Source organism: Cohnella sp. GCM10020058 (assembly GCF_042683485.1).
In the GTDB taxonomy this organism is placed as follows: domain Bacteria; phylum Bacillota; class Bacilli; order Paenibacillales; family Paenibacillaceae; genus Cohnella.
In genome coordinates this window covers 1-57,671 of the sequence record NZ_JBHUJV010000006.1, presented here as the reverse complement: position 1 = coordinate 57,671, position 57,671 = coordinate 1, and the positions used below count along the sequence as shown (strand labels likewise).

Below are 57,671 nucleotides of genomic sequence, written 5' to 3'. Positions count from 1 at the left end.
CCAGGTGCCGGTCGGCCGCGTCGCTCGATATCGGTCGGCCGTCAAAATGGACCGCAACGGCAGGTTTGTTCAAGGCTGCCAACTTACGGATGAAGCTCTCCTGGCATTCCGGAAGCCCGATATTCGTCGAATCGATGCCTTCGCCCGTCGTGCAGAACATGCCCCAGCCATGCTTTCCGCCTAAAGTCAGAACGACGACATCGGCTTTCGCTGCCGCCGCCAATGCCTCCTCGTGCATGGATGAATCGTTTCCTGCATAGGCGTAACCGTAAGCGTAGGTCACTTCTGCATTCGGGCATGCCTTCATGATCTGCTGTAGCAGATTGTTGGACGTCGGATAGTGCTTTCTGACGAGCTCCTCCGTTTTCGCGCTTTCGACCTGCACGATGCTTCCGGGATAAGTGTAACGATTGTTGTCCGAACCGAACCCGCTTGCGCCCAGGTTTGAAATTTTCTCGAAATCGACGCCCGCCATCGTGTTTCCCACATTCAGCATCGCATCGAATAAGCTCGTATACGAATAGCCGCCGAATAAGGATCGCGCGGACGCCGCATGGTGGCCGATGACGGCGATTTTGTGCCGCGCGGTTTTCTGCAACGGCAGCACGCCGTTATTTTTCAGCAGCACGATCGATTGACGCGCCGCTTCCAAACTCGTTTTTTGATGGTTGGGGTCCGAATAAATCCGTTCCGCCGCATCGCTCGGCATCGGATACGGATTCTCGAACAACCCCAATTCGAATTTAGCGATCAACACGCGGCGGACAGCTCGATCAAGCGTCTCGACATCCACCTGACCGTCTCGAATACGCTGCGTCAATTCGTCGTTGTAGCAGTCTTTGGAAGGCAGCTCTACGTCCATTCCTGCCTTTAAGGATAATTCGCCGGCATCCGTCCGGGTCTCGGCAACTCCATGCCTCGTGTGCAGCTCCGAGATGGAGGTGTAGTCGGATACGACCAAGCCGCCGAATCCCATTTCTTCACGCAGAAACTGGGTAAGGTACTTTCTCGAACTCACGACGGGCTCGCCGTCGATGGAGCTGTACGTATTCATGATCGATTTCATATTCGCAAGGGACATGGCAGCCTGGAAGGGCTTCGCATACACCTCCCGCAGCATGCGCGGAGGAATCGGCGTTGCCGCGGCATGTATGCCGCCCTGGGTCATATGGTAGCCAAGAAAATGTTTGGCGCAGGCTAATACCCCTTCTTGGAGGTTTCCGTCATTTTGCAAGCCCGACACGTAAGCCGTTCCCATAGCCGCAGCCAGCGCAGGGTCTTCCCCGTACGTCTCTCCCATGCGACCGAAGCGCGGATCGCGGGCAATGTCGAGCACCGGCGCGAACGCATGGGAAACGCCGACGGCCCGGGCCTGACTGCTAATGACCTTGGCCAGCTCCTTCTGAAGCGCGGGATTCCAGGTGGAGGCTTGACCGATTCCAGTCGGGAAGCTCGTCGCTTCCGGGAGCAGCGCGCCCGCTAACGTTTCAAGATGAAAAATAGCGGGAATGCGATGTTCGCTTAATTCCATAATCTTGTTCTGGATGCGGGTGACCTTGTCCGCGACGGATTCCTTATTCTCCAGCTCTCCCGCGAATAACATAACGACTTCCCCGGCGCCTTGGGGATAGTCCAGCTCCAGCCTTTCGATCGACCCTTTGTCCGGCATATAGCCGACGATTTGACCCATTTTCTCTTCTATGCTCATTCGCTGCAATAAATCCGCCGCACGCTCGTGCGCAGGCAGAGAAGAATCCAAATAGAGGTTACTCATAATCTTCGATTCTCCATTCTTCCTTCCAGTCCAGATAGGCCATCTTCCCATCGAATCGGACCGGAAGCCATACATAATCGGAACGGCATGTATCCAAATCGAGCGATACGGGCAGTTGATCTTCGTCCTTCAACTGATAGTCGATTGCCGGGTCAAAGATCGATCTATACAGGTCTGCCGCGATCCGGGATTGGGTTCCGTCGGCAAAACGATTGCCTGCAAGCTCCGGCAGATTCGGGATCCACCGATCCGCGAGCGCGATATACAAGTCCTTTTTGAAAGGGTGCTTAAAGACGGACGTAATTTGCGAGTTGTATGACGTGCGGGAGCGGTCGTCCGGATGCGGATCGCCCAGGACCTCCCACGGTCCATGGAAGGTTTTCGCGCAAGCGACCTCCGATGGGTTCGGATGATAGCCGGTCGTTCCGGAAGTGAATAAATAGTGCAGCCCTTTTCGATAAAAATACGCAGGCGCTTCCCGCACGTAAGGCGGCTGAACGTTAGGAAAATGCGTAGAGTAATAGCCGGTTACGTCCGTATAGTCGGCCGTCAAGTCGGCACAGATGAGTTCGGTGTGGACTCTTTCAAAGTAATAATAGGCTTTGCCGTCCGGCGCGACGACCAAATCGAAATCGCCGGCGCCCATATCTAACGGCCGGATATCTTGTTTGACGACGGTGTAGGGACCCAGGATGCGGTCGGCTGTCAGAATCGTAGACTTCTGGCCGTTTTGTCTCATGATTTTCATCCAGCACACGAATTTTTGCGTAGACGGGTTAAAAATAATATGCGGCCTGTCCATATATTGGGCGGGGTGAAGCGGGGAATCCGCGTGATCTACGTCAGGAGGAATAATAAGGCCTTTATCTTCCCAGTTATACAAGTCTTTCGACGCGTAACATCTGACTCCCCAGTGCCAGATTCCGCTGCCTGCCGTCGTCTTTTCTTTGTTTTCTCCGTACCAATAGAACGTGTCGCCTACCGTAATAATAGATCCGCCATGGGCCTGGATTCGTTTGCCTTCGGTATCCAGCCATACCTGGCCCGGTTTAATCGCATCGTATGCCAATGGAAAACGCTCCTCTTTCAAAGTAGTTAGGGAAAATCGGCGACGATAAGGTTAATAGCTATTCTTTTACGCTGCCGAGTACGATCCCTTTCATGAAAAACCGCTGCAGGAACGGATATACGAGCAAAATCGGGAGCGAGCCGAGGAAGATTTGCGCCGACTTGAAGGTGCGATCGCTGATCTTCGACAGCTCCGCGATCGTCTCTAGGCTTGCGGAAGTAAAATTCTGCTGGATGACCACGGTTTGGAGGTAACTCTGCAAAGGATAATGATGCGGTGAATTCATAAAAATCAACCCGTCAAACCAGGAGTTCCAATGAAAAACCATGGTGAACAGCGTGATCGTGGCTAAAGCCGGTGCAGATAACGGCACATATACTTTCCAAAGCGTCGTCCAATGGCCGGCACCATCTATGAAGGCTGCTTCCTCCAATTCCTTCGGCAAGCCTCGGAAGAAATTGAGCAAGAGGATCATATTAAAGATCGGAACCGCTTGCGGCAATACAAGCGCCCATACGGAATCGAGAATGCCGGTGTATTTCACCATCATATATAACGGAATAAGTCCGCCGTTAAAGAGCATCGTAAAAACAAATACCCAAGCATATAGCGTCCGTCCCCGGAATTTGCTTACATCTTTGGACAGGGGATAAGCGACTAGGATCGTAAGCACCATATTGATGGACAAGCCGACGACAACTCGTTTGATCGTCACCAGAATTGACTGAAAAAATTCTTCTTTTCCCAGCACGTACTTATAAGATTCCAGCGTAAAGTCGACCGGCCATAGCTTAACGGAGCCTGCGGCAGCCGCAGAACTGGAACTGAACGATACGGCCAGCACATGAACGAGCGGTAAGATGCACAGGATGGACAACAGAGCTAGGAAAACGTAATTAAACCCGGTAAACATTTTACGGCTCGGCGATAAGCGTTCCACCATGATTGTTCGACCTCTCTCCCTCTTAGAATATCCTGTAGTTGGCGAAACGGTAGGCAAGGAAGTAAGACGTCGAAAGCAGAATCAGAGAAACGGCCGATTTGAAAAGACCTACGGCTGTCGCTACCCCATACTGTGCATCAACGATGCCAATCCGGTATACGAACGTATCGATAATATCGCCTGTTTCATAAACTTGAGGACTATACAAATTGTATACTTGATCGAAGCCGGCATTAAGGACTTGGCCCAAAGCCAGCGTTGCTGTCAAAATGATGATCGGCGCCATACCTGGCAAAGTAACGTACAACGTCTGCTTCCACCGATTCGCGCCGTCGATTACCGCCGCTTCGTACAAGGTAGGATTAATGCCGGTCAGCGCGGCCAAATAGACAATGGTATTAAATCCGAATTCCTTCCACACGTCCGATGCGACCAGAACAGGACGGAACCATTCGTTACTGCCTAAGAAATAGATAGGATCGATACCGATCCCCTTCAACGTTTGGTTTACGATTCCATTCGATGGGGATAAAATATCGATTAATACTCCGCCAAGAATGATCCATGATAAAAAGTGAGGCAAATAAACCAATGTCTGAATCGTTCGCTTAAAAAATTCCTTGCGAATTTCATTAAGGAGCAAAGCAACCACGATCGGAACGATCAAACCGACTATAATTTTCATGACCGCAATAATGAGCGTATTCCAGATGATCTGAATCGATCCGGGCAGTGCCAGAACATAGCGAAAATTATCTAGGCCGCTCCACTTGGAATCCAATATGCCGCGAGCAGGGTTAAAATCCTGAAATGCGATAACGGAACCGAGCATGGGACCATAGCTGTAGACGAGAATCAATATCATCCCCGGCAAGATCATGAAATGCAAGGGTAATTGAAATTTCCAAGCCCGTTTTTTCCCCGGCTTGGCCACCGATTCCATGATGGCTAACCGGTCTTCAGTCACTTTATTCAACACGGCGATCTTCCTTTCTTGCCCATAGGGCCGAATTCTGTCCCCAATGAGGACAGAATTCGGATCGAGGCTTCCGTTATTTGGAGCGCAACAACTCATTAACTTCCTTCGTCATTTCATCGCCGCCGAGCTTTTTCCAGTTTTCTACGAATTTATCGAAGTTGTCGAGCGGTTCACCCAAAATAATGTTCGTAAATGTCTGGAGTTCTTGTTTTAGCAGCGTAGAATCACGCTTCGTCATCGTTTCCGTCATGACCTGGGGAAAGGCGCTTGGCAGCAGTAAGCCATTCTTGTCATAATTATCGATGACATTGAAGGAAGAATCCGCCGGGGCGAATACACGGTTCAAGGCCCAGTCGATCGTCTCCATTTTCTGTCCGTCCACCGCTTTCTTCACGCTGCGATAAGCGCCCATCTGTTCGACGGTTACGTCCGCTTCAGTCTTCTCTTTGCTCGTGAAAATTTGTTTCATTAAGCGATGCGTATTCAGATTCTTTTCCGGTTCCGCCGTGAAGATGGAATACGTCCAGCGCTCGATGCCATCAACAGGGCTTGTTACCAATTTGTCGACCTGTTCCTGCGTATACGTTTTTCCGTAGCTGACTTCAAAGAACAGGTTGATCATCTTGAGCAACGCTTCCGGATGCTTCGCATCCTTCCTCACCGCCAGATATTGCGGCGTTTTAAGATTAATGCCCGGCACTTCCGCTTTTGCTGGCTGCTCATCGACGGATACGAGCGGGTACGGCATCAGATCCGCATTCGGATCGGCGTTCTTAAGATCTTGTAACACAAGCGGGGCCGGCATGTTGCCAAACCATAGTCCGATCTTGCCTGCAACGATTAGCTCCTTCTCCTTGTTCCAATCTTTTACGCCGAATTCCGGATCGATGTATCCTTTCTTATACAGCTCCTGCAGCTTGCCCAATGCAGTCTTGACTTCCGGCTGGATGCTGCCGAATTGTAAGCTGCCGTCTTTAGCTTGAACCCAATTCGCTTTTCCTTGTTGGCGCGGGTACGCATGATAGCTATTGAAGAAACCTTCCAGCCCGTCGAAAAACCCGTACAGATCCTTGTCCATCGCCATGCCGTACGTATCTTTCTTTCCGTTGCCGTCAGGATCCTGGTTGACGAACGCATCCATGATCTTGAAGACATCATCCATCGTCTTGGGCGGTTGAAGTCCCAGTTTCTTCATCCAGTCTGCGCGGACCCAAATCATTGGCGCTTGATCGATTTTGGACGTCGGGGCCGGAATCGCGAGCAACTTTCCATCAAACGTAGCGGATTGAAGTGCTTCAGGACCTGATGAAGTCAGGACATCTTTCGTACGCGGACTCGCATATTTATCATAAATTTCCGTCAAGTCTGCAAGCTTGCCCGCATCCGCTAATTGTCGTAGCTGCGAGGCATTCAGCGGAACGATGTCCGGCAAGTCTCCGGATGCGATCGAGACATTCATCTTTTGCTCGCCTTGGCCGCCCGGCTCATCTCCCACCACGGACCATTCGTTTGTGAGGTTAATACCAAGCTTGTTCGCGTATTCGGTGTACCACACGTTTTTATTGATCGTTTCTCCGCCCACGAACTTGACCGAAGGGCTGAGAATGCGTACCGTCGATACGTCGATCGGCTCCTCGTACTTCCCTAAATACAAATCCTCCGGATTAACGGATTCCGCCGCAGAGGCTGTCCCCGTAGCGGAACTCCCCTCTTTGCCGGCGTTATTCGCAGACTCGTCATTCGAATTGTTGCATGCGCTTACAGCTAAGCTAAGGGCCAACAGACCGGATACAGCCAACGTTCCTCCGCGTTTTTTCATCCTTTGTTCCCCCTGGTTAAGTTTTAGAGAATATCGAGAGATCTCTTGATTTCAGTATAGTGAAGCGGCTCTTTAGCGTATATTGCACTCTGTTTGTATCCTGTACTTTCGTTTATGAGTTCGCTCTCCCGGAACTTTACGCGCCGGGCGAAATAAAAAAGAAAGCCCGAAATTAGGCTTTCCACGGGGAATCACGATATGCGATCCGCGCAATAAAATACAACCGTGTGGTTAGTTATCGGTATGGCGCCGAACGTCACGCCTACAATCGGCTCCGGTATTCCTGCGGTGTGACGCCGACATGCTTTTTAAAAAATCGTGTAAAGTAACCCGCCGTATCGAAGCCGACCGCCAACGCGATTTCTTGTACCTTCGCTTGAGATTCCGACAGCAATCCCTTCGCCCGCTCTACTCTCAGTTCCGTGATGTAGTCGGAAATGTTGCGTCCGGTATAGGTCTTGTACAGATTGGACAAATACGACGGATTCAAGTAAACGACGTCCGCCAGCAAGGCCAGCGAAAGATCTTTGTTTAAATGTTCCGCGATGTAACGGTTGAGTTTGCCGATGATCCGTTCCGTTCGTTCATCCTGCTCTTGCTTCCCGTGCCGAATCAGATTGCAGCCCATGTCGCTCAAAAATAGTACTGCCTGCTCCTTTGTCTTGTGCGCGTTTATGTCAAGCAGTCTTCGGAGCGTCGCGTCGGCATCCGCTTCGCTATCCGTACCGCCCGGATTCCTTCTGTTCCATTGATTGAGCAAAATAACCGCGACGGCGTAATAGGTCTGCGCATAAACGGCGAATTGATTCGGCAGTCTCCGGAACAGCTCGTTCAGCGACTCCAAGTATAGCGACTTAAACCCTGTCTCGACGGCGTTCTCGATCCTGTTCATGGCCATCGCGGGTACCTCCGAAGGCGGCGTCGCGTTTTTTTCCTCACGATAGAGAAGAATCATTTCTTGACCGTTGCCGAGACCCAGGATCAGGTTTTGCTTCAACAGGTGGAAGATCTTAGCGATATCCTCCCAGGCAGCCCTGTTTCCGTAACTAATAAACGAAACCGGTATTTGCAACAAAGCCCTGCACGTTTGTTGTATGCTTTCCAGCGTTCCCTGGATGTAAGTCGGCAACTCGTCCCACGCCGCATCGCTCGCTTCCTTCGGCTGAAGCATCCACGCGAAGTAGGCGCCGTCAAGCATGACAGGGAGCATGACAACCCGGTCCATGAACTCTTCGGCAATATTTTGAACCGCATATAAGAGCAGCGATCGGTCGGACAAACGATACTTTTCATCCCAGCGATCGACGCGGCCGCATACAAGCGTCACCGCCTCCTGGGAAAGGAGCGGCGCGTCAAGCTCCAGCAGCCGTGCAGGCAGGTTATCGGTCGCGGGTCCGCCCTCGTCCACGAGCGCCGTAAACCATTCGCGCCGCAGCATCGGGAGCAATTCCTTCTTTTGGCCCTTTGCCCGGACAAGGATGTCGTCGTTGCGGAGGTCTTCCTGGATCGCGCTCGAAGCGCGTCGAATGCTATTGACGATCGCTTCGTCGCCTTCGGTTTTCAGGATATAGTCTACGCCCCCTCCGCGCTGTGCTTGCTGCGCGAACTGGAGATCGTTCACGCCCGTCAGGAAGATTACCTTGCAGCGCGGCCAACGGGACTGTATCCGTCGCTGCAGCTCCAGACCGTCCATCTCGGGCATACGGATGTCGCTTAATACGATGTCCATTTTCGTACGGGCCAGCCAGTCCATCGCTTCCTCTCCGGAATAAGCCCGGTAAATATCCAGTTCCATATCCGGTTCATCCAACAGCATCTCGTATAACCCATCGACGGTAAACGGTTCGTCGTCGACGATCAGTAATCGGTACATGGGGTTAACCTCCTTGCAAGGGGATCGCAACGATGATTTGGAGTCCGCCGAGGGCGCCTTTGCCGAGGCGCAGTCCCGCCGATTCGCCAAATTTAATCTGCAGCCTTCTGTGCACGTTAATCATGCCCGTCGTGACCGTTACGTCCTGCTGACCGTTTAGCAGCGCCTGCAGCTGGACGATCTTCGCTTCCTCGATCCCGCCGCTGTCTTCCACGCGGATCAACAGTTCGGATTCTGTAATGTGAAAATCGACTTCGAGCAAGCCGCCCTTTGCCCTTTTTTCCAACGAATGCACGAACGCGTTCTCGATAATCGGTTGCAAGATGAGCCGCGGCACGGGAAGCTGCTCCGCTTCCTTCGGCACGTCGGCGAATCGGACCGCAATGCGGTTGGAAAATCGAATGGCTTGAATCTCCGTATACGACCTGGCGTGCGCCGCTTCGCTGACCAGCGCGACTTCCTCCACGTCGTCCCTCGTGATGAACTGAAAATAATCGCCGAGATGCTTCGTCAGTCCCATAATCCGCTCGTTGCCGTCCTGCTTGGCCATACGGTACAAAATAAAAAACGTATTGTATAAAAAATGGGGATTAATTTGAGACTGAAGATGCTTTAATTCGGCAAGACGAATCCGGTATTGCTGCTCGTAAACTTCTTGTATTAACCGCTTCAGCTCCCGAATCATCGCATTCAGCTGCCGATAGAGATAGCCGAATTCGTCTTGGAACGGGTAATCGATGGACACGTCGAATCGGCCTTGCTCGATTTTCCTGAACGATCGGACAAGCAGCCTGAGCGGCCGGTGAATGATGCGGTACATGCCGAACGAGAAAGCGACGATGACCAGCACAGCGACACCGTATAGGACGAATACCCAACTGCGGTACCTGTCGAGCGGACGTTCCACCTTTTTAGACGGTACCACCATCAGCAACTTCGAATTCAAAATCTCCGACTTTTTGACTGACAGCAAATAATCCCGTTTGTCGATCACGACTCTACGGTCGCCTTCCTCCGCCTTGTACAGCAAGTCCTTCGTTTCATTGTCCACATCCGGAGCGTTCCCGCCTAATGACGACCAAACCATTCGATTGCTCGCTAGAACGGCAATGCTATCCTCCAGCGCGAACTGTTTAAGCTGGGCGGAGATCTCATCGCCGGAAATCTCTACGGCAATGAGAAACAACGGCGAATGATCCAGGTAACCGTACGGCATCGTCACGAATACGCGATTATTCCAGATAAGGAAAGGGGCTTCAAGCGGATTTAACGGCTCCGACAGCGCCTGGAACATCTCTTCGTCGAAATCGACGATCGAATTCGAATAGGATGCTACGGTCCGGTTCATTCTGGGGATGAAGACCTGCGCATTCTCGATAAACGTACTCGATCGGCTCAGCAAGTCCATCTGCTGCTTCAGCCGAAGCACCGAACGGGTTCGTTCGGTGACAGGCATAATATCCGAGGTCGTGCTTAGCTTCATGAGGTCCTCGTCATTGACGTACTCCCGCAGCAGCCGTATGGTTCGGTCAAAGTCTCCATCCAGGATGTCCATATACAGCTCTACGCGCGAAGACAAGGATCCCGCGATCTCGTGGCGGACAATATCGGCGCCGGCGTCGTTCATCCGAAGTCCTAAGTAGAACAGCGGCGTCAGAACCGCCAGAAAGGTCAGCGCAATCTTGGGCAGTATGGGGAGCGAGCCTATTTTTTTGATGATCCGCATCTTTTACCTTCCCCTGCTCCATAATCATAACCGCTTCATGCGACTTTGATTATCATAGCGATATTATGATTAAAAGGGAAAGCCGCTAAACGGCTTTCCCTTCATTCTTCTATTCCATCTACGGCACTCTAATGGACGACGATACGAACGCGGTCGAGATTTTGGATCAGCGCGAACGGCGTCTTCGTATCTCCTTCGCGCTGGGAAGTCACGCGAACCGCCGGATAGTAGGTCCCCGGCTTGGCATACTTGAATTTCATCGAGAGGTTTGCCGTCGGTCGAGGCGCGCCGAACGCCCATGTCTTGTAATCGCCGGTGCCGGTTAAATCCCATTCAGTGCGTACGATCTTTCCGCTTCCGGGCGGCGCCTGAATCTTGGCGGTCAATGTGACAGTCTGGCCGGCAACGACATCGATTCTGGCTACACCCCCTACTGTTAAATCAACTACCGGTTGAATGCCATAGCGCTCCGTTGCCTTTGCAGGCACCGTAACCTGGCCTCCTGCGACCTCATGCTTAGTCGAACGCGCCGGAGCCCCACCCTTCTCTACCCATGCGCTGACGTCCCGCAGCGCTTGCTGGAGAAGACCGTCGTATTGTACGAGTCTTGGGGTACGGGCAGGACTGATATGATCCGCGTTATCGTTATACCATACCCGGAAGTTGTCATCATAACGATTGCCGAGCGACTCCTTTACCCTCGCGCTGTACCAGTCGGCATTCCAAGGATACGCATCCATATCGAACAGGTTGACGACCATAATCACCTTAGCGTGGATGTTACCGTCGTATGCAGCGCCGCCGGATACGCTTTGCGTAATCATTGGTCCGATTTCCATAGGACGCTGCGGATAAATTGGCGTACCGTCGGCTGCTCTGAAAGCGTTCCACGCCGTGTAGCTTAGCGCCTTCGGCACCTGGTGCCGATGATAGGAGAGCGCGGCAAGGTACCAGCGATTATCGATTTTCAGCTTGGCCCCGGCGCCGACGGAGGATAATACATTCTCGGCATTGCCCGCACCGATGGTGAACACCTTCGTCGCCGGATCGATTGAACCTGACAGCTTCCCGACCGGTGTCGTCCCGTCGGCTGCAAGCAAGGTGAAGTCGAGCCAATACGCCGGTGTCGTCAAAGCCGGCACCTGATCGAGCTTAAAGCTCGTTACGGCGTTTTGCGCATCGCGCGCGACTATCGCGATCGTGGAGGCGGTGTCGACCTTCGACGAACGGAACAGCTCGCCAAGCGCCGATTGCTCCGTACCCAGATAGCCGGGTTTATTCCAAAAATCCTCAACAAAAGAGGGATCAATGCTGCGTAGAACTGTCAAAAATCCAAGCAATCCTTCGGCATCGTGCAACCCGAGCAAGTAGTTATAATCTTCCCAGGCCCGTAGCGGAACGCCTAGCTTCGTGACCTCCTGCAGAACGGCTTTCTCCATACTATTGAGGCCGGCGTATGGATTCCCGCTGCCCCCGGGGCTCACCGCGTCCGCGATTTGAGGCGCCTTCTTCTCTAAGACGAAACGCGCGAATGCCCGTATGAAGAAATTGTTGGGGATCGAAGTCGGAACGCCGGTGATATAGGGCACGGCTCCATCCCATACGCCTTCGCTGCCCTCCAACGCGCCGATCGTCTGATAAGAGCCTCCGCTGCCGCCATAAATATAGCCATAGATCCGGCCCGGCCAGCCATAGTAGTCGGCCGCTACTGTTTTAGAAAACTTGGCCGCCGCGGCATCGACCCGGTAACCGCCCCCGCCGTTCGTTTGCACGGTATAAGCTCCGCTATCCGCGCCGAAGCTGACATTCACGTCGGTTGCCCGCTCATCCTGCAGCGGATATACGTTTTGGAAAAATCGTCCGGCAAATTTGCTCTTTGCCGGGAAGTAAAAGGCAAACTTTTTGTCCGTCCCTTCGAAGTGGCCCGACACTTTGTGATGAGGCACCGGTTTAGCGAGATCCGTTTCGCTGTCGATAACGGGATGGTTATACAATGGATCCAAGCTTTCCGCCGTAACCAAATTAGATACGTTGGAACTCAGAGGTGCCACAGGTGCGTCTTCTGTGGCTGAAGCGCCGATGCCTGGTATCAACATCGCGTTAAGCGCAACGATAGCCAGAACGCTCACCGCAGCTTTGCGTACTCGTTTTCCCGAGAAAATCATGTAACTCCTCCTGTTCATTGAATGCGCTTTCCAAATCAACGACACGCGATAGAACGATAAGAGATCTCTCGGGATTTAGTATATAAGAGAGCAAATCAAAGACCTATTGGATTTTGTTTGGATTGTGCACTTTCGTTTGTGAATTGTTGCAGTTAGAAGCTTTAGCCCCTCCTTTCCCTTTCCCTTTCCTCTCCGGCCCGCCGACTGGTAGAGAAATTATGATCAACGCGGGGTTATATGGCTAACACGACGACATTCAGCATCAGGAATTGTGAAAACGCCACTTTATAAATCAAGCATTTTCACTTTTGTTTTCTCAGGATATATGACACCACACAACTTCTACTCCTCTGAAATCCTCGGCTCGAGCCACGTGTTTAAATTTAGCGATGTCCACTCCGACGGTTAGGGTCGTGGCTGTGATTTGAGTAATTCGCTCGTTTTGAGTAGAATTCATGTTGTAGTCTCCTTGGTTTGTTTTTGTATCCGCTCGCTGGCCGCTTACGGGACCCTTAAACACCTTACCAATAAACCCCTTCTTTCCTAATAAAATCCATTTTAAATCCACATTATATTTACGAATAAGTTGTATAAGCGTTTCTACAGAAGGATTGAACTTGTTGTTTTCCAGTAAAAATAAAGTTCTATATAGACTGACAATAAAAATGAAGCAGCGGCGGACCAAGACCTGAAAATAAAGTCTTAGACTGCCGCTGTCTTTGTTCAACTAACGTTCCTCGTCAGGAGTTCAATCCATTAACGATTTACTCTGCAGTCCCAGCAGTTCACATAACGCCGACAAGCTTTCTGCCACAGTTTGATGAGCTGTATCGATGACGATGTGATCACGATCCCAAACATCGTACTGTCGGTTCCTGACCTGCTCCCAGGTGGGTAGAACAAAGCCGAGAATATCAGCTACACGCGTTTCGACTCTATGTTTGTGCTCATGTTCGTCGGAGCAAACCACTTCGATTTCGACAAACGGAATTTCAAAAGATTCCGCCACGTTGCGCCAAGATTGACGTGTTATTTGAATGGAATTGACCGTGTCTGCTATCACATCGAGGCCTAACCGGAGATTCTGCTTCGCAATCTCGTAACACACGATGTAACCTTCAGGTCCGTCAATCTTGACACCGGCAACTCGCATAGCCTGTTCCACGACATCGACCCGAAGATACGTAGACCGAATTTCCCTGGCCAAAGCAGCTGATAACGTAGACTTGCCGGTACCTGGCAACCCACCAAAGATATACAACATTTAGATTTCCCCCTTCATTACTATCTGAATGAAGCCTTCTACCTTGTCTTGCATCATTATTCTACCAGCTTTCGATGATACCTTTATTACGCTAAACTCCCTCTATGAGCAAACGCTTTTCTCCGAATTGCTCGCTTATTCTCAAGAATGCTTCATTCTCGAGAGACTGTTTGGAACGGTTATCAACATAAAGAGGCGCTTATCCGTTCATGTTGGGTAGTATTCATGAAGTGCCTTAAAGGCTGGATTCTTCGCCACTAACGGCATCACTACTCGGAAAAGTAAGGCTCGTAGCCCTTTTCTCTGCCGCGCTTCTTAATCTTCGTCTGACCTTTATGCTGACCGGACGTATTCTCTCTCAGGTTCAAGCCGGCCAACTTGCTGATTGCCTGGGATGCCGGTACTGCTGAATGTCCCCGACTTCAGCGAGGAATCCTACAGCCGTATCGCGTCCGAATCCCTTTCATGGCTAAAAGCTGCTTGCTGCTCGGAATCTTCTCCAAGAGCTCATCCATTTTTGCATGCAACTCGGTAAATTGCTCCTGAAGAAATTCGTACTGCGTAAGCAGCAGATGCAATTCCATCTTGGCCAATTCCTTACCCTGTTCTATGCCTATAGAGCGGCGCGCTGCCTCTTTCAGGCGGTAAATCCGGCTCAGACCGGCGCCGCGCTTGGTTACCTGTCTCATATGCTCCAGCAGGTTCTCGTCTGATATTTGCACGATCTCAGCCGGCAGAAGTTTAAGCTTAAGCAGTTGTATGGCCGATTTGCATTCCCAATCCTTGAACACCGTCAGGAACTCAGGAAAATAGCGGTCTAGCCAGTTATGCATGCGCCCTGCACCACGCACAGATCGGTCGACAGATGGTCGCGAATCTTCGTCGCCTCTCGCAGTTCCGCGTAAACGCCCTGCGGCAGGCTAGGTACGGCGTACCGTCCGTCTTTGACCTGCATTATAGGAATGCTGCCCGTTAGGAGCTTAATGCCGGTTGCCAGTCTATAACTTTATTTTCAAGGTCTAATCCTTTATTTTTCAGTCTAACACTTTATTTTCAGGGCACACTTGGGCAAATGCTACTTGATTTAGTTCTCGCAGTTTCCTAACATACTTTATCCTTGCACCGATGGTATCCATGATTTCTCCGCCTTTATAAAAATGGTCCCGAATGATTTTAATCATCGGGACCATCTCTAAGTGATATTTATTGGCTCCAAACAGCAATGGACACCAACTTTAATGTCACCGAACACAACTTAACCCACTCGCCCCGCGCTTATTCGACAGTGACGCTCTTCGCCAAATTCCGCGGCTTATCGACATCATGCCCTAGCGCCAGCGAAGCGTAGTACGACAGCAGCTGCAGCGGGATGACCGACAGGGCCGGCGTGAGCAGCGGCAGCGTGCGCGGAATGGCGAATTGGCGGTCGACGGACTTCGCCGACTCCTCTTCGTGGCCTTCATTGACGAGGCCGAGCACCTCGGCACCGCGCGCCTTCACTTCTTTGATGTTGCTGACCGTCTTCTCGAACAGGTCCTCCTGTGTGAGCAGCGCGATCACGGGCACGCCGTCCTCGATCAGCGCGAGCGTGCCGTGCTTGAGTTCGCCTGCGGCATACGCTTCGGAGTGAATGTACGAGATCTCTTTCAGCTTGAGTGAGCCCTCGAGCGCGACGGCGTAGTCGATGCCGCGGCCGATGAAGAACAGGCTGCTCGACTTCGCGATCGACTCGGCGATGCCCTTGACCGTATCGGCCTGGGCGAGAATGCGCTCGACCTGTTCCGGCAGCGAGTCCATCGCTGCCAGGACGTGCGCGATCTCCGCCTCTTCCTGCGTGCCCAGCGTCTGGGCCATATACAGCCCGAGCAGGAAAAACGCGATAAGCATCGTGGAGTACGCCTTGGTCGATGCGACTGCGATCTCCGGGCCCGCCAGCGTGATGATGACGTCATCCGCCTCGCGCGCGACCGAGCTGCCGACGACGTTGGTGATTGCCAGCACGCGGGCGCCGCAGCGCTTGGCTTCGCGCAGCGCGGCCAGCGTGTCGGCCGTCTCGCCGGATTGGCTCACGACGATAACGAGCGTATCCTTGGTGATGATCGGCGAACGGTAGCGGTACTCCGACGCCACGTCGACCTCGACGGGAATGCGCGCCAGGCGCTCGATGACCGTCTTGCCGACCATGCCGGCATGCATCGCCGTGCCGCACGCGACGATGTGCACGCGGCTCACGGCGCGCAGCTGCTCTGGCGTGATCGACAGCTCAGGCAGGACGACCGAGCGTCCGTCCTCGCTGATGCGTCCGCGCATCGTGTCGCGGTACGCGCGCGGCTGCTCGTAGATCTCCTTCAGCATGAAGTGATCGTAGCCGCCCTTTTCCGCCGTCATCAGATCCCAGTTCACGCGGAAAACTTCCTTCGTGACCGGGTTCCCTTCGACCGTCAGCAGCTCGACGCCGTCGCGCGTCAGCACTGCCATCTCGCCGTCCTCAAGGATATAAATATCCCGCGTGTACTCGAGGATCGCCGGAATATCCGACGCGATGAACTTCTCGCCTTCGCCGACGCCGATGATAAGCGGGCTCGCGTAGCGGACAGCCACCAGGCGGTCCGGCTCGTGCTCGGTCAGCACGCCCAGCGCGAACGCGCCGCGCATCTTGCGGACGGCCTTTTGCACGGCCTTCACGATATCGCCTTCGTATTCGACGGCGATCAGGTGCGAGATGACCTCCGTGTCCGTCTCGGACAGGAAGCGATGTCCCGCGAGCATCAGCTCTTCCTTGAGCTCCAGATAGTTCTCGATGATGCCGTTATGAACGACCGAGAACTTAAGCGAGTTGTCCGTATGCGGATGCGAGTTGGCATCCGAAGGCTTGCCGTGCGTCGCCCAGCGCGTATGCCCGATACCGATCGTACCGCACAGCGGATCGCCGGTCAGACGATTTTCCAGGTTAACCAGACGCCCTACCGCCTTGGTCACTTCGAGCCCGCGTTCCGTATGCACGGCGATGCCCGCCGAGTCGTATCCGCGGTATTCCAGCTTCTTGAGCCCTTCGATCAGAATGGGCTGAGACTCTCTAAATCCGATATATCCGACAATTCCGCACATTGATATATGCCTCCGCTTCGGTCAACGTCCCATGGACGTACCGGAGCCGGTCAGGCTGCCGCACGCCTATAGCAGACCGCGGACAACCAGGGGTATGCATGCAGATCCCCTAAGCCAAGTCTGGCCCGAACGCCTCGCAGGCGTCCCGCCGATCGCAGCCTTGCGCAGGATAAGCATTACCCGATATCCACGACATGTCGAGGTCCCCGTGCTCCGGTTCGCCGGACATTCCGCTATAGTATGATTCCGATTGGTTCATCTTAATTGGTTGTTCTTATCGTGCCGGCGTATTGTGCGCCCGGTTGCCCTGAGCGTTTTGTCTTCCGGCTGACGGCCCCGATTGGGCCGGGAGGTCCCCGCCGATCATCCGAACACCTCCACCTCGTCAACTCGCCGCGCGCCGGCGGCAAGTTCTGGCGCTTATAAAGCTATTACGACCCGACCCTGCCTTTCCTTCTCGAATGACGTTCGCGTTCCTTACTTATTACCCGCGGCTCGCGCCGATAATCTAACTCATCATATTCGTTTTGAAAATTCGGTGCAACCTTTATCCGCGACTTTCCGCCAAATGACCGTATTGCCCAGGAAATGACATCGCCCGGCATCTTCGACACCGGGCATGCCAGCATGCTGTCAATTACACGAGCTCCACGCGAATCACGTCGGCGATCGCTTCGACATGGCCTTCGATCTCCGTCTTGTCCGGCCCTTCGGCCATGACGCGGATGAGCGATTCCGTGCCGGATGGACGCACCAGGATGCGTCCGTTGTCCCCGAGCGCCGACTCCGCCGCCTCGACAGCCTCTGCGATTGCCGCATTGCCGTCATACTTCGACTTATCCGCGACGCGAACGTTGACGAGCACCTGCGGATATTTGCGCATGACCTGCTTGAGCTCACCGAGCTTCTTGCCGGAAGCGGCGATTGTGTCGACGAGCTGCAGCCCGGTCAAGATGCCGTCTCCCGTCGTATTGTGGTCGAGGAAAATAACGTGGCCGGACTGCTCCCCGCCCAGGTTAAAGCCCCCGCGGACCATCTCTTCCATGACGTAGCGGTCGCCGACAGCCGTCTTCGCCGTCGTCAGGCCAAGCTTGTCGGCAGCTTTGAAGAAGCCGATGTTCGCCATGACCGTCGTGACGACCGTGTCGTTCTTGAGCTTGCCCCGCTGACGCAGCGCTTCGCCGCAGATGAGCAGCACGTAATCGCCGTCGACCTCTTCGCCGCGCTCATCAATGGCGATAAGACGATCTGCGTCGCCGTCGAACGCGAGGCCCAGATCCGCGCCCAACTCGAGCACCTTCGCCGCCAGCTTATCCGGATGCGTCGATCCGACGCCCTCGTTTATGTTCAAGCCATTGGGCTCTGCGCCCATCGTCACCACTTCTGCGCCCAGCTCCCGGAAGATCGTAGGAGCAAGCTCATAGGCAGCGCCGTGCGCGCAATCCAGCACGATCTTCAGGCCGGCGAACGAATGCTTCACCGTCAGCTTCAAATAATCGACGTACATCCGCTTGAGCGCCAGGTCCGTCGTTACCGTGCCCAGGTCCTTGCCGACCGGCCGCGGCAGCGTATCTTCTTCGGCGTCGAGCAGACGCTCGATCTCCGCTTCCTTCTCGTCGAGCAGCTTAAAGCCGTCGCCGCCAAAAAACTTAATGCCGTTATCCTGCACCGGATTGTGCGAGGCCGAGATCATGACGCCGGCGTCTGCGCCCAGCGTGCGGGTCAAATACGCCACCGCCGGCGTGCTGACGACGCCAAGGCGGATAACGTCCGCGCCGATCGAGAGCAGCCCGGCTGCCAATGCATTCTCGAGCATTGCGCCCGATACGCGCGTGTCGAGGCCGATGATGACCTTCGGACGCTGCGCGCCCCCTGCGAGTACATAACCGCCGCAGCGGCCGATCTTATAAGCAAGCTCGGCGGTGAGCTCCAAGTTGGCTACGCCCCGAACGCCGTCTGTTCCGAAATATTTCCCCATGCTCCTCTTGACCCCTTCGTCCCCAATTCATACTCCCCATGAACGCTGTTCGTTCAAGCAATGATCGCTAAGCGCCATCCGACGATGTCGGCGACGACGATGGCGTCGATGTGGCCGTCGAGGTCGGTGTCGGCGTCAGCGTCGGGCTTGCCGTCGGCGATCCGTTCGCTGTGCCGCCTGTCCCTTCGGCTTCCGTCCCGGTCGGTTCGCCGCTGTCCGGCTCGATGCCGCTGCCGGAAGCGGCTTCGTCCGTCGTAGGCAAGCCCGGCGTAGGCGTCGGATCTGTGCCGATGTTCGTAATCTCGACCTCAACCGAGGTATTGCCGCCGCTCTGGTCGACAAATCTCGGCGAATTGACATTGAGCGGGATCGTATAGGTGCCCGGACCTCGTCCGCTCAGATCAGCCTCGACGCTGACATCGCCCGGCTGCAGCTTGTCGAGCACGGCAGGTGCGCCCTTAAACGTAATATCCGCCTGCCCGCTCGCCGGATTCGTGATCTGCATCTTGAGGCCGTTGCCCAGCCCCTTGACCGTGATCGGCAAGCCTTGAATCGTCCGCGTCTGCGTGAGCACGACCTGCACGTCGACGGTGATCGCCGCCGGCGATACCTCCGTCACCGCATCCGGTTTGCTCAGCTTGATATCGACCTTGCCCGACTTGGTCACCTCGGACAAGTTCAGATCCGCTTCGATGAAGTCGATCTTGTCCAGCTCCGTCTGCGGTCCGTAGATCGTCGCCTGCTCCGCGCTCGGCGAGAGATTCGCGACGCTCAGGCCCGCCGGCAGCTGACCGATCAGCTTGAGCTGGATCGGCACCTGCTTGAACGGGTTGGTGATCGGCACCTCGACCTCGAGCACCGCGGGATCGACCTCCGCTCCCGGGATCTCCTGTCCGGAGCCGTCGTAGGCGACAAGCTTGACGCTCTTGTCCTTGAGCGTCTTGTCCGCCCCGTCGATGGAGATCGAGCCGCCGACATGGTCGACGCGGTCCATCTCGCTCGCCGGCAGCGTCACGTGCGCCCGGTTGGTCGGACGAAGGACCGGCGCGCCTGCCTTGTAGCCCTCCTTGGGCGTCCCCGTCGTCGTGACTTGAACCTCGAATTCCTTGGTCTGCAGCTCCTCCAGCACGACCGTCACGGTCGAAGGCTCGACCTGGATCGTCTGAATGCTTCTGGGCAGATCCGTTCTTAGCGTTATCGTATGCGTACCCGCCTTGACTGTGCTTAAATCCGCCTCCACGATATAACCGCCGTCCGATCGTGCGGCAAGCAGGTCGCTAGGCGTCCCGCGGACGATCAGTTTGACCTTGGCGGGATCCATGCTCTTCAGCACGTAGCTCTGGTCGTCCAGCCCGCGCACCTGCACCTTCACGTCGGTAAATGTACGCGTCTCGATAAGCGATGCGACGTTGTTGGGCGTCGAATCGGGATTAAAGTGGACGACGGCCCACAGCAGAATACCCAAAGCCAGCGAGATGAGGCGTACGGCGTTCGGATGGCTGAGCCACTTATCCATGGCCGTCACCGCCTTTCCGCTGCCAGAACTTCCAAGGAATGTTCCAGCTCCGGCGCGCCTTCTTCGCGCTCGTCTGACGGAGCTCGTCGAACAGCTTGGAGATCAGCGATTCTTCCTTAATGTCCCGAACGATCTGCCCGTTCAGCGCGAGCGACACATGTCCCGTCTCCTCGGAGACGACGACCGAGATTGCGTCGCACACCTCGCTGATGCCGATCGCGGCGCGGTGCCGGGTGCCCAGCTCCTTGGAGATGAACGGATTTTCCGACAGCGGCAAATAACAGCCCGCCGCCATGATCTCGCCGCCGCTCACGATGACGGCGCCGTCGTGCAGCGGCGTGTTCGGGATAAAGATGTTGATGAGCAGCTCCGAGCTGATCGCGGACTTCATCTTGATGCCGGTCTCGATGTAGTCGCCGAGGCCGGTGCGCCGCTCGAAGACGATCAGCGCGCCGATCTTGCGCCGCGCGAGGTATTGAACGGCCTTAATGACCTCGTTGATCGGATGGCTGATATCGTGCTCCTCCTGGGAGGAACGGCTGAACAGCGTGCCGCGTCCGAGCTGCTCCAGCGCTCTGCGAAGCTCAGGCTGGAAAATGATCAGAATCGTCATGATCCCGAACGGGAACAGCTGGTTCATCACCCATTTGAGCGTATACAGGTTGAGCCACGTACTTAGCGCCCACGTGATCACGAGCAGCAGGATGCCTTTAAGAAGCTGGACGGCCTTCGTACCGCGCACCAGCAGGATCATCCGGTATATAAGATAGCTGACGATGAGGATGTCGGCGGCGTCCTTGACGGCGCCCCACACCGTTAAGTTCTCGAAATAATCCAAGACGCACCCCCCGTCTGGCGTCTCGATCGGGTTTCCCGAATCTTGTCAGATTGCGCTTAGGATATGTATATATTGTTTTCTATAAACGAACTTCTAAATCCTGTTCAGATCCTGTTTAGAATACAAAAAAACCTCCCCGATGTCCAGGGAGGCCACCTGCCAAGGCCGCCGGACGGCGGCCGTCATGTCCCGTAGGCCACCGTATCGAACCAGGTCGTTACCTTATACCATGCCCAGTCGAGCGCCCGATCCACGGTTTTCACCTTGCCCGCGATATGCGCTGTCGACGCGAGCGTCACATTGCCGTCGATGACGGTCAGATTGCCCTCGACTTCGCCGAGCACCTCGGCTTCGCCGTTCTTGATCGTCAGGTCGCCTTCAACCTTCTGACCCGCAGGCACGATGACCTTGTTGCCCTCAATCACGACGTGCGACAGGTCTCCGCTCAGGCTGAGCTGATCGTCCTGATTCCACATCGCGACAAAGCTGGACAGCATGACGACCAGGAAGATCGCCGCTGCCGAAGCCGCCGGATGCCGCTGCACCCAGGAGGTCCACACCTTCGGACTACGCTTCTTGGGCAGCGCGCCCATGATGGCGTCCGACAAGTGGGACGGCGCAGCCGGGACAGGCTGGGCATATATTAAAGCTTCCGTACGCTCCAGCGCCCCGTAGCGCGCCTCGCAGGCCGGACATTCGCGAAGATGTTGCTGCAGCAGCACAGACTCCTCGCGGGACAGATCACCGTCGAGATAGTCGTGCATCCGCTTCACGGCATCGTTGCACTTCATGATAGCCATCCCTTTCTGCACAGGAGAACATAAAGCCTCCTTTGCGAATGCTTCTATACTGTACGTTCCCCGTCTCGAGGCGGTTTCATCTTTGGCGAAAATAGGGGCCGCATCCTTAAAGCTTGTGCTCCAGCTTCTTGCGCAGGAATTCGCGGCCTCGATGCACGCGCGTCTTGATCGTCGTCACCGGCATATCCAGCACGTCCGAGATCTCCTGCAGCGACATGTCCTGCAGATAGCGCAGCACCATCACCGACTTGTACTTGACAGGCAGCGTGTCGATCGCGCCCCGAATAATGCGCTGCGTCTCCGACAGGATCAGCTCGCTCTCGGGCGTCCGGTCGTCGCTCGGCAGCATCGCGTAACCGTCGAGTCCCTCGTGCTCCGAAGACTCGGCGTCCAGCGAGTAGATCGGACGGCGCTTGCGCAACCGGTCGATGCACAGATTGGTCGCGATCCGGTAGATCCATGTCGAGAACTTCTGGTTCTCGTCGTACCGGTCCAGATTGCGGTATACGCGCAGAAAACACTCCTGGACGACGTCCTCCGCCTCCTGGCGGTTGTTCATCATCCGGTAGGCTAGATGATACAGCTTGTCCTTGTATAAATCCACGATCTCCGCGAACGCGCGCTGATCTCCCTTGCGGGCCAGCTTCGCAAGTCGCGTCTCTATTGGCTTCAACGTGTTAACCCTCACCTTCTTCGCCGGTCGCCCGGCGCTCGGCCCGTCTCGTCCGCTCGGCATCGCGATGCCGGCGAGCGGGACGCCAAGGCCCGGTCGGGTCGGGAAGACCCTTCGCATGATGCGATCAAGAAAATGGTAATGCACCTGTCTGAAAAAAGCAAGATGCGGGCGTCCGGAATTCCTCTCGCTTTCGCGTGCTCAAATTCAAATTTAGTACAAAGCCGGGCCTTGGCCAACTTATACCCGCCAGCGTCCTTTTTCGCCGCATTGCCTGCAAATGTACATCTTTTTTACCGATTCAGATCTATTTTTTTCAATATAGATGCAAATGTGCATTTATTTTCCTCGATCGCCGGATTTTCGGCTTGCGCTCTGTATTTTACCTGCAAATTTGCAGGCATTTTATCAAGCAGCGTGAGTCGGCAGAGAATACATGTACATTTGCAGTTATTTGGCTATTTGGGAACCCGCCCCAGCATCCGTAAGTCCCGTTACGCCCAAAACGCGCTTGCCTTTCCGCAAATTGCCGCCCAATTTAAAATTTCTTATCTGCCAAAACAAAATAAAAGAACCCGGGCATAAGCCCGGGCCCGTTCTTATATCTGCCGATCAGCCCGTATTGCGCAGGCCGGCGGCAATGCCGTTGATCGTGAGCAGCACCTCGCGAAGCAGCTCCGTGTCGTCCTCTCCCTGTTCCCGGTGCTGTCTGAGCTCGCTCAGCAGCTGAACCTGCAGATAGCTGAGGGGATCGACATACGGATTGCGCAGGCGGATCGACTCCTGAATGACCGGTACGTTGTCCAGAATCTCTTCCTGACCGGTGATCTCAAGCAGGATTCGCTTGGTAAGGTCGTACTCCTCTTGGACGAGGGTAAAAATCCGCGTGCGAATCTCGTCGTCCTTGATCATATCCGCGTATTGCTGCGCAATCAGCAGATCCGCCTTAGCCAGCGCCATCTGCAAGTTGTCGACGAGCGTCGCGAAGAACGAGTAGTCGCGGTACATCCGGCGCAGCGTCTCGAGCTTGGCGGGATCGCCGGCGACGTATTTCTCAAACGCGGTGCCTGCCGCATACCACGCAGGCAGCAGGTAACGACTCTGCGTCCATGCGAACACCCACGGAATCGCGCGCAGGTCCTCGAAGCGCTCGCTGTTTTTGCGCTTGGACGGACGGGAGCCGATGTTGAGCTCGCCGACCTCGGACAGCGGCGTCGATTCCTTGAAGAAGGTCATGAAGCCCGGATCGCGGAAAATCAGGTCCTGGTACTTGGTCTGCGCCGTCTCCGAGATGGACGGGAGGATCTCCTCCCAGTGCGCATCGGCCGTCTGGTCAAGCGATGGATGCTTAGCCAAGTACGCCGCCTTGACGAGCGCGCTCGTCGCCTGCTCGAGACTGCGGTACGCGATGCCTTCCATCGAGTAACGGGACGTCAGCACTTCGCCTTGCTCCGTGATCTTGATGCCGGCGCCGATCGTGTGCGGCGGTTGGGCGAGAATGCTGCGGTTGAGCGGCATGCCGCCGCGACCGAGCGCGCCGCCGCGTCCGTGGAAGAACTTCAGCTTGACGCCGTAGTCGCCCGCCGTCTCGGTAATCTTGTTCAGCGCGACGCGCAGTTCCCAGTTGGCCGTGACCATGCCGCCGTCCTTGTTGCTGTCGGAATAGCCGAGCATGATCTCGTGCATGTCGCCGCGCGCGGCGACAGCTTCGCGGTACACGGGCAGGTCGAACAGCGTCTTCATGATCGCCGGCGCCGCGTGCAGGTCGTCGATCGTCTCGAAGAGCGGAGCCGACTGGATCGAGCTGACAAGCTTGCCCTCCGGCGTGCGGCGCACAAGGCCCGCTTCCTTGGCGAACACCATGACTTCAAGCAGGTCGCTGGCGCCTCGGGTCATGCTGATCAGGTACGTCGTGATGCAGCCTTCGCCGAACTCCTCTTGCGCGCGGTAGATCGTCCGGTACACTTCCAGGCACTCCTTGGCGCCTTCGCTGAGCGAAGCCGTCGCATGCAGCAGCGGACGCGAATCCGACAGCAGACCGTGCAGCAGCTCGATCTTCTCTTCCTCGCCGAGCTCGTTGTACTTGTCCGTGACGCCTGCCTTCGCCAGCACCTCGGTCATCGCGTTCTCATGCTCCTGGGAGTGCTGACGCACGTCGAGCGCAGCCAGATAGAAACCGAACAGCTCGACCTGGCGGATCAGCTTCTTGAGATGGGTATCGGCGACGAAGTCTGCATAGTGATGGCGCAGGCTGCGGTCGATCAGCTGCAGGTCCGCGATAAACTCCGATACTTGATGGTAACGCTGGGAAGTTCCCTTGAATTTCTCCTCGCGCATGTTCTGCAGCTTCTGGATCATGTACGTAATCTTGATGCGGTAAGGCTCGTGGTCGTTGGTCCAACGCTCCACTGTGCGCAGTTCGACTGCCTCGCGCTCCCGCTCGATCGATTCGAGCAGCTCGGGGTTCACCTTCACGATCGTCGTGCTGAAGCTCATTTTGCGCATAAGAGCCTTCAGAAGCGTCTCGTACTTGTGAATGACCAGATTGCGCTGCATGTTCAGCGTACGCCAGGTGATGTCGGCCGTCACGGACGGGTTGCCGTCGCGGTCGCCGCCGATCCAGGTACCGAAGCGGAGGTATGTCGGCACATGCCACTTCTGCTCCGGATAGTACTTGGCCAGGCAGCGCTCCAGCTCGTCATAGACGTCAGGCAGCACGTTGAAGAGCGTCTCGTGGAAAAAATACATGCCGTTGCGCACTTCGTCGATGACCGTCGGCTTGCGGTCGCGCAGCTCGTCGGTCTGCCAGAGGGTGAGCACTTCGTTGCGCAGTTGCTCCCGCAGTCGCTCGCGCTCGCGGTAGGTGAGCGACGGATTGTCCAGTTCCATCATCTCGTTGGCAATGCGCTTGTGCACGTCAAGCACGGCCCGGCGCATCGCTTCGGTCGGGTGCGCGGTCATGACCAGCTCGAGCGAGATGCCGGACAGCAGCTCCTGCACCTCGTTCAGCGGCAGGTTCTTGTCCTTGAGCTCCAGAATCGCGCTCTCGATGGAGCCCGGCTGCACCGCCTCGCCCGCGGAGCGCTCGTAGTCGCGCTTGCGGCGGATGCGGTGGTTCTGTTCGGCGATATTGACGAGCTGGAAATAAATCGCGAACGCGCGGATTACTTGATGGCGAACGCCAGGCTCCAATCCCGTTATCGTATTGACGAATTCCTCGTAAAGCTCGGGTACGAATTCGGCGCGCAGCGCCTTGCTCGTCTCCCGGATCTTCTCTACGTGGTCGAGCAGCTCGCGGCCGCCCTGGTGCACCAGCACTTCGCCCAAAATGTTGCCCAGGAAACGCACGTCCCGGCGCAGCAAATGGTTGGTCGAGGAGCGGCTAGCCGTGGCCATTTCTGTCATCCCATTCACCTCAAAATCATGACTTTCGACGCTAAACAATCTTCTAAACATCATACTACAAATGATCTATAAAATCTGCCCCTCGGCTCCGGCCCTCGAAAATAATGTACCCGCATCGGGCTGGCCGAGAATCGGGCTGCGAGGCCGGCGTCCGAATAAAAAAACCGCGTCAGGTGCGGCTCCTTGCATTTACCGGACCACAAAAGAGAGCCGGTCTCGCGGTTGTCTCCACAATTGATAGCCGTCTCTATCCAGAAGGATGCTACCACGTGTAATATATACCTATTATGTAATCCCGGAGGCTAGCGCTATGACTTCATCTTCATCTTCATCTTCATCTTCCTTTTCCTCGCCCTCGTCCGAACCGAATCACGACGAGATCTACCGCAGCCAGGCGGATCAATACGACCGGTTAATCGCCGCCCAGCCTTTGCTTGGCACGCGCATCGACGCCATTCGGCCGCTATCCGGACTCGACGTCGTCGACCTCGGCGCCGGCAGCGGTCGGCTGACGGTGCCGCTTGCCGCCATGGCCGGCAGCGTGCTGGCGGTCGATCTGTCGCCCGCCATGCTCGAGGTGGCCGCATCCAGGCTGACGGCGTCCGGTGCGGACAACTGGCGCACGGCCGTCGGTACGCACCTGCGCATCCCGGCCGAAGACGCCAGCGCCGACCTCGTCGTCTCCGGCTGGAGCATCGCCTATTCGGCAGCCTCGGATGTAGACCCTGACGGTTCCGCGCTCGCGGCCGTACTGAACGAGATTCGCCGCGTGCTGCGGCCAGGCGGTACCGTCGTCATCTTCGAAACGATGGGCACCGGCTTTACAACGCCGAACCCGCCCGATTTTTTGCTTTCCTATTATCATGCGCTCGAGCACGACCACGGCTTCGCCCACGAATGCTTCCCGTTCGACTACACGTTCGCGGACGCCGCCGAAGCCGAAGGCCTGGCCCGCTTCTTCTTCGGCGACGAGACGGGGGACAAGGTCGCGGCGAGCGGCTCGCCCATTGTGCCCGAGTTCGCCGGTGTCTGGCACCGCGTATACGAATAACGCGGCTAGCAGTCTCTCTTTGAAGCTACGTCCACAAGACCAGCCCCAGCGCGAATAATGCCGGCAGCCCCTGCACGAGCAGAATCGAACGCTTGGCCGTCAAGCCACCGAATAAAGCCGCGATCAGCACGCAAGCCAGAAAAAACACTTCGATCTGCTGCCCCGCCTGCCCGTTCGGATGCAGCAGTCCCCAACATAGGCCGGCCGCCAGAAATCCGTTATACAGCCCCTGATTGGCGGCCAGCGATTTAGTCGCCGCCGCAGACTCGGGCGTCGTGCCGAACGACTTCATCGCGCGCGGCGTCGTCCAGAGGAACATTTCCAGGACCAGAATATAGACATGCTCCAGCGCCACCAAGCCCGTAAAAATTTGCCCCAACATATGGAGACCTCCCTTTAATGGACTCCAGTATATCACCGAATATGACGTTCAAGCGTCAAATGGAAGTAACCCAAACGTTTTATTTCATCTCGGCGGCGCGGTCTGATCATGCGACTCTATGTAGAGCTTCTTCACCTCGATTGGTGCCGCGATCTCGCTATGTAGCTCTTTGTGGAGCTTCTTCACCTTGATTAGTTACTTAATCTGCATGATCTATCATTGTCTCGTTCACACAGGCTGATCTGGAACGCCCGCCGCTGACGGAGATGCGAGAATAAAACGCTTGACGCGCCACACTTCGCAGGTTTGACAAACTACATAGAAAAAGAGCCGCCCCGCAGTCATTTTCATGACTTCCGGGACAGCTCCTTTTCAGGCATGCTGTAGCCTAGCCAAACGTATTACTGTGCTTCCTTGATAATGCCGAAATAACGGCCCATCCAGTAAGGCAGGGTGAAGACTGCGGACGTGTCCATGTTGCCGTGATAGTAGTCGTAATTCGGATTGACGGTATACGCTGCGTCGAGCTGGGCGAACGGATTGTTGTTATTCTTGATGATCTTGCGTTCGTCCGGCGCGAGCGCGTAGTTCGTCTGCTTAAACTTGTCGCGATAGCCAGGTTCGATGTAGAGAACGTCCTGGCGGTCGTACTGGGCAGCAAACCCAATCCGGTACAGCGGCATGCGGTACAGGAAGCGAACGGCCGACGCCAGGTCGACGCTCGTATCTTCCGGATGCGCCATCTGGTACAGGAACGTATAGAACGGATTTTCCTCCCGCTTCTCGTTCGCGTACCACTGGTCGTAAGCCGCTACGATCTGCGCTCTACGAACCGGATCGGTCTCTTGCAAAATCAATTCGTAGATTGGGAACCAACCGAGCTCCTCGTCCGAGTAGTTGATGAACTGGGTCCAATCGCCGTGCAGCGTCCCGTTGATGTTGGAGTCTTTGTCGATCTTTCCCTTATAGCCCGGCTCTTTATAAGTTACGGGAGTGTTGTCGTTGTTGCCGTAAGCGTTCGTCGCCTGACGTACGAGCCTGCGCTCTTGATATTCCAGCGCCATGTTGACGTATCCCTTGCCGTTCACGAACGCCTCTTCCTTGCTGTAATCGCCGTCGTATACCAGATCGTAGGCCGCCTTGAACTTGGCCTGATCCTGCGGATACGCTTCTGCGGTCACCGTGATTGCCGTCTTGAGCATGGACATGATCTCTAGCGTATTGAGCGGCGCGTCCTCGTAACCGTAAGACAGTGCGTCGTCTCCATTTTCGTCCACGCCGATATGCTGCGTCCACAGCGCCTGCTTCTCCATGACGGACAAGCTGTCGTTGAAGTACTTGGACAGCCATCTCGACCATTGCGTCGACTTGCCCGTCGCGTCTTCGATGTAGTAGTGATCGTCCTTCAGGATCAGATTCGTCATAAGGTCGGCCGTCTCGGCGATCAGACGCTTGAACTCGATCAGCTCGGGATCCGACGTATCGTCGCACAAATATTGATAAGCGGTGAAAAAGAGCGCGTAGTGGCCGTCGACTTCATCCGAAGAAGTATCGGCTTTGTAGACGATCTGATTCTGATCGATATAACCATCGCTGCCGATGGCGCTGGCCGGGAACAGATCGTTGAAGAACTTCGGAATCTTCTCGTAAACCGGTACGGTCAGCTGGAACAGCGGCTTGTTGGAAGCCGTCGTCGTTTTGTCCTCCGCGGCGCTCGCATTGTTCGTCTTGGCGGTTATAACAGGCAGAACCTGATAAACGTCTTTAGCGACAGAGGTCTTGATATCGATGCCGAGCTTCTGTCCTGCCGGACGAGTCGCGTTCAGCGCGTCAATCGCCTCCTGGCTTAAGCCGAAACCGTTGTAGTTCGAAACATCCGAGCCACCCGACGGGAACAGCGTGTCGCCCTTCTTAGACTCTGCGTCCTTGGTGACCCGCACGAGGCCGTAGCCGATCGGCGTCTTGCCGGCCTGCTGCATGCTCGGAATAATAGGGTTCGGATTGACGGCGTTGTCGCCGACGAACGTATGGAACCAGAGGCCGTTCTGGCTTTGGAAGCCGTAGTCGGTGCCGTCCGTCGTCTGCGCAAGCCCTTCGTCGACCAGCATGTAGGAACGGGCGGGAAAACCGTTGCCGCGGCCGGACACGTAATCCAGCAGCAGGACCGCCTTCGAGGCGCGCAGCGCGTCCGCCCGTGCGGCCGCAATATCCGCTTTTTGCTGGGTCGTCGGACTTGAGCCCGCCTCGTCCTTCAGCGTACGGTAGCGGAAGATCTCCCCGATCGCGTACATCGTCGTCCACAAGCCGTCGTTGTCGTCCGTCGCAGGCGAACCCGTGAACGTTCCGGTTGCGGAATTGTAGTCTACGCTCGAGTTCGCGCCGTCCGAGAAGGTGAACGAGGCGCCGGAAGCCATGCCGCGGCGATCGTTGACGGCCTTGACGAGCTTTTCGTAGACGGTAGTCCGCTCGAGCAGCGTCATCTTGGGCATCGTGATGTGCGTGACGCCGCTTGCCGTCTTGGCCCAAACGCCGCCGTTGTCGTCGGTGGCCAGCGCCAACACATTGTCGTCTCCGCCATACAGGTAACGGGGACCCGCGAAGTACTGTACGATGTCCCGCGCGTCGGATTCCGTAAAGTCAACGCGTTGCAAGCCGGTCTTGGTGCCGATCCAGTAGACGTTGTTCTTGTCCTTGAACGCGGCGGTGACGTCGCCGGTTACGGCGCCTGGAAGGAACGGGATGTCGGTGGCTGTCGTCCAGGCGAGATTCGCGGGGATCGAAGCGTCGCCCGCTTTGTAATAAGCGACGTTTTTGGTCGCTGCGGCATGGAGCTGGACCGGCGCGAACCTCGCGCCGGGAAGCGCGACGTTCGCGCTGACGGACGGAACGGCGATCGCGGCGGCCAGCGTCGCGGTCAGCGCGCCGGTCATCCATTTGCTAAGTTTTTTGTTCGCCATGGGGCACCTTCCTTATTGTTGGATGTGGGATACGCCGGTCGCGGTAATTGCGTAGACACCTGTTCTGCCGTCCGAGATCAGAAGCAGCACCTTGTCGTCCTTCAGATCGCCGCTTGCCGTTGTGTAGGACTTCATCTCGTTGTCCGCGAGGCGGACGCGCGTTACGCCGTCGTTCGTTCCGAGCCACAGCCACGTGCGCGACGCGTCCAGCACCGAAGTGTTGACGCCCCGGAGCGAGGCGAAGATCGAAGGCTTAACGTCAAAGGAAGAATTGACGTAAGTCGTCGCATTCGTCAGATCCGGCACCTTGGTCGCCGAGTTGGCTACGCTTGGCTTGTAGCTCGGGTCCTGCAGGAACGCGATATACTGCTTGACCTGCAGCTCGGCCGTCGTGCCGCCCAATTGCGAGGACGCTTCCGCGTAGCTGTACAGCTTCGTGCTCAGGTCGATTACGCCGCCGCTGCCGTTGTTGCCGCTCGTGCCCGTGCCGCCGCTCGTTTTCGTCTCGCCGGCGACCGTAGCGCTCTTCGCATTCAGCGTCAGCACGCCCGGCGCCTTCGACAGCTCGACGCCTTCCGCGTTGATGACCGCCGTCGCGATCTTGCCTTCGCCCGTTACTTGTACGGGGCCGTCGGCCGTGAGCGTATCGAGCTCAAAATCGGATGCCAGCGCGATCTTCGCATTCTTCAAGCCGGAGCCTGCCGTAAACTTCGAGATATGTCCGGCAGAGCCTTCGAACGACAAGCCCGTCGTAAACGTCAGCTCCGTCGCATCGCCCTTCCAATGGACCGTGTCCGTAGGCTTCGCTTTAATCACGACGGTGCCGATCGGCTTCGTGGACCCGTTATCCAGCTCGCCGCCCGACGCGAACTCGACGTTCGCGATGCTCGTGTCGCCCTCGAGCTTAACCCGGACCTCCCCCGATGTCTTGTCCACGACGAGGCGTGCCGCCTTCGTATTCTTCAGCACGACCGTATGCGCGCCGCCGCCGAGCACGTAGACCGTGCCGCCGACGTTCGAGCCCTCGATCGTCACTTCGCCGTCGCCGACGCCCGGCGCGATATATAGGCTGCCCGTCAGGTTCAAGCCCGTCAGCGTCGAACCCGCTTTGTTGACGGTCAGATTGCCGCCGGATACGCCATCATGCGCGGCGCCGTCGGCGATCAGCGTCCCCATCGCCCCGTTCAGCATCTTGACCGCTTCGGCGCGCGTCAGGCTTTTCTTGGGCTGAAAATCGCCCGCAGGCGTTCCCGTTATGTAGCCCGCTTCCTGCAAGGCATGCACCGCTTCCTTCGCCCAGGCGGCGATTTGGCCTTCGTCGGCGAATGCGCCGGCGGACGTTGCCGCGCTCAGGTGCAGCGCCCGCCCCAGCATGACGGCCGCTTGTTCGCGGGTCACGTTGGCCAGCGGCGCCGCGTTGCCTGCCGCATCGCCCTGCATGATGCCCGCAGCCGCAACCTTCGCGATGTCGGCCGCATACCAGGCCTGCGCCGGCACGTCCGCGAAGGACGCCGCGCCTCCCGCTTCGTATCCGTATATGCGGTTCAGCATCGCGGCCAGCTCTGCCCGCGTGACGGCTCCGTTCGGACGGACGAGCCCGTTCTGGTCGCCTTTCAGCAGCCCGAGCTCCTGCCATGTCTGAATCTCGGCCGATGCCCAGGCCGGAATCGTCTCCGCGGACGATGCGGCATACGCGCCTTGCCCGAGCGCCATCAGCGCCGACGCCGACAGCAGCGACACTGCTCCTTGCTTCCACCTTTTGCCCATTTGAGAGCCTCCTCGGTTGATCGTTTGGACTAGTGTAATGCTTACAACCCCTGGCATTGCCTCGTTGCATTGCTCTGTTGCATTGCTCTGTTGCATTGTTCTGTTGCATGGCCCTGTTGCATGGCCCTGTTGCCTTGCCCCATTGCCCCGTGCCTCCCCGCTCGCTCCGACGCCGCGCCGCCGGCCGATCAGCCCCTCTCTGGCGCCAGCGCGCCGGCAGCCTCGAGATCAAGCACGACCGTCGCGTCCGGATGCAGCTGCAGCAGCGAAGCCGGACAATCGGTGCCGATCGGCCCTTCGAGCGCCCGGGCGACGATCGCCGCCTTGGCCGCGCCCGTGGCGAGCAGCACGATGGATCTGGCTTGCAGGATCCGACCCGCGCTCATCGTCAGCGCGTATTCGGGCACCTGCTCGCCTTCGCCGAAAAACCGCGCATTGGCCTGACGGGTCGATTCGTCCAGCCGGACGACGTGCGTGCCGCCCGGCGCGGAAGCGAACCCCGGCTCGTTGAAGCCGATATGGCCGTTCAGCCCGATGCCGAGCAGTTGAAGATCCGCGGGACCGTAATAGCGGTAGAGTGCATCGTACAGCCTGCACGCGTCTTCGGCATTGTCCGCGTCGCCTTCCGGCAAGTGCGTCCGGTCCGGCGACAGGTTGACCAGGTCGAACAGATGCGTTCTCATGTATGCCGCATAGCTCTGCGGATGCGTCGGCGCCACCCCGGCATATTCGTCCAGGTTAAAGGTCCGCGCCCGGCCGAGATCCGCTTCGCCCAATCGATGCGCCGCGACCAGCGCCCGGTAGACGCCGACAGGCGTCCCCCCGGTCGCCAGTCCGAGCACGCTGTCCGGCTTGCGCCGCAGCTGCTCCGCGAACAGTCCCGCTACATGCCGCTCCGCTTCGGCTGCGCTCGGCAATACCACGACCTGCACGCCCTGCACGAGCCTTCCGGTTTCCGCATCCGTCACATCAGTCGCGCCAGCCGCGTTCATGGCCGGCCTCACGGCACCAGGGCCGCGAACTGCGGCAGGTAAGCCGCGTTCGCCTCCAGAATATCGGCGAGCACCGCCTTCGCCAGCGCGGCGTCCCCGACGAGCGGGTGAACCGTGAGCGCTTGCAGCGCGGCATGGCGGTCGCCGTGCACGGCTGCCTCGATCGTCAATTCCTCGTACGACTTGACGAGCTGCAGCAATCCGCGAATTTGCGGAGACAGCGGCGCCGCCAGCTGCAGCGGATGCGCGCCGTCCGCCTTGATCACGCAGTTGACCTCGATCGAGGCGTCGTCGGGCAGGCAGGAGATGATGCCGCCGTTTCTCACGTTGACGACCTGAATATCGCCCTTATCCGTGTAGATCGACTTCATGAGCCGCACCGCAGCCTCGGAGTAGTAGGCGCCGCCTCTTTTCTCCAGCTGCTTGGGCTTCTCCGTCACTTCGGGACGGCGATAGATGTCGAACAGCTCGGCTTCGACCGACTTGACCTCGTCGGCACGGGTCCTGCCCGTGCGTTCGAAGTCGGAGGCCAGCTCGGCCAGCATCTCGTTCTTCATATAATAGTAGCGATGGTAAGAGCACGGCAGCGCGCCGAGCGAGGAGATGAACGCCGCGTCCCACTCCAGATCGGGGACGTTCTTCACCGTCAGCCCTTTGCCCGAGCCGAGCGTTTTCAGGAAAGCATCCGTAACATCCTCGCCGTCCAGCAGCACGCGCGTCGTCCAGTGCAGATGGTTAATGCCCGCCATCTCGATGAACACCCGCTCCGGCTCCACGCCGTACAACGCCGCGATCTGCATCTTGGTGTCGATCGGGAGATTGCACAGCCCGACGGTCTTGATGCGAGAATGCTTCAGCACCGCCTCCGTGACGAGTCCCGCCGGATTGGTAAAGTTGACGAGGAAGGCGTCCGGCGCCAGCTCCTCCATATCCCGGCAGATGCCCAGGATGACCGGCACGGTCCGCAGCGCCTTGGCGAAGCCGCCCGCCCCCGTCGTCTCCTGGCCGATCAGGCCGTGCGACAGCGGAATTTTCTCGTCGAGCGATCTCGCCTCGAGCATGCCGACTCGGAGCTGCGTCGTGACAAAATCCGCTCCCGCGATCGCTTCCCGGCGATCAAGCGTCGTGTGCAGCGCGATCTCCTTGCCGCTGCGCTCGATCATGCGGCGAGCCAGATCCGCTACGATCGCCAGCTTTTCCGCGCCCGCTTCGATATCCGCCAGCACGAGCTCCCGAACCGGAAATTCGTCGTGATACCGCAAAATGCCGTCGATCAATTCTGGTGTATAGGAGGACCCGCCTCCGATGACGGCTACCTTCAGATGTTGTCTGGTCATACAATTACGCTCCTTCATGTTGCTGACTTGCTTCCCGCGACCGCTTGCCGGCCACCGGCCTTATTCCTTGACGCCGCCGGCCGACAGGCCGCTCACGATATAACGGTAGAGCACGAGCGAGATGATCACCGGCGGCAGCGAGGCGACGATGCCGCCTGCCGTCATAAGGCCCCAGTCGATGCTGTGCTTGCCGATGAATTCCCGCACGACGATCGGCAGCGTCTTCGAAGCGACGGTCTGGGTGAATGCGTTGGCGTAGATAAATTCGTCCCAGCAGTTGAGGAACGTGAAGATCGCGGTCGCCGCGATGCCGGGCATCGCGAGCGGCACGAGAATGCGCGCCATCGTGCCGAGCTTGCCGCAGCCGTCGATGTACGCAGCCTCCTCGAGCTCCCTGGACACGCCCTGCAGGTAGCCCGACAGCAGCCAGGCCGCATACGGCAGGGAGAAGGACAGGTTGGCGGCGATAAGCGCCGCGTTCGTATCGAGCAGCGGCGCCGTATGCCAGCCGATGCCGGTGAACGGGATGCTGAAGTCGATGCCGTCACGCATCATGACGTACAGCGGGACGATGATGCTGATCGAGGGAAGCAGCTGCATCGCCAGGATAATGAACAGCAGCGTGACGCGCAGCGGAAACTTGAGTCTGGCCAGCGCGTAGCCGCCCAGCGTGCCGACGACGATCGTCAGCACCGTCGTGAGCGCGCTCACGGTGAAGCTGTTGCGGAGCGCGTGGAAAAAGTCGCTGCCGACCGAGCCTGCCAGCAGATGCCGGTAGTTGATCCAGGTTGGCGCGTGCGGCAGCAGATGTCCCGACAGCAGATCGCGGGTCAGGCTGAGCGAGCTGGTCAGCAGATAGACGAAGGGGCCCATCGTGAACAGCGTCAGCAATACGATGCCGAGCCACAGATAGAACGGCGGCATCAGATCGCCGTCGCGCGGCCTGGTGAACCAGCGCCGGAGGCCGGCGCCGTTGTTAGTCGATTCCATACGTTGCTCGGCTCCTTAAAGGTGGGAATCTTGGTTGCGCCTCAGCAGCACCATGTAGACGATGACGAGGATCAGAATCAGCAGCGTGGATACCCATGCCATCGCCGACGCCTTGCCAAGATAGAAGTAACGGAAGGCATAGTTGTAAGTCAGATACGAGGTCGAGGTTTTGGCGTCGCCCGTGAATACCGTGAGGATGTCGTACACCCGGTACGCGCCGATAATGCGCAGGATAACCGCGACGATCGCCGTAGGCAGCAGCTGCGGTACGGTGATATGCCGAAGCTTTTTCCAGAAGCCCGCCCCGTCGATGACGGCCGCCTCGTACAGCGAATGCGGGATGCTCTGCAGCCCCGCCAGCAGCAGCAGCGTCATGAACGGCGTCATCTTCCAAATGTCCGCGATCGCCGAGAACGTGACGACCTTCGTCGAGCTGGACAGCCAGAGCGGGTTGGACGATTCCGGCAGCAGATGCAGGTTATGCAGCACGACCGTCAGCGCGCCGTAGCCCGGCTGGTAGATCCAATTCCACAGCAAGCCGCTGACGAGCGTCAGCATCGCCCACGGGATCATGATCATGCCTCTGAACATCAGCCGGCCTTTGAACGCGTGGTTCAGCAGCAGCGCGGCGAAGAAACCGATCGCAAGCTCGGCTGCGACGGAGAAAACCGTGAAGTACACGGTGTTCCCCATCGACGTCCAGAAGTCTTGCAGCTTGAAGATGTCGGCATAGTTGCCCAGACCCACGGGCTTCGGATCCGAACCGTCCATCAGGTTGTACTTGTAGAGACTCCATACCGAGGATTGGAAGATCGGCACGATAAAGATGCGGAACAGAATGTAAAGGGTCGGCACCAGCAGCACATAGGCCAGCAGCGCATCTTGTCGCATGGCGGGCGTGTATTTCGCTCGTTTTCTCTTGGGTGCCGCGTTCGGCTCAGCCACTCCTGCTCCTCCTTGCTATTTGGCCGCGCGCTGTATCGCTTGGTCGATCTTGGTAGCCGCGTCGTCCAGCGCCTGCTGCGGCGTTTTGTTTTTCACGAGCGCGCTGTAAATCTCGTTGGATTGAATGTCGGCCCACTCGACGTAGCCCGGCGCGTTCGGGCGATTGGAGCCGTATTGGAACTGCTCGACGATCTGATTCAGCGTATTCGTCGAATCGGCTGCGATCATGTCGGGATCTTCGTACAGGCTTTTCAGCGACGGATAGATGCCCATCTCCTTGAAGTTGTCGAGCTGGAAGCCCTTTTCCCCGATCCACTTGACGAACTCCAGCGCGGCCTGCTTATTCTTGCTGCTCTGCATGATGCCGATGCCTTCGGAGCCGGATACAGCCGTGGACACGACGCTTCCTTCGCCCGGGATCAGGCCGACGTCGGTCTGTCCGACCACCTGCGACATATCCGCGTTGTTCAGGTCCGGATACATGCCCTCCCAGTTGATCATCATGGCGATCTTGCCGGCGGAGAAGGCGTTCTTCACGTCGTCCTCCGTCCACTGGAGGCTGGAAGGATCGACCGTCTTGTCGACGTGCAGCAGGTCCGTCATATACGTGAGCGCCTTTACGGCTTCATCGGAATTGACGTGCAGCTTGCCTTGATCGTCCAGCAATTGACCGCCGAACGCTGCGACGATCGTGTCGAAGTCGATGTTGAGCGATTCCGCCTGCTTCCAGGACCAAGCCGAGCCGTAGACGCCGTTTTTGGTCAGCTTCTTGGACATCTCGCGGAATTCGTCCCAGGTCTTCGGCGGCGCGTCGTAGCCTGCATCGGCGAGCAGCTTTTTGTTCCAGTACAAATGCTTGCTGCTGGAGTAATAAGGAATGGCGAGCACGTGGCCGTTGTAGATGACCGAATCGACCGAGGACTGCGTGTAGTTCGCGAGGGTCTCCTTGGGCATGACGTTCGTCAGGTCCGTCGCGATCTTGCCTTCGTAAAACTGGCCGCCCCAGATTGTATCCATCTCGATGATGTCGATGTCGGAGGAGCTGGACAGCGAGGCCGTCGTGATCTTGCCGAAGAGCGAGTTGTAATCGACGCCCATGAAGTTCACTTCAATGCCGGTCTCTTCGGTAAACTTTTTAGCCATCTCGGCGACGCGTCCGTCGGTATCGACCATCAGTACGGTGATTTTCTTGCCCTTCTGCGAGCCGTCTCCAAGCTTGGACCAATCCATCTCTGCCGTAGCGCCGCCGGCGGATGCCGACGAACCGGCTGATGGCGATGCGTCCGATTTGGCGGACGGCGTGACGCCGCAGGCCGACAGCATCGCTGCGGATAAGAGGATCGGTGCGGCCCACTTGGGCCAGGAATGTTTGTTTAGCAAAACGTACGACCTCCCTATCTGAAAATCATTTTGGATGATACCGTTTACATGCCTGATTCTGGTAAACGCTTTCTTTTGTCCATAGCTGTACTTTTCGCGGGAGCGCCCTTCCTGATCGTGCAGCCGCGGCTTCCGCCAAGCGCTGCGCAAGCAAACATCGGATGTTCTTCCAACCTTTGCTCCGCCAGTCAATTCGTACCTTCGTTATCCCCTCATCCCTCAATGGTAATAATGAATTAAGTACATGTTATTATTTGTTATTACCTTTGTCAATCATCTAAAATATTTTTGTGTGTATTGGACAGTTCGGAAAGAAAGCAAGCGTTGTCTTTACAATGAAATCAATAAAACATAGCGAAAATACACGGATAACAGGATTCGATTCACAAATATGACGAATACATTTATAATGATGAATGTTGGCAGTTGCACTTAGTGGAGGTAACTTGTAATGACAAAGAAACAACATAATCCCCTTTACGCGATGCTGAAGGAGAAGCTGCTGCTTCAAATTCAATCCGAGGAGTACAAGGTGGGGGATCGATTGCCAACAGAGTCGGAGCTGTGCGATCAGTATCAAGTGAGCCGCACGACCGTACGATACGCGCTCCAGGAGCTGGAGAGGGAAGGCATTCTCGAGCGGATCCAAGGGAGCGGGACGTTCGTCAAGCGCAAGGAGCTGCAGTTGCTCGCGACGCGCAGCTTTTCCGAGGACATCAGCGCCCAGGGCAAAAAGCCCAGCAACAAGGTGCTCGAAGCCGTCGTCGTGCCTGCGGACTCGCCGCTCGCCGGCGTGCTCGGCATTCCCCTCGAATCGCCGGTGACGAAGCTCGTGCGTCTTCGCTACGCCGACAACGAGCCTTTGATCTACGAGACCTCTTATATTCCTTGGAGTCTGGCACCGGGCCTTGCGCTCAATCATGATGAAGGCTCTTTATTCTCGCTCATTCAAAGCCGCTACCACCTGCAGATCCACCGTTCCGTCGAAAAGCTGAAGCCCGTGCTCGCAGACAAGCAAGCCGCCAAGCTCCTCAACATTCCCGAAGGTTCGCCCTGCTTCGAGGTGCAGACGATCACCTATCTGACAGACAACACGCCGCTCGAATACAACTACGGCATTTTCCGCGGGGACTTCCCCAACTTCACGATCGAGCGGATTTATTGAGAGTACCGCTTAACCATATAGAGGCGGTGCGCGGATTTTTGCGCTTCGTCTCTTGCGGCTAAGCAAGCAGCAAGGCGGTCATTTTGTTTCCGATTGAGACTTCTTGCGGTAAGCGAGGTTGCGACGGGGCTTTTTTGTTTCCGGTTGAGATTTCCTGCAGCAGGCGGGACCACGGCGTTAGGTCTGGCTCTAGGCGCCGCATCTGGATTGGGATCAATCATCAAAACAAAAAATCCGCCATCTAGGCGGATGAAGGTTCGTTATGGAGCGGAAAACGGGATTCGAACCCGCGACCTTCTCGTTGGCAACGAGATGCTCTACCACTGAGCTATTTCCGCATATGTAGTCAAAATAAAAAGCCTTGATGGCAAGGCCGGTGCTTGCAAGTGGTTGTTGGAGCGGGTGATGGGAATCGAACCCACGCCATCAGCTTGGAAGGCTGAGGTTCTACCATTGAACTACACCCGCAAAACAAGTGGTCGGGACGACACGATTCGAACATGCGACCCCCTGGTCCCAAACCAGGTGCTCTACCAAGCTGAGCTACGTCCCGACAGTATGAAGAAAAGTGGCGCGCCCTGAGAGATTCGAACTCCCGGCCTTCAGATTCGTAGTCTGACGCTCTATCCAGCTGAGCTAAGGGCGCATATGATGGAGCGGAAAACGGGATTCGAACCCGCGACCTTCTCGTTGGCAACGAGATGCTCTACCACTGAGCTATTTCCGCATATCGTCGACATTTGCAACGCTTTGTCCCAGTTGCCTGCGACCGTTTTTCCTCAAAGGCGACTTTTTTATAATAGCAACTTCCAAACCAAATTGCAAGTTATTTTTTTGATTTTCTTTAAATGCCCCTTTTGCATGCGGCAGAAGGCCGAAAAGCCGTTAGCGTCCCAGCCGTTGGATTCCAGGCAATCGCAAATGGCCGCCATCTTGATCTCAACGGCCAGACCGGTTATAGGGATGTCAAGTCACGGCATTCGCCCCCTTCACTGCAGCGCAGCGGATCGTGCCCATTTGCCGATATTGAGGGGCACGAAATACGTGCCGCCTCCGCTTCAACCTTAAAACCGGTCCTCGGCAAACGCCGGAACCGGTTTCTATTCCCCCTTGAATAAAAGCCGGTTGAATTAATCCGCTCTGAACAAAAGTCCGACTTCTTCGGCCGGCGCTTCCGCGCAGCGGCGATAAGCCTCTGCCGCGTCGCCTAGCGGCCACTCGCTGGTTATGAGCGGTTTGAGGTCGATCCGCCGCTCCTCCAGCAGCCGGAGGAAAGCCGACAAATTACGCCCTTCCGTCCAGCGGACGTAGCCGAGCGGATAATCGACGCCGCCCGCTTCGTACGACGGATCGTAACGGCCCGGTCCCCCCGCCCGGGAGATGCGGATATCCGCTTCTTTGGCGAACAAGGCGTTGCGGTCGAACGCCGGATTGGGAACGCCTACGATGACGATTCGTCCGCGGTCCCGCAGCCAGCCGACGCTCTGCTCCAGCAGGGAGTCCCCGCCGCCGCCTGCGCAGAGCATCACGCAATCGGCTCCGAGGCCGCCCTCGGTATCCCGTTGGAGTCGGGATTCAAGCCACGCTTCCGTCGAACCGATCGCCGTTCCGGGCAGCCGGCGGGCCGCGATCCGGCACCGCGATTCGTTGTTGTCGATGGCAAGAACGACATAAGCGGCCGCGTGACCGATTTGCGCCGTCAATTGTCCCAGCATGCCCAGTCCGACGACAACCATGCTTTCGCCGAATCGCAGGTCGGCCTGCCGCAGCGCATGAATCGCGATCGCACCGATTCCGGCGAATGCGGCCTCCCGCAGATCGACGTTGTCCGGAACCGGAACGGTCAGATGCTTGGGCGCGACGATTACATCGCTGTGGGTCGGTACGCCGTAAACCGCCGCTCTCTGTCCGGGGCGAAGATGCCGAACGCCGCTTCCGACGGATTCGACGATGCCCGCCCCGCTGTATCCCAACAATGCTCGAGGCGTTTTGTTTCGAAGATGCATCAGCTCCGTGCCCGGACTGACGGCGGAATAGGCCATCCGGATCCTCACTTCCTGATCTCCCGCATCCGCCGGATCGAAAGCTTCCAGTACCGGCATTCCGTCTTTAGCTGCAATACGCCTCATTTGCCTGAATCTCTCCGTTCCATCATCTCTTTAGCGCCTGAACGTCATCTTGCGAACAGCAAAGCCGTCGTAGAGTAAGCCCCGCCTTCGACCCGCATGATTGAACCGATCCCGGCCGCCTGCACCGGAGACAACCGATCCGTCGTCGTTCCGTCTCCCAACTGGCCGTAGCCATTGTCGCCCCATGCCCATACCGTTCCGTCTCCGTATTTGGCGGCCAAGCTATGCTGCAGTCCCGCGCCGATCGATTTGACGTCGGCAAGTCCCGGCACCTGAACGGGCGAGGTACGGCCGGCGGTCGTCCCGATTCCTAGCTGGCCTTCTCCGTTGGCTCCCCAAGCGAACACGGAACCGTCGGACTTTAAGGCGACGCTGTGATAGCCTCCGGCAACGACTGCCGTGATTTTAGCCAGTCCGGCTATTTGCACGGGAGCGCTGCGATTGACCGTCGTACCGATTCCCAACTGTCCGTCGCTGTTGTACCCCCAGCTCCATACCGTGCCGTCCTTTTTCAAAGCCACGCTGTGTCCGATGCCTCCGTCGAGCGCTTCTACGCCGGTCAACCCCGACACTAGCACGGGTGTCGCACGATTTACGGTGCTGTTGTCTCCCAATTGACCGACGGTATTCGAACCCCAGGCCCACACCGTGCCGTCGGCCTTCAGCGCCAGACTGTGGTAGGCTCCCGCGGCGATCGCCACCACGTTGCTCAGGCCTGCAACTTGCACGGGAGAACTGCGATTCGTTAACGTACCGTCTCCGAGCTGTCCGTTGTTATTGAAGCCCCAAGCCCAGACGGTGCCGTCTGCCTTCAGCGCCAAGCTGTGATAGTGTCCGGTCTTGACGGAAATCGCGCCGGCCAAGGAACCGACAGCGGTAGGCGCGGAGCGGTTGGCCGTGGAGCCGTCTCCGATTTGGCCGTAGGCGTTGTACCCCCACGCCACAACCGTGCCGTCCGATTTCAGTGCCAGACTGTGATATTCTCCGGATGAAATCTGCATTGCGCCTTGCAAACTCAGCGCGGACGGCGTCGAACGGGCAGCCGTCGTTCCGTCGCCGAGCTGGCCGTAGATGTTGTTGCCCCACGTATATACTTTTCCGTTCTTCTCCGCCAGCTTCGCGAACTCGTTGAAATGGACCGCGCGCGTGTAGTACGGCGACAACGACGGATCGAACGACTGCGAGGCAAAAAGCTTGCGCGACATATGGTAAATCCGGTCGTCCCATATCGCCGTCTTGATCCACTGCGTGGCGAACACTTCCTGCAGCTCCGGAGCGATGCCGGCCGAGCCGTCGACGGCGAAGAACAGCTTCGGGGAACCGCTTCCGTTGTAGGTCAGCACGTTTCGCGTAAATGTGTTGGCAAATCGCTGCATATCCCGCTCGTCGAAGACGATGCCGGCATCGTAAGCGGCCACCGCAAAGTCGACCTCGATAGCGGCGTACGGGATTTTGTTGACGTCATGGTCGGCCGTCCAGCAAGCGCTGTACTCGTGGTTCACGGTCGCGGCCGTACGTTCGTCCCAGCCCGCGTAAGTGGCGCTTTGGGACGGATAATACGACCAAACGTATGCGTTCTTGACATCGTCCCATGTCATATCGTTTTTCATCCGGTTGGCCATTCTCGTCGCTTTATTCAATGCAGCTGCCTGATGCGCGCCTGGAATTTGAGCCAGCTCTACATAGGTTTTGCCCAGGCTCAAATAATGATTGAACTGATTTTCCGAACCGTCCACGAACATCGGCGCGCCTTTCGGATAGACGTACCAGCCTTCGTTGCTTGCGTTCTCCACCCACTGGTAATCGTGGCTCGCGGCCGCGGCCAACGCCGCTTGGAAGTAACGGTCTGCCGCGCTCTTGTAGACCGGGTTTGCGTTCAAGGCCGGCGTCTCGTAGACCACCCGCGCGAAGGAAGCCATCGGGTAGGTTAGCAAGCCGGTATGCACGGGAAAGCTCATTCGCAGCGGCACGAATACCGCCGATCCGGCGACCGGGTTCCGGGCCGGAAGCGGAGACGAGGAAGTCAGATCCTTGACCGTGATGCCATTGGTTATTCCGTCGAAGGCGCAGTGGGCTTCCGCCCTGACTTTTTTCGGCGCGTAATTCGGACTGGAAGGATCCATCGTCAAGTTGTCGTAGGTGTCCGCCCGCTCCATATTGCGGAAGACGACAGGGGTTCCTGCATTGGCGGTGCTCCCGTTGCCGAGCTGTCCATAATTATTCTGTCCCCAGGACGCCGTCCGGTGATCCGTTGTAATAGCGATATTGTGCTGTTTGCCCGCGGCGATCGCGGTGGCGGACAAGCCCGTCACCTGAACGTTGGTAAGCCGTTGGGTCGTGGTGCCGTCTCCGAGCTGGCCGGCATCGTTGGCCCCCCACGAGCGAACCGTGCTGTCCGATTTAAGCGCAAGGCTATGATAGCCGCCCGCCGCAACTTTCACGACGCCGCCGAGCGAAGCGGCCTGAACGGGCGAAGCGGACGATGCCGTCGTACCGTCGCCCAGTTGTCCATTCGCGTTCAACCCCCAGCTCCAGGCCGAACCGTCGCTTTTCGCCGCCAGACTGTGTCCGAGCCCCCCGGCAATATCCGTTACCCCGGAGAGTCCGCTGACCTGAACGGGCGAGAGTCGATTGACGGTCGTGCCGTCGCCCAATTGGCCGAACTGGTTCGAGCCCCAAGCCCAGACGGTGCCGTCGTCCTTCAGCGCCAGGCTGTGGTATCCGCCCGCAGCCAGCGCGACGACGTTGCTCAGCCCCGACACCTGAACAGGAACCGAACGGTTGGATGTGGATCCGTCGCCCAATTGACCGCTGTTGTTATACCCCCAGCTCCATACCGTTCCATCGGCCTTCAGGGCGAGACTGTGGTAGTATCCCGCCGCGATCTGCACGACGCCGCTCAACCCCGTAGCCTTTACGGCCGCAGACCGATTCGTGCCGGAGCCGTCGCCCAATTGACCGTAGGCGTTATAGCCCCAGCCCAATACGGTTCCGTTAGAGGCCAGCGCCAGCGTGTGGAATTCACCGGCGGAAACCGCGGTTGCCACGCTCAGTACGTTGTAGTAGTCGATTACGCCATCCGCGGGAAAAGGAATGCTCTGGTTAGCAGTCCCGAACGCCAGTTGGCCGTAATAATTGTTGCCGGCGTTCCACACGCGGCCGGTCGAGTTGACCGCGACCGTATGAAGTCCGCCCGCGGCGATCGATTCGGCCCGCGTATACGCCTCCAGCTTAAACGTGTTCGGCGTCGTGCCCGGGGAAATTTTCAGCTCGTTCTCGGACGAATCGAACAGCAGGGCGCTCCGTACTTCCAGCGTCGGAACGCCGTTCGCATCCCGCAGCGTGGCCGTCCCCGCCGTAAACCGGGTCGCCGCCGCCCAGGTCGGCTCAGACAGCCCGCGGTAGTCCGTTTTCCCCCGCACGCTGTCCCGCAGATTCAGCACTTGATCGGCCTGCGCGATGAACTTGTCCAGGTACGCCGTATCCGTATATTGCTTGTACATGGAAACGTAGGACGCCAGCGTCGGACCTTCCACCCAGGCCAGGCTCGTCGCTCCGATATCGTTCGGTTCGATTAAGCCGTTGCCGCCGTTATAGCCGTTGTCGAGCGCGTCGAATGCCGCCTTCGTCGCAAAGTCCAATGCGGCCGCTCTAGACAGCATCGGGCTCAGCGCACAAGAAAAAACAAAAAACAGCGTCGCCAGCGAAACATATCTTTTGAATGTCATCATCCGTCGCCCCGTTTCATCATTTGTTTTTCCGATCTTCCAGGTTAATTCGACCGAATAGCCGCAGGGCCGAGCAATCGCAGAGCGTTGCCGGCGCACAAGTCGTGCAACTCGTCGTCGCCGATCGCACCGGCGGCCAGTTGAAGCGCGGTCGCCTCAGCCGTTTGCAAAGGTGTGCAGGAACTGTAGCCGTACACGCCGGCCAGTCCGGCCCGGCACAGAGAGGCGATCACAGCCAACGGTCCGTTGCAGAACCATAGATCGAACAGCACATGAGGAAGAATTCCCCCGCGGCCGGCCAGCCGCATCGCCGTTTCCCGCTCGCCGTCCCGCAGTCCGCTGATCAGCAGGGGATGCCCGTCGAGCGCCAGCATCAGCTCCGCCAGTTCGTGCGGCTCGACGGCGGGTACGTCCAGCAGCCGATGCTGCAGCCGCTCATCCTGCATACGCGCGACGACCTGCAGCGGAAGCTTCCGCTCTCGCACCGCCGCTGCCAATTCCCCGACTCCGGCGTCCCGCAAGCCGTAGCCGTGATATCCCGGGACGAGGCGAATGCCCCGCGCCCCGACCGCCACGGCCCATTCGAGTTCTTTCTCCCAAGCGGGCTCGGTCGGATTGAGCACCGGGAACGGCCACAGCCGTTCGTCGCCTCGTATCGCATGGAACAACAGCTCATTTCCGCTCCGCGTATCGTGACCGGTCACCGATGCCAGATGACTGACGCATACCGCGCGCAGCCCGTGCCGGTCCGCCATGGCCGACAATTGCGCCGTGTCGGCGGACAGCGCGGGGCGATCGGGCCATTGCCCCAAGAACGCCAGCAAATCGACCGCGCCCGCACGACTGAACCGATCCAGGAAACCGTTCATTTTCGCACCTCCTCCAGCAGTCTGGCCATATTCCCTTCCATCACCAATTGGAACTCCCGCTCCGGCAAGTGCGCACCGAGCACTTTACCGAGGTTGCTCGCCAGACAAGCGTAAGGCAAATCCGAGCCGAACAGGACGCGCTCCGCCCCGAGCCGCTCCACCGCCAGCGCGACTTCGCCGGCTCCGATCGGCGTTCCGGAAGTATCCGTGTACACGTTACCGTAAGGCGCGACCGCGTTGACAGCCGATTCGGCCTGCCCGCCCAAATGCGCCATAATGAGGCGTGCCTCCGGATAGCGGCGGGCCAGCTCGGCCACATGCGCGGCCGTAGATTCGTACGGCAATTGTCCCGACGATTTGCGCCAGGCATGGATCAGCACCGGCGCCCGGTATTCGATCGATTGCTCGATCAAGGGATAAACAAGCGGATCGTTGCACAGGACAGAAATCCACAGCTTGAGTCCGATCATGCCCTGCTCTTCCACCCGCTTGCGGTAATCGCGAAGAGCGGCCGCCCCGTGGCGAGGGTTTGCGTAACAGTAGCCTGCCAAGCGGCCGGGGTGCTTCTGCATCGCCGCAACCATGTCGTCGTTGGCTTTAACCACCTCGTCTTCGGTCGGAAAAGGATTCAGATTCAGCAAAGAGCTGCCGACGAACAGCTTGATCCCGAGCCGATCCCCTTCCTCCAGCATGTCGGGATGAATGTCGGAGCCGTGCAGGTGAATGTGCGCGTCAATCATCGATTTGACCCGCCGCGCCCCGGTCTTGACCCGAGAGCGCAGCCAGCCAGTCGTCCAGTCCGAATACGAACCCGAAGAAGAGAGCGACTTGCCATAAAGTCAAAGCTTTGGCCTCCTCCCGACCGGCCGTCTCCTTGTTCTCGACGGCGGTCGTCGCTTCCGGAATGACGGAGCAGATTAATCCGTGCCGCCGCATATCCGCCATCCCGCCCGGATTGAGCAAGATGCAGGCGTTGAGCGCAAACCCCGTGTAGACCAGGTGATGAATGCCGTGTTCGCGGCACAGCGCGAACAACTGCTCCGATGTCGCCGCCACCCCCTCCTCGCCGACCGGCCGGACCGGCTCCGGAATATCCAATCTGGCAAAGCCGGCGTCGATGTCGGAAAAATTATGGCTGCCGGGAAAAGCGTTCGCCCGGCGGAACGTTTGCAGACGGTTATAGGTCTCGTTCCCCGAAATCTGCTCCCGCTCGGGAGACGTCTCGCCGGCCAAGCGGACCGCGTGCCGGTAGCCCGGATACGTTTTGTAATAATCCCCGATCGGCTCAACCACATGGAACACGGTCATGCCGTTCCGTCGACAAGCGTCGAGCAGCAAAGGCAGTTCCTTGCGGCAGATCGCCTCGGCCCGCGGAATGTATTCGACCGCCCGATGCCAGCCGGGAAATTGTTCGCGCGTGCCGAAGTCCCAGGCATGCAGAACGACGACTGCCGTACGGGAGAGATCCAGCTCCAGCTCTTCCTTGCACCAGCCCCCGTAGCCTTCGCCGGGAACCGGGCGTTCAAAATCCGCGTCGAATTGCTTGTAGTAACCTGTTTTTACTTTCGTAATCGTCACAATTCCGCACCTCCGGGCCGTTCTCGAAGCTTAACCTTTGACGGCTCCAATCGTAATTCCCTTGACGAAAAACCGCTGAAAGGCGATGAACAGCGCGGCGATCGGAGCCATCGTCCAGGTTGCGCCCGCCAGAACGAGACCGTAATCGACGTTCTGCAGTTGCATAGACGCCAATCCGACCTGCAGCGTCCGCATATTCCGGGATTCCGTCGCCAGCAACGGCCAGAGAAAGTCATTCCACTGCGTGATGAACCCAAAGATCCCTACCATGGCCAATACCGGCATGGAAATCGGAACGATGATGTTCCAAAAAATGCGCCACTCCGAGCAGCCGTCAATCTTCGCCGCGGCGATCAGTTCGCCGGGAATCGTATGCATGAACTGCTTGGTCAGAAACACCGCGAACGGGGAAACCAAAATCGGAAGCAGCAGCGCCCAGTACGTATTGAGCAGATGCATATCGCGCATCTGCATAAACAGCGGCACCATGATGACTTGCGTGGAGGTCATCATAATGCTGACAATCGCCCAGAACAAAATCCGCTTGCCGGGAAAGTCCTTCTTGGCAAACGAATAGCCGGCCATCGAGCACAGGATGACATTGCCAAACATACCGCCGGCGGCCACAATCAGGCTGTTGGAGGTCCAGATCCAGATGAAGTTGTCCGCCGTCAGCTTCTTGAAGTTGGCGATCGTAAGCCCGCCCCACGACAGATCGGGCGGCGTTTGAATCGCCGACGTCGGAGGCTTGAAAGACTGCAGCGCCATCCAATAGAACGGAAACAGCAGCGCAACCGCGGCCAAGCTTAACACGATGAAACCGATCAATCGCAATCCGTCGATTCGCCGGATGGCCATCCCATCCCCTCCCCTTCTCGTCCGCGTTTTCGAATCGGTCCCTAATACTCCAAATCGCCTGCCATCGTGCGGAATTGAAAAATGGCGACAATCATCACGATGGCGAGCAGCACGATGGCTTGGGCCGAAGCGATGCCAAAGTCGAATTTTTTAAACGCGTTCTCGTAAATCAGAAAGCCGATCGTCGTCGTGGCCCGATTGGGCCCTCCGGAAGTCAGCATATAGACCGGTGCGAATACTTGAAACGACCCGACGGTGTTGACGACGACCAGATAAGTCATCGTCGGCTTCAGCATGGGCAGCTTGATGTGAACGATTTCTTGCCACAGATTGGCGCCGTCCATCCGGGCCGCTTCCTGATAATCTTTCGGAATGCCGCCGAGAGACGTGACCAAAATCAGAATGTTCGGCCCTTGCGACACCGCTACCGTCATCAGGATAATCGAGAACAGCGCCACTTGCGGATCGCCCAGCCACAACACCGGCTTTAATCCGGCCAAATCCAGCAAATAATTCAGCAAGCCGAAGGACGGATGATACAGCCACAGCCAGATGATCGATACGATGACAATCGGTGCCACGCTCGGCAAATAGAATGCCGCCTTGAACACATTTTGCGTCTTTTCCTTGAACGGGTCGATCGCAAAGGCTGCTGCCAGCGACAGCACCAAACCGGCCGCTACGGTAATGACCGTAAAAATACCGGTAATCCCTAGCGATTTCCAGAAAAATGCGTCGCTGAACACCGTTTTGTAATTGCTAAAGCCGACCCATTCATAGCCGGAGACCGTCCATTGCTGGAAGCTGAGCTGAAGTCCCCGGAAAATGGGCGTAAACATAAACACGGCGAACAACACGCAAGACGGCAATAGAAACAGGTAACCCGGAAGCGCTTTCCGCAGTCGGTACATCGCATTTCACCCCAAACCGGTCGTCTTAAGCGTCCGTTCTCCCGGTTTCTTCCATTCGGCAACCGGGAGAACTTCTCCGCTTATTCTTTTAATTCGTCTACTCTTGCATTTTTTTCTGCAAAATGCCGTCCAGCGTCGCCAGCGAATCGCCGACCTTCTTGCCGCCGATCAGCATGGCCTGGATTTCCTTCTCCCAATCGCCGACATCGACCAGACCGAACGAGCGCGAAAATACCGAATTGCCGTAATTGGAAAGCTTGTCGAAATACGTCATGACCGGGTCGTCGCTGTACAGGTTGCCCGAAGAATTGCGGGCAGGGAACGTGCCGATCTGCTTGACGATTTTGGAGTTTTCGCTGTTCGTAATGAACCGGGCGAATTCCATGACCAATTTTTTCTTCTCTTCGTTTTGCTGCTTAAAAACGATGAAGCCTCCGACGTTGTTCCAGGCCGCGGTCGGCTGGTTCGCTCCGTGAGGCGGAGCCACAAACGCAATTTCGAACGGTTTGGGCGCGCTTTTCGCTTCCTCAAGCAGGAACGGAGCGTCGGGCATCATGGCGATCTGCTGGTTCAAGAACATCTCCTTGGCGTTCATGGCGCTGATTCCCGCGCCTCCCGGAGGCGCCACCTTGTGCTTGTTCGCGAGGTCGATCGTGAACTGAAGCCCCTCTTCAAACGGCTTGTCCGTAATGGTCGCCTTTTCGAACGTCGAATTCACGATGTTGCCGCCATTGGTCAATCCGTTCAAATACATGTAGAATGGCGCGTCCTTCCCCCACACGACCGTTCCGTAAACGTCAGGATTGCTTCCGCCGTTGCGGCTGAAAGTCGTGGCCTGGGCGGCCTTGAGAAACTCGTCGAACGTCCAGTCCCGCAGCTCGCGATCCAGCGGCAGCAGCGCCGTCGCGTTGCGTTCTTTGAACAGGTCCATGTTGACTGCCACGGCCGACACCATCTTCAGCCAAGGCCACATGTATGTTTTGTTTTTATATTGAAGGGCGCCTTTAACGGCGTCCGAATAATCGTCCCAGTCGCTTTGCTCCAAATAGTCGTCGATCGGCTCCAGCACGCCAAGTTTGCCGTACTTCGTCACGCCGCCGAAATTGTTGATCGTGTAGACGAGATCCGGCGGCGACCCTGCAGCCACGGCAACGTCGATTTTTTCCGTACCGCCCGCCCAATCGAGCAGCTCCACCGAAATGTCGGCGTTCGGATACTGCGCTTGGAATTGACGGGCATATTCCTTGGCCCAGTCGTCCGGGTTGCCGGTTCCGTCGCCGTTAATGCCGTTCATCATCGGATAAACCCAGAGTTTGATCGGCACTTTGGCGGCGCTTTGATTACCGCTAGCGGCGCTTGTCGCGGCATTGTCGGGAGATGACGATCCGTTTGCGCCCTTGCTTCCGTTGCCGCAGGCGCTCAACGTCAGGGCAATGGTTAGAGCGGCAGTCCAAATCAATGAAAACTTGCGCATTTTTTTAGGCCCTCCCCGATAAAAGTTGGAATTTGGATCAATAAATACCTAAGGTTTGCTCAAAAAGTAATAAAACAGCCTCATCTCCTTTGTTTTCCGGTTTTTTCCTTTCATTGACCCTCGAAAAGTGTTATAATACAGGAGCGCTAAACAGGTAACATGTATCGAACCTGTACCCTTTATACTAGAGAGCAAAAGACAGCCTGTCAATGCGTTTTTTCGGCGCCCGCACGATAACGCGTCTTTAATTCGACGAGAAGAGGGGCCCTATGAAAAGAGAAAGCGAATTTCTGTACACCAAACTATACAAGACGCTGAAAGAGCAGATCGGCACCGGCATCATCAAGCCCGGCGAATTTCTGCTTCCCGAGAATGAATTAAGCAGCCGCTACGGCATCAGCCGCAAGTCCGTACGCCACGCCCTTTCGCTGCTTCTCGCCGATGGGCTGATCGAGAAACGTGCCGGCCTGGGCACCTTGGTGCCGGAGGATCTCGTCATTGCCGGAGACAAACGGCGAACCTTGCGAATTCTGACCCCTTCGCCGGCCTTTTTTCTCGATCACGGCTTGCCCGTCTTCGTCGAAGCGTTCGAACGTCAATATCCGGATGTCGAAGTGAAAGTGCACGGCTTGCCGGTCGACAAGTTCTGGGAATCGTTCCGTTCCGGCAGCGAGATGGGGCTGATCGCGGATCTCATCCTGGTGCCGGACATGCAGTTCTCGAAGATGAGCAACCTTGCGGATTTCGTCGATTTGTCGCCTTTTCTTACCGGACAGATCGACACCGTCTATCCGAAAATCATGAAACATTTCGCTGCCGGGGACCGGATCATGGCCGCCCCGTTCACTTTTTCGTCCGCCTTTTTCGCTTGCAATCCAGAGCTGTTCAAGCGTCACGGCATTCCGATCCCGGAAAAGCAGTGGAACTTCGACGACTTTGTCTCCGCGGCCGCCAAGCTGACCGTCGTTCAGGACGGGATTACGACGCAATACGGGTTTTCCATGCATCCTGTGATCAACCGTTGGCTGGCTTTCGCCTTGATGAACGGGTTCGCGCCCGGCAATATCGACCGGCAAACAGAGGTGCTGCTGCAGTCTTTGTCCGTTATCCGGGATTTGTTCTTCCGCAAACGGATCGCCACCACCTTCCCGGAGATGGTCTGGCCGCGCACCCCTTTCATCCACGGCAAATCCGCCATGGTCCTTACGACCATGCTGGAAATGGCCAATTGGCAAAATGTCGATATCGACTTCATGCCGCGCGTCATTCCATTGCCGTTCGACAACGATGCTTCCACATTGTTGCTGGCGAATGCCTTCATGATTCCGGCCTCCAGCGAGAACGCGCAGCTGGCCGGCGCATTCGTCCGTACCGCGCTGGCTGACGAAACGCAGCGTGCATTAACCGAAAACACGTTGTTTCTTTCGGTCAAAGAGCCGATTAACCGCAACGCTAAACCGGAAGCCTACTTGCGGCTGTTGAACTTGTCGCCTGACAGAATGGACAACAATTATTTTATCAACGAGTTGTTTGAGGATCGGGTATGGAATACGTTGGAGGAAAATATGAGCATGTTCTGGCTCGGACTCGATTCACCTGACGTTATTGTGGAGAAGTTCGCAAATCTGTGTCTGGAACATTCTAATTCCTGACAACTAGAGGAGGGGCCGATATAAAAAACAACGTTGCCGAGGCTCTTTGGCTCCGCAGCGTTGTTTCTTCACTCGCGCGCATGGCGTCGGGCATGAAATGAAATTAAAAAAGCTTACCGAAGTAAGCTTTCAGGCGTTTTTATATTGAAAGACATCCGGGCAATCAAGTGGTCGGGACGACACGATTCGAACATGCGACCCCCTGGTCCCAAACCAGGTGCTCTACCAAGCTGAGCTACGTCCCGACAGTATGAAAAAAAGTGGCGCGCCCTGAGAGATTCGAACTCCCGGCCTTCAGATTCGTAGTCTGACGCTCTATCCAGCTGAGCTAAGGGCGCATAAGATGGAGCGGAAAACGGGATTCGAACCCGCGACCTTCTCGTTGGCAACGAGATGCTCTACCACTGAGCTATTTCCGCGCATGGCGATCAGTCGGGGGGCAAAGTAAGCTGCGCCGTCTTCGTTAGCTTTTTTCCAAAAGCAATTTCTAATATTAGCAAGTCCTCCGGAATAATGCAAGCGAAAATTTAAAAATGCGAAAATGCTTTTCGACAACGAGGAGACGAAAGCGCCTTTGCCCGGACGAACCGCCGGACGAGCCGGGATATGCCCCCGACGCGTCCCGCAGTCGTTTTATCCCGCAGCGCGCTATACGGAGCCCGAGTAAATCTCCGTCTCATAATCAAAAGAAACGTATCCGTCCTGCTGATAACGATCGAAGATGTCGCGCAGGTCGCGCATCATCGGCTCATAGTTCGGGTGACCGGGTACGGGGGTATACGAAGAAGAACGCAGCCGTCCGCTCAGGCCGTCGAAGTCGAACAGCTGGCGGTTGGGAAACCGCGCCTCGCGCTTGGTGCCCGGTACGAAGAATGCGGCCAGCTGATCCGGCGTAATATTGCGGTGGTTCACCGTCGCGTAGTCGGTGCCCAGACGCAGCAATAGCGCCTCGTACGCTTCCAGGAACGGCGAGCCGCTCGTAAGCCGCGTGTTCCAGATCAGCGCCGCCTTCCCTGCCGGCCGCAGCAGCCGATGGAACTCCCGCTTCGCCGCAGCCTGATCGAACCAGTGGAACGCCTGGGCGGAAACGATAAAGTCCGCCGAAGCGTCCGGCAGCCCCGTCTGCTCCGCCGCGCCGTTCACCGCCTTGAAGCCCGCGTAGCCGCCGAGCGCCCGCTCCGCTTCCTCGCGCATCGCCCGGTTCGGCTCGACGGCCGTGACCGCCGTCCCTCGCTCCAACAGCAACCGCGAGAATATTCCGGTGCCCGCGCCGATGTCCACAACTTGCGAATCGCGCCGGAGGCCGGCCTCCCCGTACAAGTAATCGATGGCAGCCTCCGGATAACTCGGCCTGTACTTCACATAAGTTTCCACACGATCGGTAAAACGCTCTTTGTTCTCCATACCTCTTCTGCCTCCTCGCTGATTTTACTTTCCCCCGATTTCCTCCGCGCTCTCCCCTTGCCAGAGCTTGCGGAAGCTCTCGCTCGAAGCCAGCAGCTCCTTCGCCGTGCCCTGCGCCTCGATCCGGCCGTCGCTCAGCAGCACGATTCGGTCTGCTCGCGCCAAGGCCGCCTTGCGGTGGGAAACGACGAGGCAGGTCGCGCTGCCCTTCGCCTTGAACAGGCGCTCCCACAGCCGCCGCTCGGTGTCTACATCAAGCGCGGAGGACAAGTCGTCGAAGACGTACAGCTGTGCGTCCCTCGCCAGCATGCGCGCCGCAGCCGTGCGCTGCGCCTGTCCGCCGGACAGCTTCACGCCCCGCGGTCCCACCATCGTCTCTAGCCCATCCCGCAGTCCTGCAATATCCTCCTCGAGCACGGCGGCATGCAGCGCGCCCGCAAGCTCTTCCGGCGTCGACGGCGCGCCCAGCAGGATGTTGTCCCGCAAGGTGGCGCTATACAGCCTGGGGATCTGCGCGGTATAGGCGCTCTGCGGCGGCACGAAGAAGTCGGCGGGCTGCGCGACCGGCTCGCCGTTCCACCGGATCGTGCCGCGCTCCGCCGGCAGCAGCCCGAGCAGCGCGCGCAGCAGCGTCGTCTTGCCCGAGCCGACCATCCCGGTAACTACCGTGAAGGAACCGCGGGGCAGCGTCAGATCGATATCCTCGATCCCCCTTCCCGTCTCCGGATACCGGTAGGTCAAGCTGGACGCGGCGAGTTCGCGCAGCGGCGCCGCCTGAACGATCGGCACGAGCGCCTCATCATCCTCATGCTGCGCCGCGTCCTTCTTCCGCCCCTTCTCGTCGTGCGCGCCTCTTCGCCCTTCCTTTTTGCCAAGACCGATATACGCCTTCTGCACGAGCAGCGCCGGCGACGCGCCGCGCAGCATCTCCTTGAGCCGTCCGAAGCTGACGTCCATCTGCTTGTAATAGGTCATGAAGTTGCCGACGTTAGAGATGAGCTGCGTGACGAAAGTCAAATAATAGACGAACAGCGAAAAGTCGCCGATCGTAAATTCGCCGCCCCTCATCTTGATACCCGCCAGCAGCAAAATGATGCCGGTGCCGAGGTTCACGGAGTTGTTGAACACCGACGACAGCGTCTCGGTCAGCAGCTTGTCCTTGATCATCGACTGCCGCCTGCTCTCGCCCAGCTTCGCGAACCGGTCGACGACCCGCTTCTCCGCGCCGGCTACCTGGATAGCCAGCACGCTGCCGAACATCTCGCTGATCGCGCCCGTCACCTGGGCCGTCGATTCCCGGCTCGCTGCACGATACTTGCGGATGCGGGTCGTGGCGATCTGAGCCGCCGTGACGACGAGAATGAGAGGCACGAAGACGAGTACGGTCAGCTGCGCGTCGATCGAGAGCAGTATCCAGCTGGCCGCGACCACGAATCCGACGAGACCGAGCGTATCGACCGACCAGCTCGTCGCCTCTTCGGCCTGCTCGACGTCGTCCCTGAAGTTGCTGATCGCTTCGCCGGGCGATCCGGGAATCGCGCGCGCGCCGGGCGCCCGCAGGACATGAGCCAGCAGATTGCGCCTCAGCAGGCTGGAGATGCGGTAGCGGAACGCGACGTCCGTCAGGAATCCGCAATAAATAAGCGCAATCCGCGCCAGCGCGGCGGCCACGAGAAGCGCGGCGATCGCGCCGGCGCCGAAGGGAAACGGATGCGTGCCTTCCAGATGATCGAAAAAGGCTTTGGTCAGCAGACCCGGCAGCAGCGGCGCCATGTGGATGAGCGTCCATGCCAGCAGGTTCAGCAGGTACAAGCCGGGCCGATACCCGAGCATTCGCCAGAAAAATTCGCTTGTCTTCATACGAGCACCTCCTCCATGCCGACGGCCAGCATCCGGCTGAAGCGGGAATCCGGATTGCCGGCCAGCGACGCGCGCCTGCCGTGCTCGACGACCCGCCCTTGCTCCAGAATCGCGATATCGTCGGCCCGCTGGATCGTCGCCAGCCGGTGCGCGATGATGATGCAGGTCCGATCTTGCAGCAGCCGGTCTACCGCCGCTTCGATCCGGCTCTCCGTCAGCGGGTCCAGCCGCGACGAAGCCTCATCCAGGATGACGAGCCGCGGATCGGTCAGGAACACGCGTGCAAACGCTAGCAGTTGCCCTTCGCCGGCAGACAAGCCCGCGCCCCCCGACGAGAGATACGTATCCAATCCGTCCGGCATGCCCGCGAACCATCCGTCCAATCCCAGCTCGGACAGTACGTCCATAATGCGGCTATCGGGAATGCGCTCGTCGAAAAGCGTCAGGTTATCCCTGACCGTGCCCGCTAGTATTTCGATATTTTGCGTCACCATCGCCACGTAGCCGCGAACCTCGCCGAGCTTGAAATCTCGCAGATCCGTGCCGGATAGCGCCACGGCGCCCTGCTGCGGATCGTAGAACCGGAGCAGCAGGCGCGCAATCGTCGTCTTGCCGCTGCCCGTGCGCCCCAGCAAGCCCAGCGTGCGGCCGCGCTCGAGCTTCAGATTTACATCATGGAGAGTAGGCTCGCCGTCTTCTTCGTAAGCGAACGTCACGCCCCGCAGCTCGACCGAAGCCGGTCCGCCCGGCAGCGATGCGCCGGGTCCGTCCTGAACCGCAGATTGCGTCGCGAGCAGCTCGCCGATCCGAACCAGGCTGGCGTCGGCTTTTTGCAGATCCTCGAGCTGGGTCCGGATCTTCTCGATCGGCTTCGCCAGCAGCTCCGTATAGTAGAATACGAGATACGCCGATCCGATCGTCAGCTCGCCCCGCTTCCAAAGAATCGCGCAGACGACGAAGGCCGCTGCGTTGCCGAGCGCAAATACGAGAATCGTCGTGCTCCACATAAGAAAGTAGCCCAAAAACGCCCGTACGCGCATCGGCAGCATCCTGCGGGTCATCTCGTAGAAGCGGCTCATTGCAAATCCTACGGCGCCGTTGGCGCGCGTATCCTCGGTGCCCTCGAGCTGCTCGCCGATGAAGCCGTAATATTCGGCGTTGGCCTGCCGCCACCGCGTCCAGACGGGGACCGCGAACGCCCGGATGCGCTGGATCGCCCAGATGCTGCCGCCGACGAAGACGGCCATCACGATGCCGATCCAGAAGTTTTCCCGGAACAGCAGGATGAGGATCCCTAGCGTGAGCAGGCCGTTGCCTGCCAGGTTAATCATGAAGCTGGAGAAAAATTGCGCGAGCGCGTTGACGTCTCCGTCCACGCGTTCGATCAGCGAGCCCGACGTGTGCTTCTTGTGAAACGACATGTCGAGCGACAGGCAATGCGCCGCCAGATCGACGCGCAGCTTGTTGGTCGTCTTCCAGCCGAGATTCTCGCTGAAGTAGGACGCCGCGACGGACACCCCTTGCTGCAGCAAGGAGAACCCGATGAACAGCGCGCCTGCGTAATAGAGCGGCGTCAGACTGCCCTGCCCTTGCGCCGTATCGATAAAGTATCGGATAATTTGCGGATTGACGAGCTGCAAGGCGATCGACGACAGCAGCAGCGCGCCGAGCCCGATTAGCGCCCGCCATTCGGGCAGCAAATAGCCGCGCAGCATGGCCCGGTATTTTCCGCCCGGCTTGTCGCCGGATATTTTATTGCTCAATGCCTGACTCACCCTCCTTGAACCGCATGCCGTCTATTATACACGCCATGCGGCGACCAGGGCAGATGGACAAGCCAAGAAGCAAGAAGAACCGTCTGGGAAGATCGAAGATCGTCCTGACGGTCCTATTAAGTCTGGCGGATAACGCCATTCGCGCAGAACGCCTGGCGACGCGATTCGCGCAGAACGCCTGGCGCTGGCTCTTCCGACAGCTGTTCCGATGGGGTTGACCGATCATGGCCCTCGACGTTCCTTCGCCTTAAAACCTGCGAATATACATCTATTTTTGCCGACGTCGACCCTTTTGGACGCAAAAGATGCGAAAATGCAGGTATTTTTCTCCATCGGCCGGTTTTAAGGCTTGCGCTTCGAAAATGCCTGCACATTTGCATGTATTTCATCAAGTGTAGCGGGGCGGTAGAAAATACATGTATATAAAGTCAATTTCATAATTAATTTGGTCATGGAGCCAAGCATGAGGCCAATGTTGGGGAAGTCCTTTTTTTTGAGGTTAAGCGGCTGGTTTTGCTTCGCGGATGCGCTTGTTTA

Annotated in this window: 42 protein-coding genes, 8 tRNA genes and 1 pseudogene (1 of these 51 running past the window's edge); 4 read left to right on the top strand and 47 right to left on the bottom strand. The window is 57.4% G+C overall.

From position 1 onward, the window contains the following. From ACFSR7_RS08860 to ppc, 20 genes and pseudogenes are all read right to left on the bottom strand, one after another. A protein-coding gene (locus tag ACFSR7_RS08860; RefSeq protein WP_378160647.1) for a glycoside hydrolase family 3 N-terminal domain-containing protein crosses the window boundary here: on the bottom strand, window positions 1-1,774 show its 5' portion. Its footprint begins 662 nt before the window's first position; 1,774 of the gene's 2,436 nt are visible here — the first part of the coding sequence; its start codon is at window positions 1,772-1,774; its stop codon lies off the left edge, out of view. Continuing rightward, window positions 1,767-2,843: a family 43 glycosylhydrolase gene (locus ACFSR7_RS08855; protein WP_378160645.1), complete on the bottom strand. Its 1,077-nt coding sequence runs from the start codon at window positions 2,841-2,843 to the stop codon at window positions 1,767-1,769. Before ACFSR7_RS08855 ends, ACFSR7_RS08860 begins: the two co-directional genes overlap by 8 nt. A gap of 58 nt (window positions 2,844-2,901) precedes the next feature. Continuing rightward, complete coding sequence (locus tag ACFSR7_RS08850) at window positions 2,902-3,786, bottom strand: carbohydrate ABC transporter permease (protein ID WP_378160643.1); 885 nt, start codon at window positions 3,784-3,786, stop codon at window positions 2,902-2,904. Between the two features lie 22 nt (window positions 3,787-3,808). After that, entirely contained in the window at window positions 3,809-4,729 is a 921-nt protein-coding gene (locus tag ACFSR7_RS08845; RefSeq protein WP_378161155.1) for an ABC transporter permease, read from the bottom strand. 109 nt (window positions 4,730-4,838) lie between these two features. Beyond that, on the bottom strand, window positions 4,839-6,584 hold the full coding sequence (locus tag ACFSR7_RS08840) for an extracellular solute-binding protein (RefSeq protein WP_378160641.1): 1,746 nt from the start codon (window positions 6,582-6,584) through the stop codon (window positions 4,839-4,841). 262 nt (window positions 6,585-6,846) lie between these two features. Further along, the gene (locus ACFSR7_RS08835) at window positions 6,847-8,457 is read right to left on the bottom strand and encodes a response regulator transcription factor (protein ID WP_378160639.1); all 1,611 of its coding nucleotides are present in this window, start codon (window positions 8,455-8,457) and stop codon (window positions 6,847-6,849) included. A 4-nt stretch (window positions 8,458-8,461) separates the two neighbouring features. Beyond that, entirely contained in the window at window positions 8,462-10,183 is a 1,722-nt protein-coding gene (locus ACFSR7_RS08830) for a sensor histidine kinase (protein ID WP_378160637.1), read from the bottom strand. 128 nt (window positions 10,184-10,311) lie between these two features. Further along, entirely contained in the window at window positions 10,312-12,348 is a 2,037-nt protein-coding gene (locus ACFSR7_RS08825) for a PKD domain-containing protein (protein ID WP_378160635.1), read from the bottom strand. Window positions 12,349-12,664: 316 nt separating this feature from the next. Next, the gene (locus ACFSR7_RS08820; protein WP_378161180.1) at window positions 12,665-13,075 is read right to left on the bottom strand and encodes a hypothetical protein; all 411 of its coding nucleotides are present in this window, start codon (window positions 13,073-13,075) and stop codon (window positions 12,665-12,667) included. Window positions 13,076-13,096: 21 nt separating this feature from the next. After that, window positions 13,097-13,612, bottom strand: coding sequence for a P-loop nucleotide/nucleoside kinase family protein (locus ACFSR7_RS08815; protein WP_378160633.1), 516 nt, complete (start codon window positions 13,610-13,612; stop codon window positions 13,097-13,099). A gap of 269 nt (window positions 13,613-13,881) precedes the next feature. Beyond that, a pseudogene (locus tag ACFSR7_RS08810) lies at window positions 13,882-14,015 on the bottom strand (transposase); the annotation flags it as partial. Window positions 14,016-14,034: 19 nt separating this feature from the next. Beyond that, window positions 14,035-14,445: a hypothetical protein gene (locus ACFSR7_RS08805; RefSeq protein ID WP_378160631.1), complete on the bottom strand. Its 411-nt coding sequence runs from the start codon at window positions 14,443-14,445 to the stop codon at window positions 14,035-14,037. Then, on the bottom strand, window positions 14,430-14,567 hold the full coding sequence (locus tag ACFSR7_RS08800; RefSeq protein WP_378160629.1) for a hypothetical protein: 138 nt from the start codon (window positions 14,565-14,567) through the stop codon (window positions 14,430-14,432). Before ACFSR7_RS08800 ends, ACFSR7_RS08805 begins: the two co-directional genes overlap by 16 nt. A gap of 320 nt (window positions 14,568-14,887) precedes the next feature. Then, window positions 14,888-16,720, bottom strand: coding sequence for a glutamine--fructose-6-phosphate transaminase (isomerizing) (glmS, locus tag ACFSR7_RS08795; RefSeq protein WP_378160627.1), 1,833 nt, complete (start codon window positions 16,718-16,720; stop codon window positions 14,888-14,890). 637 nt (window positions 16,721-17,357) lie between these two features. Beyond that, window positions 17,358-18,698 (bottom strand): phosphoglucosamine mutase, encoded by a 1,341-nt coding sequence (gene glmM / locus ACFSR7_RS08790; protein WP_378160625.1) that lies wholly within the window; start codon window positions 18,696-18,698, stop codon window positions 17,358-17,360. Window positions 18,699-18,765: 67 nt separating this feature from the next. After that, on the bottom strand, window positions 18,766-20,214 hold the full coding sequence (locus tag ACFSR7_RS08785; protein WP_378160623.1) for a CdaR family protein: 1,449 nt from the start codon (window positions 20,212-20,214) through the stop codon (window positions 18,766-18,768). After that, window positions 20,207-21,052 (bottom strand): diadenylate cyclase CdaA, encoded by an 846-nt coding sequence (gene cdaA, locus ACFSR7_RS08780; protein WP_378160621.1) that lies wholly within the window; start codon window positions 21,050-21,052, stop codon window positions 20,207-20,209. Before cdaA ends, ACFSR7_RS08785 begins: the two co-directional genes overlap by 8 nt. Before the next feature lie 182 nt (window positions 21,053-21,234). After that, a complete protein-coding gene (locus ACFSR7_RS08775; protein WP_378160620.1) occupies window positions 21,235-21,843 on the bottom strand; it encodes a zf-HC2 domain-containing protein in 609 nt (202 codons plus the stop codon). Between the two features lie 115 nt (window positions 21,844-21,958). Continuing rightward, the gene (gene sigW, locus ACFSR7_RS08770; RefSeq protein WP_378161153.1) at window positions 21,959-22,516 is read right to left on the bottom strand and encodes an RNA polymerase sigma factor SigW; all 558 of its coding nucleotides are present in this window, start codon (window positions 22,514-22,516) and stop codon (window positions 21,959-21,961) included. 621 nt (window positions 22,517-23,137) lie between these two features. After that, window positions 23,138-25,930 (bottom strand): phosphoenolpyruvate carboxylase, encoded by a 2,793-nt coding sequence (gene ppc, locus ACFSR7_RS08765; protein ID WP_378160618.1) that lies wholly within the window; start codon window positions 25,928-25,930, stop codon window positions 23,138-23,140. Between the two features lie 310 nt (window positions 25,931-26,240). Between ppc and ACFSR7_RS08760 the strand changes: the two genes are divergently transcribed. Next, on the top strand, window positions 26,241-26,981 hold the full coding sequence (locus ACFSR7_RS08760; RefSeq protein WP_378160616.1) for a class I SAM-dependent methyltransferase: 741 nt from the start codon (window positions 26,241-26,243) through the stop codon (window positions 26,979-26,981). Between the two features lie 25 nt (window positions 26,982-27,006). On the opposite strand, the gene ACFSR7_RS08755 is transcribed toward ACFSR7_RS08760, so the two are convergent. The 8 genes from ACFSR7_RS08755 to ACFSR7_RS08720 all read right to left on the bottom strand — a co-directional run bounded on the left by ACFSR7_RS08755 (window position 27,007) and on the right by ACFSR7_RS08720 (window position 37,731). Beyond that, window positions 27,007-27,363: a DUF1304 domain-containing protein gene (locus tag ACFSR7_RS08755; RefSeq protein WP_378160614.1), complete on the bottom strand. Its 357-nt coding sequence runs from the start codon at window positions 27,361-27,363 to the stop codon at window positions 27,007-27,009. A 401-nt stretch (window positions 27,364-27,764) separates the two neighbouring features. Next, window positions 27,765-30,320: a hypothetical protein gene (locus ACFSR7_RS08750; RefSeq protein ID WP_378160612.1), complete on the bottom strand. Its 2,556-nt coding sequence runs from the start codon at window positions 30,318-30,320 to the stop codon at window positions 27,765-27,767. Between the two features lie 12 nt (window positions 30,321-30,332). Beyond that, window positions 30,333-32,087: an S-layer homology domain-containing protein gene (locus ACFSR7_RS08745; protein ID WP_378160611.1), complete on the bottom strand. Its 1,755-nt coding sequence runs from the start codon at window positions 32,085-32,087 to the stop codon at window positions 30,333-30,335. Between the two features lie 188 nt (window positions 32,088-32,275). Then, window positions 32,276-33,079: a glucosamine-6-phosphate deaminase gene (nagB, locus tag ACFSR7_RS08740; protein WP_378160609.1), complete on the bottom strand. Its 804-nt coding sequence runs from the start codon at window positions 33,077-33,079 to the stop codon at window positions 32,276-32,278. 8 nt (window positions 33,080-33,087) lie between these two features. Continuing rightward, window positions 33,088-34,416 carry a 6-phospho-beta-glucosidase gene (locus ACFSR7_RS08735; protein WP_378160607.1) on the bottom strand — a complete coding sequence of 443 codons (1,329 nt, stop codon included), beginning with the start codon at window positions 34,414-34,416 and terminating at the stop codon, window positions 33,088-33,090. Between the two features lie 60 nt (window positions 34,417-34,476). Next, complete coding sequence (locus ACFSR7_RS08730) at window positions 34,477-35,406, bottom strand: carbohydrate ABC transporter permease (protein WP_378160605.1); 930 nt, start codon at window positions 35,404-35,406, stop codon at window positions 34,477-34,479. 15 nt (window positions 35,407-35,421) lie between these two features. Continuing rightward, complete coding sequence (locus ACFSR7_RS08725; protein ID WP_378160603.1) at window positions 35,422-36,351, bottom strand: carbohydrate ABC transporter permease; 930 nt, start codon at window positions 36,349-36,351, stop codon at window positions 35,422-35,424. Window positions 36,352-36,366: 15 nt separating this feature from the next. Next, window positions 36,367-37,731, bottom strand: coding sequence for an ABC transporter substrate-binding protein (locus ACFSR7_RS08720; RefSeq protein WP_378160601.1), 1,365 nt, complete (start codon window positions 37,729-37,731; stop codon window positions 36,367-36,369). A 451-nt stretch (window positions 37,732-38,182) separates the two neighbouring features. Between ACFSR7_RS08720 and ACFSR7_RS08715 the strand changes: the two genes are divergently transcribed. Then, complete coding sequence (locus ACFSR7_RS08715) at window positions 38,183-38,896, top strand: GntR family transcriptional regulator (RefSeq protein WP_378122876.1); 714 nt, start codon at window positions 38,183-38,185, stop codon at window positions 38,894-38,896. A 263-nt stretch (window positions 38,897-39,159) separates the two neighbouring features. On the opposite strand, the gene ACFSR7_RS08710 is transcribed toward ACFSR7_RS08715, so the two are convergent. The 13 genes from ACFSR7_RS08710 to ACFSR7_RS08650 form a co-directional block, all read right to left on the bottom strand. Beyond that, window positions 39,160-39,234: transfer RNA gene (locus ACFSR7_RS08710), tRNA-Gly, on the bottom strand. 56 nt (window positions 39,235-39,290) lie between these two features. Then, window positions 39,291-39,364 (bottom strand) — tRNA-Gly (locus ACFSR7_RS08705). An 8-nt stretch (window positions 39,365-39,372) separates the two neighbouring features. After that, window positions 39,373-39,449, bottom strand: a tRNA-Pro gene (locus ACFSR7_RS08700). Between the two features lie 16 nt (window positions 39,450-39,465). After that, window positions 39,466-39,542, bottom strand: a tRNA-Arg gene (locus ACFSR7_RS08695). A 6-nt stretch (window positions 39,543-39,548) separates the two neighbouring features. Continuing rightward, a tRNA-Gly gene (locus ACFSR7_RS08690) sits at window positions 39,549-39,623 on the bottom strand. 403 nt (window positions 39,624-40,026) lie between these two features. Next, window positions 40,027-41,025 (bottom strand): zinc-dependent alcohol dehydrogenase, encoded by a 999-nt coding sequence (locus ACFSR7_RS08685; RefSeq protein WP_378160599.1) that lies wholly within the window; start codon window positions 41,023-41,025, stop codon window positions 40,027-40,029. Window positions 41,026-41,069: 44 nt separating this feature from the next. Further along, window positions 41,070-44,753 (bottom strand): RCC1 domain-containing protein, encoded by a 3,684-nt coding sequence (locus ACFSR7_RS08680; RefSeq protein ID WP_378160597.1) that lies wholly within the window; start codon window positions 44,751-44,753, stop codon window positions 41,070-41,072. Window positions 44,754-44,797: 44 nt separating this feature from the next. Further along, window positions 44,798-45,622 carry an amidohydrolase family protein gene (locus tag ACFSR7_RS08675; RefSeq protein WP_378160592.1) on the bottom strand — a complete coding sequence of 275 codons (825 nt, stop codon included), beginning with the start codon at window positions 45,620-45,622 and terminating at the stop codon, window positions 44,798-44,800. Continuing rightward, window positions 45,619-46,362, bottom strand: a complete 744-nt coding sequence (locus ACFSR7_RS08670; RefSeq protein ID WP_378160590.1) for an amidohydrolase family protein — start codon at window positions 46,360-46,362, stop codon at window positions 45,619-45,621. Before ACFSR7_RS08670 ends, ACFSR7_RS08675 begins: the two co-directional genes overlap by 4 nt. Further along, window positions 46,355-47,200, bottom strand: coding sequence for a hypothetical protein (locus ACFSR7_RS08665; RefSeq protein WP_378160588.1), 846 nt, complete (start codon window positions 47,198-47,200; stop codon window positions 46,355-46,357). The genes ACFSR7_RS08670 and ACFSR7_RS08665 overlap by 8 nt, the downstream gene beginning before the upstream one ends. Window positions 47,201-47,230: 30 nt before the next feature. Then, window positions 47,231-48,058 (bottom strand): carbohydrate ABC transporter permease, encoded by an 828-nt coding sequence (locus tag ACFSR7_RS08660; RefSeq protein ID WP_378160586.1) that lies wholly within the window; start codon window positions 48,056-48,058, stop codon window positions 47,231-47,233. A 41-nt stretch (window positions 48,059-48,099) separates the two neighbouring features. Then, window positions 48,100-48,969 carry a carbohydrate ABC transporter permease gene (locus ACFSR7_RS08655; protein WP_378160584.1) on the bottom strand — a complete coding sequence of 290 codons (870 nt, stop codon included), beginning with the start codon at window positions 48,967-48,969 and terminating at the stop codon, window positions 48,100-48,102. Between the two features lie 97 nt (window positions 48,970-49,066). After that, window positions 49,067-50,443, bottom strand: coding sequence for an ABC transporter substrate-binding protein (locus ACFSR7_RS08650; RefSeq protein WP_282906507.1), 1,377 nt, complete (start codon window positions 50,441-50,443; stop codon window positions 49,067-49,069). A 269-nt stretch (window positions 50,444-50,712) separates the two neighbouring features. On the opposite strand from ACFSR7_RS08650, the gene ACFSR7_RS08645 reads away from it, so the two are divergent. After that, window positions 50,713-52,095 (top strand): extracellular solute-binding protein, encoded by a 1,383-nt coding sequence (locus ACFSR7_RS08645; protein WP_282906506.1) that lies wholly within the window; start codon window positions 50,713-50,715, stop codon window positions 52,093-52,095. Between the two features lie 168 nt (window positions 52,096-52,263). Here ACFSR7_RS08645 and ACFSR7_RS08640 read toward each other — a convergent pair. The 6 genes from ACFSR7_RS08640 to ACFSR7_RS08615 form a co-directional block, all read right to left on the bottom strand. Beyond that, window positions 52,264-52,340, bottom strand: a tRNA-Pro gene (locus tag ACFSR7_RS08640). A gap of 16 nt (window positions 52,341-52,356) precedes the next feature. Further along, window positions 52,357-52,433, bottom strand: a tRNA-Arg gene (locus ACFSR7_RS08635). 6 nt (window positions 52,434-52,439) lie between these two features. Next, window positions 52,440-52,514, bottom strand: a tRNA-Gly gene (locus ACFSR7_RS08630). A gap of 229 nt (window positions 52,515-52,743) precedes the next feature. Then, window positions 52,744-53,499, bottom strand: coding sequence for a class I SAM-dependent methyltransferase (locus tag ACFSR7_RS08625; protein ID WP_378160582.1), 756 nt, complete (start codon window positions 53,497-53,499; stop codon window positions 52,744-52,746). 24 nt (window positions 53,500-53,523) lie between these two features. Then, window positions 53,524-55,359: an ABC transporter ATP-binding protein gene (locus ACFSR7_RS08620; RefSeq protein ID WP_378160580.1), complete on the bottom strand. Its 1,836-nt coding sequence runs from the start codon at window positions 55,357-55,359 to the stop codon at window positions 53,524-53,526. Further along, a complete protein-coding gene (locus tag ACFSR7_RS08615) occupies window positions 55,356-57,074 on the bottom strand; it encodes an ABC transporter ATP-binding protein (RefSeq protein ID WP_378161151.1) in 1,719 nt (572 codons plus the stop codon). The genes ACFSR7_RS08620 and ACFSR7_RS08615 overlap by 4 nt, the downstream gene beginning before the upstream one ends. Window positions 57,075-57,187: 113 nt before the next feature. Here ACFSR7_RS08615 and ACFSR7_RS08610 point away from each other — a divergent pair, with 113 nt between their 5' ends. After that, a complete protein-coding gene (locus tag ACFSR7_RS08610) occupies window positions 57,188-57,352 on the top strand; it encodes a hypothetical protein (RefSeq protein ID WP_378160578.1) in 165 nt (54 codons plus the stop codon). The last annotated feature ends 319 nt before the right edge of the window (window positions 57,353-57,671 follow it).

What these genes read in the sequence shown, in the direction of transcription:
- ACFSR7_RS08850 (WP_378160643.1), bottom strand. Translation starts at nt 3,786, where the DNA reads ATGGTGGAACGCTTATCGCCGAGCCGTAAAATGTTTACCGGGTTTAAT.
- ACFSR7_RS08845 (WP_378161155.1), bottom strand. Translation starts at nt 4,729, where the DNA reads ATGGAATCGGTGGCCAAGCCGGGGAAAAAACGGGCTTGGAAATTTCAA.
- ACFSR7_RS08840 (WP_378160641.1), bottom strand. Translation starts at nt 6,584, where the DNA reads ATGAAAAAACGCGGAGGAACGTTGGCTGTATCCGGTCTGTTGGCCCTT.
- ACFSR7_RS08835 (WP_378160639.1), bottom strand. Translation starts at nt 8,457, where the DNA reads ATGTACCGATTACTGATCGTCGACGACGAACCGTTTACCGTCGATGGG.
- ACFSR7_RS08830 (WP_378160637.1), bottom strand. Translation starts at nt 10,183, where the DNA reads ATGCGGATCATCAAAAAAATAGGCTCGCTCCCCATACTGCCCAAGATT.
- ACFSR7_RS08825 (WP_378160635.1), bottom strand. Translation starts at nt 12,348, where the DNA reads ATGATTTTCTCGGGAAAACGAGTACGCAAAGCTGCGGTGAGCGTTCTG.
- ACFSR7_RS08815 (WP_378160633.1), bottom strand. Translation starts at nt 13,612, where the DNA reads ATGTTGTATATCTTTGGTGGGTTGCCAGGTACCGGCAAGTCTACGTTA.
- ACFSR7_RS08805 (WP_378160631.1), bottom strand. Translation starts at nt 14,445, where the DNA reads ATGCATAACTGGCTAGACCGCTATTTTCCTGAGTTCCTGACGGTGTTC.
- ACFSR7_RS08800 (WP_378160629.1), bottom strand. Translation starts at nt 14,567, where the DNA reads ATGCAGGTCAAAGACGGACGGTACGCCGTACCTAGCCTGCCGCAGGGC.
- glmS (WP_378160627.1), bottom strand. Translation starts at nt 16,720, where the DNA reads ATGTGCGGAATTGTCGGATATATCGGATTTAGAGAGTCTCAGCCCATT.
- glmM (WP_378160625.1), bottom strand. Translation starts at nt 18,698, where the DNA reads ATGGGGAAATATTTCGGAACAGACGGCGTTCGGGGCGTAGCCAACTTG.
- ACFSR7_RS08785 (WP_378160623.1), bottom strand. Translation starts at nt 20,214, where the DNA reads ATGGATAAGTGGCTCAGCCATCCGAACGCCGTACGCCTCATCTCGCTG.
- ACFSR7_RS08775 (WP_378160620.1), bottom strand. Translation starts at nt 21,843, where the DNA reads ATGAAGTGCAACGATGCCGTGAAGCGGATGCACGACTATCTCGACGGT.
- ppc (WP_378160618.1), bottom strand. Translation starts at nt 25,930, where the DNA reads ATGACAGAAATGGCCACGGCTAGCCGCTCCTCGACCAACCATTTGCTG.
- ACFSR7_RS08760 (WP_378160616.1), top strand. Translation starts at nt 26,241, where the DNA reads ATGACTTCATCTTCATCTTCATCTTCATCTTCCTTTTCCTCGCCCTCG.
- ACFSR7_RS08755 (WP_378160614.1), bottom strand. Translation starts at nt 27,363, where the DNA reads ATGTTGGGGCAAATTTTTACGGGCTTGGTGGCGCTGGAGCATGTCTAT.
- ACFSR7_RS08750 (WP_378160612.1), bottom strand. Translation starts at nt 30,320, where the DNA reads ATGGCGAACAAAAAACTTAGCAAATGGATGACCGGCGCGCTGACCGCG.
- ACFSR7_RS08745 (WP_378160611.1), bottom strand. Translation starts at nt 32,087, where the DNA reads ATGGGCAAAAGGTGGAAGCAAGGAGCAGTGTCGCTGCTGTCGGCGTCG.
- nagB (WP_378160609.1), bottom strand. Translation starts at nt 33,079, where the DNA reads ATGAACGCGGCTGGCGCGACTGATGTGACGGATGCGGAAACCGGAAGG.
- ACFSR7_RS08735 (WP_378160607.1), bottom strand. Translation starts at nt 34,416, where the DNA reads ATGACCAGACAACATCTGAAGGTAGCCGTCATCGGAGGCGGGTCCTCC.
- ACFSR7_RS08730 (WP_378160605.1), bottom strand. Translation starts at nt 35,406, where the DNA reads ATGGAATCGACTAACAACGGCGCCGGCCTCCGGCGCTGGTTCACCAGG.
- ACFSR7_RS08715 (WP_378122876.1), top strand. Translation starts at nt 38,183, where the DNA reads ATGACAAAGAAACAACATAATCCCCTTTACGCGATGCTGAAGGAGAAG.
- ACFSR7_RS08685 (WP_378160599.1), bottom strand. Translation starts at nt 41,025, where the DNA reads ATGAGGCGTATTGCAGCTAAAGACGGAATGCCGGTACTGGAAGCTTTC.
- ACFSR7_RS08680 (WP_378160597.1), bottom strand. Translation starts at nt 44,753, where the DNA reads ATGACATTCAAAAGATATGTTTCGCTGGCGACGCTGTTTTTTGTTTTT.
- ACFSR7_RS08675 (WP_378160592.1), bottom strand. Translation starts at nt 45,622, where the DNA reads ATGAACGGTTTCCTGGATCGGTTCAGTCGTGCGGGCGCGGTCGATTTG.
- ACFSR7_RS08670 (WP_378160590.1), bottom strand. Translation starts at nt 46,362, where the DNA reads ATGATTGACGCGCACATTCACCTGCACGGCTCCGACATTCATCCCGAC.
- ACFSR7_RS08660 (WP_378160586.1), bottom strand. Translation starts at nt 48,058, where the DNA reads ATGGCCATCCGGCGAATCGACGGATTGCGATTGATCGGTTTCATCGTG.
- ACFSR7_RS08655 (WP_378160584.1), bottom strand. Translation starts at nt 48,969, where the DNA reads ATGTACCGACTGCGGAAAGCGCTTCCGGGTTACCTGTTTCTATTGCCG.
- ACFSR7_RS08650 (WP_282906507.1), bottom strand. Translation starts at nt 50,443, where the DNA reads ATGCGCAAGTTTTCATTGATTTGGACTGCCGCTCTAACCATTGCCCTG.
- ACFSR7_RS08645 (WP_282906506.1), top strand. Translation starts at nt 50,713, where the DNA reads ATGAAAAGAGAAAGCGAATTTCTGTACACCAAACTATACAAGACGCTG.
- ACFSR7_RS08625 (WP_378160582.1), bottom strand. Translation starts at nt 53,499, where the DNA reads ATGGAGAACAAAGAGCGTTTTACCGATCGTGTGGAAACTTATGTGAAG.
- ACFSR7_RS08620 (WP_378160580.1), bottom strand. Translation starts at nt 55,359, where the DNA reads ATGAAGACAAGCGAATTTTTCTGGCGAATGCTCGGGTATCGGCCCGGC.
- ACFSR7_RS08615 (WP_378161151.1), bottom strand. Translation starts at nt 57,074, where the DNA reads ATGCTGCGCGGCTATTTGCTGCCCGAATGGCGGGCGCTAATCGGGCTC.
- ACFSR7_RS08610 (WP_378160578.1), top strand. Translation starts at nt 57,188, where the DNA reads ATGGACAAGCCAAGAAGCAAGAAGAACCGTCTGGGAAGATCGAAGATC.